Below are 56,783 nucleotides of genomic sequence, written 5' to 3'. Positions count from 1 at the left end.
GGCGTTGCCAGACCTGAAGGAAGGCGTCCTGCACCACATCCTCCGCCTCCGCCTCGTTGCCGGTCAGGCGGCGGGCCAGGGCGTAGGTGCGCTTCAGGTGGCGATGAACCAGCGTCCGGTAAGCCGTCTGGCTGCCGGAGCGGATTTGCGCCATCAGGGCTTCATCGCTGTCCTCGTCCGCAGGAATGATGACGCCGGAGGCTGACCCCCGGCTCAAATCCCCGGACATGGAGCGACCGGCACCGGAATCCTCGCAAGGACGGTCAAGCCGAGAGTCCGCCATTTGCATGATCCATCGTTCTCCCGACGACGGATGCATGCGGCCCTTTGGCCGTGGCACCGACGACAGTGGATGGCCCGCCGCGTTCTGCGGCGACGGCCTGCCAAGCCTTCAGCATGAAGGACGTCTGGCGGATGAGCGAGTCACAGGCCGCAACCGGATCCGTCCGGCTGGCGGCGGCGCCGGCCTGCGCGATCAGCCGGTGGTAGAACCGGCGAAGCGTCAGCGCGACATCCTCATTTTTGTCGAAAACCAGAATGGAATCAAGGCCCGCGAACACCATGACCGCGTTTCGGATCGCGGTGTGGTGCGCCTCGAACCGACGGTCGGCGGCGGCATCGCGAGCGGCGTACAAATGGGTCATCGCCCGCTCGTACAGCCGCACCACCGCCATCAGCGGCGGCACCGCGCTGTTGGCGACGGCATAGGCGTTCAGGGCCTTCGAATAGGCGGAATTGCGCATGGCGCCAAATCCTCATCGTTGGATGAACCTCGACCGGTGTCAGCTGTCGCTGCTGCTGTCCTTGTAGGTCAGCTGTTTCAGCAGCAGTGCCGCCTGTTCCGCCGCCGCCTCCAGCCTGGCGTAATAGGCGGTCAGGGTGCTGCGGTAGGTCTCGGCCTTGGTCTTGATGTCGGTTGACCGGCTTTCCAGCTCGGTGTCCCGGGTTTCCAGATCGTCGATGGCGGTGGCGAGGTCGCTGCCGTAGGTGGCCGCCGCATCGTCGATGACGCCGAACAGCTTGTCGGCCAGACCCTGAGAGAAGTCGATGTCCACGCTGCCGCTGTTGCCGGTATAGACCAGCACGACGCCGTCATAGGCCGTGCCGGCCGCACCGATGATGCGGTTGCCGCTGACGGTGAACAGGCTGCTGTCGCCATTAACGGAGGCGGAGGTCAGGGTTCCGTCGTCGCCGCGTACGATGTCCAGGCTGAAGGACAGAGCCGAGGCGCTGCTGGTGTAGCGCAGCAGCGACATCTGGCTGGAGGACGAGGTCATGTTCAAGCCGAGCAGCTGCTTGACCTTGTCGATGTCGCTGCTGAGGATGCTGTTCAGCGTGTCCTCGTCCAGCTCCAGCTCGTTGGAACTGTTGAAGCTGATGCCCAGCGAGGCCATCGACAGAACCGTGCCGTCATCGGTGGTGATGGAGGTGTTGAGTGCGCTGTTCACCGACCGGACGATCTGCCGCAGCAGGCTGTCGGAAAACAGCGTGGCGTCGCTGGACGCCGTGCCGTCGCTGGTCGTCGCCTGCTGCGTCACCACGAAGTCGCGGTATTCGTTGTAGGCGTCGACGAAGCCGGTAATTGCCGACTTGATCGAGGACAGGTCGGTCGACACCTCCATCGAGATCGCCGTGTCCGGGCTGGCGCTGTAGAGGGTCAGCGTCACGCCTTCGATGGCATCGTCGATGGTGTTGGAACTGCGGGTGATGGTGACGCCGTCCACCGCCACGATTGCCTTCTGCACCGCGACCAGCTCGTTCTTGACGGCGCCGTCGCTGTCGGTCAGCCCGAGCGACGAGAGGACGCCGTCGCCGCCGTCGGTCATCGAAATGGTCTGGCCGGTGTTGTTGGAGGTCAGGATCAGCTGATAGCTGCTGTCGCTGACCTGGACGATGCTGGCGGTGACGCCGCTGGTCGATTTGTTGGCGTTGATGGCATCGCGCAGGTCGGTCAGGCTGTCGTCGCTGTCCATCGCGATGGTGACGGCGCTGCCGTCGGCCGCCTGGAGCGTGAAGCTGCCGGAATAGCCGAGCGCGTTTGTCTTGCTGGCGACGCCGTCGGCCGCGATCTTGTGCTTGGTGGCGAGCTGCTGCACCACGACCGAATAGGTGCCGACCTCCGTGTCGTCGTCCACCGTCGCGCTGAACACGTCGTCGTCGCCGACATAGGCGGTCCGCTGGCCGAACAGGTTGGAGGACGCGCCGGTGGAGACGCTGCGGTTGCGCAGCCCGTCGATGGCGTCGCTGACCGCCTGCAGCTTGTCCTGAAGGTCGGTGTAGGCGGTGATCTTCGCCTCGTTGGCGGTGATCTTGGTGTCGATGCGGTCGGCCTTGGCCAGCCGCGCGTTCACCTTGGCCTCGATCAGCAGGGAATAGTCGATGCCGGTGCCGGAATCGCTGGAGGACAGCGCCGAATAGCCCGTCGTCGCGGCCGTGCTGGAGGTGGTGGAACTGACGGTGGTCATGGCAAGGCTCTCCCGGTTCCGGCCGCGGGGGGAGCGGCGGATGGCACGGCGATGCGGGGTTTTGCGGCGCTGATGGAGGAAGGAAACGGCCGCCGGCGGGGCGCGCCCCACGCGTGTGTGAGGCTGTGCGGGACGCGGCCCCCTTGCCCGGCGGCCTTGCGAACCGTCAGCGGAGAAGGGAGAGCAGATTCTCGGGCATCTGGTTCGCTTGGGACAGCACGGCGATGGCGGCCTGGGTCAGGACCTTCTCCGATGCCAGTTTGGATTGCTCCTCGGCCACGTCGACGTCCATGATCTTGGACTGGGCGGCCTCGGTGTTCTCGATGGTGGTGTCGATCATGTCGCTTCGGAATTCGAAGCGCGAGATCAGCGCGCCGACGTCGGCGCGGGCGTCCGACAGGGTGGTGACCGCGGTGTCGAGCGCCGTCAGGGCGGCGGCGGCGGTGGCCGAGGTGCCGACATCCAGCGTGTTGATGCCCAGCCCCGTCGTGGTGACGCCGGCGATCTGCACGGTGATGTTGTCGTTCGACGTGGTGCCGACGCGGAAGGACACGCCGGTCGACCAGTTGGTCGCGCCATCGAGCAGGGATTCGTCGTTGAAGCGGGTGCCCGACGCGATGCCGTCGATTTCATCCTGCAACTGCTGGAATTCGGCGTCGAGGTAGGAGCGTTCGTTGTCGGTGACCGAGCCGGACAGCGACTGGGTGGCGAGCGAGCGCATGCGCTGCACGATGTCGGAGATGCTGGACATGCCGCCGTCGGCGGTCTGGAGGATGGACGATCCATGCGAGGCGTTGGTGGCCGCCTGGTTCAGCACCGTGACGTCGGATTTCAGCGAGGTGCCGACGGCGAGACCGGCGGCATCGTCCGACGCCTTGGTGATGCGCGAACCGCTGGCGATCTTCGAGACCGAGTCCGACTGGTTGGTCGAATTGATGTTGAGGTAACGAAGGGCCGAGTTGGAAGCCGTGTTGGTCGAGATGACGGGCATGATGTGGTCTCCTGATCGAACTGGGCCGTTTCGGCGACCCTCTCTGGGACTCACGGGGCAGGCAGTGAAAGCTGGCGGACTTTTTCGATGGGGTTAGCGCTTTTTTGGCCAAGCCCCCCGATCCTCACAGGTATTTGGACAGGTTGTTCTCTTCGAGGATCTTCATCAGGCTCATGGTCGCCTCCAGCGAGGCCTGGAGCTGCGACAGCCTGGTGGTGGATTCGGCCAGATCGACGCTGCGGATGTCCTCCACCTGGGTTTGCAGCACCAGCTGCTCGTCCACATGGCGGTCGATGGTGTTCTCCAGCGAGGAACTGGCGGCACCCAGCTTCGCCTGTGTGATCGACAGCCCGTCGGTGGCGTCGGAGGCGAGCTGCGTCGCCTCGGCCAGCAGATCGGTGTCGACCGGATCGGTCGACATGTTGGCGATCAGGCTGAAGGCGCGCAGTGCTTTCTCGAAAGCCGGCTGGTCGGCGGTGACGCCGTAGGACAGCACGAAATCGTCGGCGGCCTGGAAATGGGCGACGGTGGAATCGCCCTGGTAATAGCCGGTGTCGGCACTGGAGGGATAGCTTGCCGCGCTGTAGCTGTCGAGATCGACCGCCGGCTGGTCGGTGCGTCCGCCGGCGAACAGATAGCGGCCGTCCTGGCGGGTGTTCAGCAGCCCGCCGAGTTCCTCCATCAACTGGCCGGCCTCCGCCACCACGCCTTCGACGCCGGCCGCGTTGTTGCCTTGCAGGCCGGTGATCAGCGCGCTGAGGCGGGAGGTCAGGTCGGACATGCCGCCGACGGCGTCGTACATCGACTGGATGCGGCCGTTCACGACCTCGCCCTCGTCGATATACTGTTCCAGCCGGCGGTAATGGCTTTCGAGATTGACCAGCCGGCCGCTGTCCGAGGCGATGCCCTTGTAGTCGGTGGAGTTCAGCCCCGACGCCGAGCGGACCTGTTCCGCGGCCACCTTGGCCTCGGCCTTCATCATGTATTGGACGAGCGTGTTCTGATGGTTGTAGGTCGCGACCCGTTCCATCGCGGTCTCCTCTACTGGACCATGTCGAGCGCCGTGCTGAACATCTCCTGCAACGTCTTCATGACCGCGGCGGCGGCCTCGTAGGCGGATTGCAGGGTGGAGATCGCGGCGGTCTCCTCGTCGACATTCACGCCGCTCTGCGACGAGAAGGTCGATTCGAGGCTGCTGGTGTAGGTTTTCTGGCTGTCGTAGGCGGTGGATGCCTTGTCGGCGAGCGTCGCCGCCCCCTGGATCACCGCACCGGCGTAGCCGGCGAAGCTCGTGCTGCGGGCGCTCAACGACCCCGCGGCATCGAAGTCGTGGCTGGTGGAAAAGGCCGCCGACAGCGCCTTCGCCACCGACCCCTCGCCGCTGGTCAGCGCCGTGCCGCCGGCGGTCAGTCCGCTGGCGGAGGACAGGGCGCCGGTGGCGAGCAGGCTGCTGTCGTTGGCGATGCGGGTCGCGACCTTGATGTCGGACGCCCCGGTGCCGGTCAGCAGGTCGTTCAGGCCATAGGCGTCGGAGAAGGCGCCGGTCGTGCCGTCGTTGGCGTCCCCGCCCAACGCGATGCCGTTGCCGGTGCCGGTGGCGGAGATGACCAGCTTGCCGTCGGTGGAGATCGAGGCCGACGCGCTGCTCATCGTGTTGATGGCGTCGACGACATCCTGAAGGGTCGATTTGGTCGACAGGTCGATGTCCAGAACCTCCGCCGCCGTGCCGGAACTGTCGGTGACGGCGACGCGGAGCGTGCCACCTGTCACCTTCAGCGCGTCGCTGGCCGAAACGGTCTCCGTGCCGGTCAGGCTTTGCGGGGCGGGGTAGGAGGTGCCCTGGTTCTGGATGGCGTTCAGCCTGTCCATCAGAGTGGTCGCCAGCTCGTCCAGGCCGGCCTGCTGCGCCGGCAGGTCGGTGTCGCGCAGCTGAACCAGCGCGCCCAGCGAACCGCCGAGCGCCGAGCCGGTGACGTCCACCCCGTTCAGCATGATGCCGCCGAAGCCGCTGCTGCCGCCGGCACTGTAGACGGTGCTGGCGCTGACCGAGGTGGCCGGCGTGTAGGACAGCTCGTGCACCTTGGTGTCGAGCAGTGACTTGCCCGACGCGGTGGAGATGCGCATCAGCCCGCTGTCGTCGACCTGATAGGTGACGTCAATGGACTTGGACAGGCTCTTCAGCGCGGTGTTGCGCTGGTCCTCCAGGTCGGTGACGTTCTGGCCCAGCGCCTTTCCCTTCACGATCCGGTCGTTGAGGGAATCGATGCCGCTCAGCGTCTCGTTGATGGTGTCGACGGTGGTGGCGATTTCGTCGTCGGCCTGGGCGCGCAGCGACTGGATGGACGAAGAGGTGTTGCGCAGCGTCTCCGCCAGATCCGACAGGTCCTGCACGGTGGCGGCCTTGGCGCTCTCGCTTTCGGGGGAAGTCGCCAGCGTGCCCAGCGTGTCGGCCAGCGCGTCGATCATCGACCCGATGTCGGTGCCGCCGCTGTCGTCGCTGCTGACGCTGCCGAAGGCCGACTGCATCTGGTCGAGATAGCTGTTGCGGGTGTCGGTGTAGCCGAGGTCGGACTGGGCCGAGACGAGCGTCTTCAGCAGATAGCGGTCGACGTTGCTGCTGACCGCGGTGACATCGACGCTGGCGACGTTGACGCCGGTGCTGCGGGTGACGTTGGACGCGGTCTTGCGGGTGTAGCCGTCGGTGTCGGCGTTGGCGACGTTGGAGGAGGCGACGGCGATCCCGACCTCGGACGTGCGCAGCGCCGACGAGGCGATGGAACTGGCGACGCGAAGCGACATTGCGGGCCTCCTTTCCGGCTTTCCGCGCTCAAATGGTCAGGCCGTCAGGCCGACGACATGGCCGGTGGTGCGCATCGCCACCCGCGCGCCATAACGGGCGCCGGGGCCATAGGCGACGCCATAGACGCCGGCCGGTGCGGTGGACGCGGCGCGCAGGGCGGCGCCGATGGCGTTCTGGCGGGCGCGGTGGACCTTGATCTGCGCCTCGATCTCGCGCATGCGGGCGGCCAGTGCCGGCAGGACCCGGTCGGCGGCGGCCTTGGCGGCGGCGCGCACGGCGGGGGCGACGCGCTTGCTGCGCGTCTGCGCCAGCGCATCGGCCAGCCGGTCCTTCCAACTGCGCAGTAGCGTCTGCATGTCGCCCGCCGCCAGCAGCGCATCGCGCGGCCGCCCCTCGCGCACCGCCGCCTCGGCGCGCGTCGCGGCGCGGTCCAGTTCGGCGACGAAGGCTTCCAGAACCTCCACCGCATCGACACGGAGGAAGATGGTGGGGGTTTCCTGTTCGCCAGTTCGGGCGGGGGGCTGGGTGGGAGCTTGGGCCTTGGTGAGAACGGGCTTCGGCGGGGCCGGCTTGCGCAGGGTCTGCTTGAGCGCCATGGCGATAGCTCCGGGTTTTGGGTGTCTGGTTCCACGGCGAGAGGGTCGAAAACTGGCGGGGAATCTTTACCGCCTCGCCGCCATCGCCCGCCCATAGGCGCTCATCGCGGCATTGGCGACCCGGCCGCGGTGGATCCGGGCTCCCAGCGCCCGCTTCTCCACGTCCAGCCCGTCGATCAGCGCGATCAGATCGTCGGCCATCGCCAGCCGCTCGGCCTGCGTGGCGGTCCTTGCCAGCAAGGCCCGCGTCTGGACCGTCAGCCGCCGGTGCTCCATCAGCAGGGATTCGGCGCGGGCGAAGCGTTCGTCGGGGGCGGCAGCCATGTCGTCAGCGCTTCATCGAAATCAGCGTGTCGATCATGTCCTGCGCCGTCGTCATCACCTTGGACGCGGCGGAATAGGCCTGCTGGGCGACGATCATCCGGCTGAATTCGTCGGTCAGCTCCACCGTGGAGCTTTCGAGCGAACTGGCCTCGATCTCGCCGGCCTTGCCGTCACCGGCGGTGCGCAGCTGGTAATTGCCGGACTCGTAGGTCTGGGTGAAGGTGGTTCCGCTCTCGCTTTCCAGCCCGTTGGAATTGGCGAAGGTGGCGATGGGGATCTGGTAGATCGCCCGCGTCTCGCCATTGTCGAAGGTGGCGCGCACCACGCCGCTGCTGTCGATGGTGGTCCCGGTCAGGGTGCCGGGCTCGTAGCCGTTGCCGGTGGCGGTCCAGTCGCCGATGGCGGCGGTGCTCTCGCCCGATGCGTATTGCGTCAGCCCGGTCGTGCTGTTGGCGCTGCCGAGCGACATCGTCACCGTGCTGTCGCCGGCGCCGGTGGTCCAGCCGCCGACCGAAAAGCCGATGGCCGACGGATCGACGCTGGTCGTGGTGCCGCTGCTGTCGGTCCGGGTGGCGCTGGCCAGCGAGCCGTCGCTGTTGAAGGCGATGGAGATCGGGAAGCCGGAGATCGTGCCGGTCGTGGTCGTGCCGTCGGCCGAGCCGGTCGGGTCGGACGCGCTGAGCGACCACGCATTGTCGGCCGTCTTGCTCCAGGTCATCGTCACCGAATGGCTGTTGCCCAGGGCGTCGAACAGTTCCACGTCGGTGGTGAAGCTGTCGCCGGCCGCGGCGTCGGACGGCAGGTTGGCCTCGATGTCCAGCGTCGAGGTCGCCTTGGGCGTGCCCTTGATGCTGGTCAGGTTGATCGCCTGCAGGCTGTCGGTGGAGGTCTTGTTGCCGGCCTTGATGGTGCCGTCGTCGCCCACCGCCCAGCCATAGAGGTAATAGCCCTCCGAATTGACCAGATTGCCGTTGGAATCGGTGGAGAAGGAGCCGTTGCGGGTGAAGTAGGTGCCGCCGCTCGCGGTCTTGTCCGACACGACGAAGAAGCCGTCGCCGTTGACCGCCATGTTGGTGGTGGTCGCCGACGACTGGATTTCGCCCTGGCGGCTGACGCTGCGGGTGTTGGACGCGATGACGCCGCCGACCTGCTCGTCCACCGTGGTGGTCTTGTTGATGTAGGAGGTGAACTCCGTCACCGTGCCCTTGAAGCCGGTGGTGCTGGAATTGGCGATGTTGCTGGAGATGCTGGCGAGCGCCTTGCTCTGGGCGGTCAGCCCGGACGTGGCGCTGTACATTGCGCTGGTGAGGCTCATGGCGGCACCTGTCTTTCGAAGTGTCCGGGGGAGGGGTCAGGAAACCGTCAGCACCTTGTCGGCCGACAGGCTGACGCCGCCGACGCTCAGCACCGCCGTGCCGGAGGAACTGTCCACGGCGGTCACGGTGCCCTTGAAGCGGGTGGCGGTGTCGATGGCCTTGCCGTTGGCGTCGAGCGCGGTGACCGACAGGGTGTAGGTGCCGCTGCTGTAGCTCTTGCCGTCGGTGCTGACGCCGTCCCAGGTCACCTCGTGCGTGCCGGCGGCGGTGGAGGAGCTGACATCGCTGTAGACGGTGTTGCCGCTGGAATCGGTGATGGTCAGCTTGACCGAGGACGCCGCGGACTCGAGGTCGTATTCCCAGCTCGCCTCGCCGTCCTGCAATGGCGTGGTGGAACCTTCGGCCTCGACCGTCTTACCGTAGTAATTGACGGCGCCGCTGCCGGACCCGAGGGAGGAGGACAGGGTGCTGCCAAGGTCGGACACCGTGCTGTTCAGCTCGTCGAGCTTGTCGTTGATCGACATTTGCTGTTCCAGCCCGGACAGTTGGACGAGCTGGGTGGTGAAGGTGGTCGTGTCGACCGGGTTGGTCGGGTCCTGGACCTCGAGCTGCTTCATCAGCAGGGTCAGAAATGTCTGATAGCTGTCGGTCGCGCTCGTGGCTGACGAGCTGCTCGACGTGGACTTCGTCGACGTTGTCGACGTTGTTGAGCTGACGGAATCGACCAGCATCGCCTTCTCCACCCAATCGCGGCCCGTTCGCGGAATCCGGGCGGGATTTCGCGTCGGTTCAGGCCGATGGCTTTTCGGGATGGGCGGCGGGCTGGCGCCGCCCCGTTCGTTCTGTGGCTATCCACGGAACGGCGGGCGAAAGCTGGCGCAGATTCTTCCGGGAAAATTCAGATGGACATAAAAAGCCCCGGCGGGACGGGTCCGGCCGGGGCGAAAAGGCAGTTGAGACGACGACTGCGGAAATGAAGCGGTTACGGCAGGACGATTACGAGGCGTGGCGCAGATCGGCGGAACCGGGGGAGGTCGGCCGCCTGTGCGCCACGGTCGCGGGGAAGACCAGGACCGACGGACGGCGGTCGGACACCAGAAGGGCATCCGCAGGCTCCCGCCCGTTCAACAGCCACTGGTAGGCGGCGGCGATGGCGACCCGGTCGCGTCCGTCCGCGGACAGCACGCGCAGGCCGGCAGCCGTTTCCCCATGCGAACCGCTGCGGCGAACCGCATCGCACAGCGCATGGCCGAGCCGGAGGTCCGACACCAGAACCGCACTGTAACCGGCCTGTGCGACGACCGATGCCAGGGCTCCCAGATGGGACGGCGGCAAGGGGGAATTGCCGACCTCCCGCAAATCCAGGAACAGAGTGCGGCCGGTGCCGGCACCGGACAGCGCGTTGCGCAACGTCCCGAGCCAGACGGAGGGAGGAGCGTCACGAAGGCCGCTGCAGGCGACGGCGTGGAGACCCCAGTCGGTGGCTGCGACGGTCATGTCCTTCATGCTTTTCCCCTTCGGTGTGGTCCGGGTTCCTCGGGTCAGGTCCGCTCCGTCGATCCCGTCGGCTGGGGGGCCGGTCGGGGGCGGCGGGGCATCCCTGACGACAGAGTATATGGAAGATTCCTAACAATCAGTAACAGAAACTAGTTTCCGCTTTGAAATCCACATTCCGGATTCAGCATCCGAGGGCCCGGCCTTCGGCGGCGCATTGCAAAAGCAAAGCCGACGGCCGCCATTGCGGGCCGCCGATGTCGCGGTGGTAACGCTGGACCGCCTCGGCGATCTTGCCCAGTCCTTCCCGGTTGGCCCAGAACAGCAGGCCGCCGCGCCAGGACGGGAAGCCGTAGCCGTGCAGCCAGATGGCGTCGATGTCCACCGGACGGGTGGCGATGCCTTCCTCCAGGATTTTTGCCGCCTCGTTCACCATCGCATAGAGGCAGCGTTCGCGGACCTCCCCGTCGCTGACCGGACGTGAGACGATGCCGCGGCGGCGGCGGTCCTCCTCGATCACCGCCGCCACCTCGGGATCGGGGATCGGGGTGCGGCTGCCGGGCTCGTAGCGGTAGACGCCGGCCGAGGTCTTCTGGCCGTAGCGCCCACGCTCCGCCAGGGTGTCGAGCCAGTTGGGCGACTGTGCCTCCGGATCGCCGGCCTTGCGCCGCTCCTCGCGGATGCGCCAGCCGACATCGATCCCGGCAAGGTCGGTCATCGAGAAATGGCCGAGCGGGAAGCCGAACTCCGTCAGCACGCGGTCGATTTGCTCCGGGCTGGCGCCTTCCTCGACCAGGGCCATCGACTCCCGGCCGCGCTGGTGCAGGATGCGGTTGCCGACGAAGCCGTAGCAGACACCCACCGCGACGCCGACCTTGCCGATGCGGCGCGCCAGCCCCATCGCCGTCGCCAGCACCGTGTCGGAGGTCCTGGCCCCACGCACCACCTCCAGCAGGCGCATGACGTTGGCCGGGCTGAAGAAATGCATGCCCAGCACATCCTGCGGCCGGCCGGTCGTCGCAGCGATGGCGTCCACATCCAGCGTCGAGGTGTTGGTGGCGAGGATCGTCCCCGGCTTGCAGGTCCGGTCCAACGTCTGGAAGATCGCCTGCTTGACCTCCATGCTCTCGAAGGCCGCCTCCACCACCAGATCGGCGTCGGCCAGTTCGTCGTAGGACAGGGTGGGGTGGATCAGCGCCATCCGCTTGTCCAACTGTGCCGCGGTCAGGCGGCCCTTGCGGAAGGTGGAGTCGTAATTGCGGCGGATGGCGGCGATGCCGCGCTCCAACCCCTCCTGCGCGCTGTCGACCAGCACCACCGGAATGCCGGCATTGGCGAAGCACATGGCGATGCCGCCGCCCATGGTGCCGGCGCCGATCACGCCGACCTTGCAGATGTCCCGCGTCGGCGTGCCGGCCGGCAGGCCGGGGACCTTCGCCACCTCGCGCTCGGCGAAGAAGGCGTGGATCAGGCCGGCGCGCTGGGGCGAGTCCATGCAGGCGAGGAACAGCTCCCGCTCGCGCGCCGTGCCTTCATCGAAGGGCAGGGTGACGGCGGCCTCGACCGCGTCGACGATGCGGTGGGGCGAGAACAGGTGCGGCAGGCGATTGGCAAGTTCGGCCCGCTTCGTCGTAAACAGGGCGGGATCGGTGCCGGCGATGCGGTCGGTGCGGGCACTGACCGGCTGCGGGCGGCTCCCGTCGGCCAGAAGCCGTTCGGCGGCGCGCAGGCCGGCCTCCAGGGGAGAGGTGCCATCCTCCACCGCATCGACGAGGCCGAGGGCCAGCGCCTCTTCGGCACTCACCGGATCGCCGGACAGGATCATGTCCAGCGCCTTGGCCGCTCCGACCAGCCGCGGCAGCCGTTGCGTGCCGCCGGCCCCCGGCAGCAGGCCCAGCTTGACCTCCGGCAGGCCGAGCTTCGCCGACTTCAACGCGACGCGGAGATGGCAGGCGAGCGCAACCTCCAGCCCGCCGCCCAGCGCCGTGCCATGGATGGCGGCGATCACCGGCTTGGTGGCCGCATCGAGGCGGGCCACCACCTCCGGCAGGGTCGGCGGGGCGGAGGGCTTGCCGAACTCCCGGATATCAGCCCCGGCCATGAAGGTGCGGCCGGCGCAAACGAGCAGCAGTGCGTCCGCCCCGTCGTCGGCCAGCCCGGCGTCCAATGCCGCAACCAGCCCGCTGCGCACGCCATGGCCGACGGCGTTCACCGGCGGGTAATCGACCGTGATGACGCCGATGCGTCCCTGGCGCGCATACTGGACAGGATTGGGCGGAACCGCTTCAGTCTGGGCGGGCGACGGCATCGGCACTCTCCGAAAAGCCAAAGGTCCGGGCCGATCCGATCATAGACGGCAGGGTGGATCGGAGGCCGGTGGATCGTCAGTCTAGCAGACGATCCAACCGAATCAAGTTTTCGGAATATAGTTTCTCTATACGAAATTTAAGCGCCCTGGTTCGGCCATTGGGAACCGAACGGCGCGGTCACGGGTTGGCACTCGCGTCGAAGGTCACTGGCTGGAGTTTGGGTTATGGATTTGACGGGGAAGGTCGCACTGGTCACCGGTGCGGGGTCCGGAATCGGCAAGGCGTCGGCGATACGCTTCGCTCAAGCCGGTGCCTCGGTCGGCGTGCTGAGCCACACCGCAGACGAGATCGCGAAGACCGCCGAGGAAATCCGTGCTGCCGGTGGACAGGCGATCCCCCTGACTGCGGATGTCGGCGACGACGCAGCGATGCGGCAGGCCACAGAACGGTTGGTGGAGGAGTTCGGGCGGCTCGACATCGTTTTCGCCAATGCCGGCATCAACGGCGTCTGGGCGCCCATCGACGACCTGACGCCGGACGAATGGGACCGCACCATAAACACCAACCTGCGCGGCACCTACCTGACGCTGCACCACGCGGTTCCGCACCTGAAGAAAGCGGGCGGCGGCTCGGTGATCGTCACCGCGTCGATCAACGGCACGCGGGTGTTCAGCAACACCGGCGCCACCGCCTATTCCTGCACCAAGGCTGCACAGCTCGCCATGGTGAAGATGCTGGCGCTGGAACTGGCGCCGAGCCGCATCCGGGTCAACGCCATCTGCCCCGGCATCATCGAGACCGACATTCCCGACAACACCAGGATGCGGAATATCGAATCGGTGAAGACTCCCATCGAGTATCCGCAGGGTAAGGTGCCCCTGACCGGCGGCAAGTCCGGCGACAGCCTCGACGTGGCGGAGCTTGCGCTGTTCCTGGCGTCCGACCGCGCGAAGCACATCACCGGCACTCCGGTCTGGATCGACGGCGCCGAATCCCTGATGGTCGGCTGACGAACCGACACCTTGCGGCCTTGCCGCAAAACCGAACAACCAAGGCGAAGGACACCATGAGCTTGCACGACAAGGTGCGGAAGAACGAGGAACTCGGCCGTTATGAGCTGACGGTGGCGGGCTCCACCGCGCTGGTCACCTATGACATGCGCGACGGCAAGATCGCACTGACCCACACCGAGGTGCCGGGCGCCCTGACCGGCCAGGGGGTGGGGTCGGAACTGGCGAAGGGCACGCTGGACGACATCCGGGCCCAGGGCCTGAAGGTGCTGCCGATCTGCACCTTCATCGAGGCCTACATCAAGCGCCACCCGGAGTATCAGGATCTCGTCGGCTAAAGCGGATTGCCGTCCTTGTCGAGGAAGATCAGATCGCCGTCCAGGAGGAAGAGGCAGATGCAGTCTTCCTCGCTGGCGCCGCGGGCGTAATGGTCGGTGCCGGCGACATAGTGGGCGACGTCGCCAAGCCCGTAGCTGCCATATTCGTCGCGGAAGGCACCGCGCAGGACCAGCAGCAGTTCGTCCGCGGTGTGGCGGTGCGCCGGGACCGGGGCGCCCGAGGCCATGCGAAGCAGACGGATCGTCGTGCCGGACATCGTCGTGCCGGACAGGGTGCGCTCCCAGCCCGACAGCCAGACCCCCTTAGAGATCTCCCGCCAGGATCCGTCATCGGTCGGCGTGTCGATGGCGTCCGGCAGCCAGCTACGCAGCGGTTCCGGCACCATCCGTCCGCATGTCCGCCCGGCTGCGCCCGGCTCAATGGGGAGCAGCTCGATGGGGGCCGGATCCGGCGGCGTCCGCGCGGCGGTCAGCAGGCCGTCCATGCGGTCCAGCAGCGCATCCAGCCCATCGCCACCGGCGCAGGGCAGCTCTTCGAACCAGTTCCCGCACAGGGCTTCGTAAGATGCGACGCGCTGGCGGCAGTCCGGGCAATAGGCGAGGTGGGTCGCCACCAGCAGGGACTTCCCGGCCCGCTCCTGCCCGCTGGCATAGCCGATCAGAAGCTGGTCGTCCGGATGGTGGATCGGCACCGTCACGCCTTGTCCCTCATGCTGCGTTTCAGATGGCTGAGCGCGAGGCGCAGCCGGGTCTTAACGGTTCCCAAGGGCACCTCCGTGTCCTCGGCGATCTCTTCATGGGTCTGTTCGAGAAAATACGAGCGGCGCAGCACCTCGGATTGGTTCTCCGCCAGAGTTTCGATCGCATCCTGAAGCTGGCGGCTGCTCTGGACCATCTGGGCGCTCTCCTCCGGCGTGGCGAGGGAGGCGGGGGTCATCGCCGGATCGTCCGGGTCGGGGGCGGGGCGCATCTCCTTGCGCAGGCGGTCGATGCGCCGGTTGCGGGCGATGGTGAACACCCAGGTGCCGACGGTCGCCTGGGCCGGGTCGAAGCTGGCGGCCTTCAGCCAGACCGTCAGCATCACGTCCTGGACCAGTTCCTCCGCCGTACTGCGGTCGGCGCCGAGCCTCAGGCAATAGTTCAGGATCTTCGGCGCGAAATGGCGGAACAGCGCAGCGAAAGCCGTGCGGTCGCGATCCTGCGCCACCGCATGGACCAGCCCTCCGAACCGGTCGGCATCGGTCCGGTCGGCATCCGGGCTCCCCGCCCCGTCCTTGTCAAACGTCCCCGGCAGAAGGGGCCCACGCGTAAACGGCATTCAACCACCAGTCGGCATTCCAGCGGGCAGCAGCTTATCCTGAACTTCTTAACGGAGCATTCCCGAAAATCGCCAGTGTACCATTGGTCCTTTGGGTGTGCTCTTAGCGTGCTCTTAGCGCACTCATGGGATCGAGGGGCGAAACGGTGGGCGTGGTCTGGGGCAGGGGGCGGAAGGCGGCCTGCGCCTCGGCGGGCAAAGGCGGGCGCATGCGGGTCCGCCACAGGCCATAGAGGGTGGCGCACAGCGCGCCGCCGGTGACGAAGCTGAAAAGCCCGGCCGGCCCGGTTGCGATCATCAGTGCCGATGCCACAGGCGGGCCGATGATGGCGCCGACGGAATTGGCCAGGATCAGGCCGCCGCTGGCCGACACCATGTCCTCCCGCCGGACGTAATCGTTGGTGTGGGCGAGGCAGACCGGATAGAGCGTGAAGGCCAGTCCGCCGAACAGCGGCGCCACCAGCATCAGCGCCAGCGGCTGGCCCATCCCGGCGGCGGCGATCATGCCCAGGCTGGTCAGCGACAGCGCGGCTGACAGGCCGATGATGACGCTGCGCCGGTCGAAGCGGTCCGACAGCCGGCCGAGCGGCCATTGCAGCGCCATGCCGCCGAGGATCAGTGCCGACATGAACAGCGCCGTGCCCGACACGCCGAAGCTGGAGGAGGCGCCGAACACCGGGGCCAGCCCATAGATCGACCCGGTGATCGCCCCGCTGATGAACACCCCCGCCACCCCCAACGGCGAGCTTCTATAAAGCCGCTTGATGCCGAAGGAGGAGACGTTCGGCAATTGCGGCGGCGTGGTCCGCGTCAGGGCCACCGGCACCAGCGCCAGCGTCAGCAGGATCGACACGATCATGAACAGCCGCACGCCGGTCTCGTCGTCCAGCCGCAGCAGCTGCTGCCCGACGCCGGAGGCGCCATAGAGCGTCACCATGTAGGCCGACAGCAGCTGCCCGCGGCTTTCGTTGGTGGCGGTGCCGTTCAGCCAGCTTTCGATGCACATGTAGAGTCCGGCCATGCAGAACCCCTGCGTCAGCCGCAGCAGGGCCCAGAGCGGCGCATCGACGAACAGCGCGTGCGACAGCGCGGCGACCGACACGACGGAGGCGAAGGCGGAGAAAGCCCGGATATGGCCGACACGGGTGATGATCCGATGCGCATAGAGCGATCCCAGGGTCAGCCCGCCATAATAGGCAGCGGTGATCAACCCGACCGCCGTCGCACCGGACGCCGTTGCCGACAGCCTCAGCCCGATCAGGGTCGACATGGCTCCGTTCGCCAGCATCAGAAAGGCGACGCCCAGCAGAAGCGAGGCGACCGAACGCACAACCGGTGGCATGCCTTGACTCCTCCGCCGCCGTCAGTGCGTCAGGGCCGGAAAGCCGGTCGGGTGCCGATGATGCATGGCAATACTCCGAATCTCTGTTTTCGTGCGGTGCTGCGACCTGTCGCCAAGTCCAACAGCCAAGCCATGGATTCGGTCCGTCGCCGGGGCGGGGAGCAGGGATGCGGCTCAGGCATCTGAGTGACCGTTGGGTCAACCGGACCGTTGACAGGGCATACCGATCGGTAACATACCTTCCGTCAGGTAGAGCTTCGGGAGACGCCAGGATGTCCGACACCGCGCCCGCCACCCCATCGCCGGTCCAACTCGTCCGCGAGGGGGCGGTGTCCTGGATCCGGCTGAACCGCCCCGGCCTGCTGAACGCGCTGGACGAGCCGACCGCCGCCGCCTTCCTCGACGCCTGCCGCAGCGTGGCGGAGGAGGGCGGGACGGGGCCGACGCGGGTGCTGGTGATCGCCGGCAATGGCCGCGGCTTCATGGCCGGCGGCGACGTCGGCCGCTTCAACGACGATCCCGCCGCCGCACCGGCGGTGGCCGGCGCCATCATCGCCCATCTGCACGAGGCGCTGCGCGTTCTCGACCGGTTGGATGTGCCGGTCCTGGCCTCCGTCCATGGTCCGGTGGCCGGGGCGGGGATGAGCCTCGCCTGCGCCGCCGATCTCTGCATCGCCGCCGACGACGCCAAATTCACCATGGCCTATGCCCGCATCGGCGCCACGCCGGACGGGTCGGGCAGCTTCCATCTGCCGCGTCTCGTCGGTCTGCGCCGCGCCATGGAGCTGGCGATGCTGTCCGACGTGATCGACGCGGCGGAGGCGCTGCGGATCGGGCTGGTCAACCGGGTGGTGCCTGCGGCATCCCTGGCGGAGGAGACGGCAAAGCTGGCCGAACGGCTCGCCGCCGGGCCGACCGTCGCCTATGCCGGCGTCCGCCATCTGATGCGCCAGTCCTTCGACCAAACGCTGGACCGGCAACTTGACGCCGAGCGCGACCGCTTCCTCGCCACCGCCGCCACCAGCGACTTCATCGAAGGCGTCAACGCCTTCATCGCCAAGCGCAGGCCGGACTTCACCGGCCGCTGATCGTCTTTCTTGTCCGAGAAGTGGACCGAACCATGCAGAACGACATCGTCATCGTCGGCGCCGCCCGCACCGCCATCGGCGGCTTCGGCGGCAGCCTCAAGGATGTGCCGCTGACCCGGCTCGCCACCGTTGCGGTCAAGGCGGCGCTGGAGCGGTCCGGCGCCGCGCCCGACGCCGTCGGCCATCTGGTGATGGGCAACGTCATCCCGACCGAGACCAACGACGCCTATCTCAGCCGCGTCGCCGCCATCGATGCCGGCATTCCGATCGGTACGCCTGCCTTCAACGTCAACCGGCTCTGCGGCTCCGGCCTTCAGGCCATCGTTTCGGCGGCGCAGTCCATCGCGCTCGGCGACTGCGATGTCGCCATCGGCGCCGGTGCGGAATCGATGAGCCGCGGCCCCTATTTCATGCCGAGCGCCCGCTGGGGCACCCGCCTGGGCGATGGGGCGCTGGTCGATTACATGAACGGCATCCTGCACGACCCCTGGCAGAAGATTCACATGGGGGTGACGGCGGAGAATGTCGCCGCCCGCTACGGCATCGACCGCGAGGCGCAGGACGCCCTGGCATTGGAAAGCCAGCGCCGCGCCGCCCATGCCATAGCCGAGGGCCGTTTCAAGGACCAGATCGTCCCGGTGGAGATCGCCTCGCGCAAGGGCACCATCGTCTTCGACACCGACGAGCATGTCCGCGGCGACGTCACCCCGGAAGGGCTGGCGAAGATGAAGCCGGTCTTCAAGAAGGACGGCTCGGTCACTGCCGGCAACGCCTCCGGCCTGAATGACGGCGCTGCCGCGGTGGTGCTGGCCGATGCCCGCCGCGCCGAAGCGCTGGGGCTGAAGCCGCTGGCCCGCCTCGTCGGCTATGCCCATGCCGGCGTCGAGCCCGATTACATGGGCATCGGTCCGATCCCGGCGACCCGCAAGGTGCTGGAGCGGACCGGCCTGTCGGTCGGCGACCTCGACGTCATCGAATCCAACGAGGCGTTCGCGGCCCAGGCCTGCGCGGTGATCCGCGAGCTGGATTTCGACCCGGCCAAGGTGAACCCCAACGGCTCCGGCATCTCGCTCGGCCATCCGGTGGGGGCGACCGGCGCCATCATCACGGTGAAGGCGATCCATGAACTGCACCGTACCGGCGGCCGCTATGCCCTGGTGACCATGTGCATCGGCGGCGGCCAGGGCATCGCCGCCATCTTCGAGCGCGTCTGAGGGTTAGAGTCTGTCTGGTGCTTATTGAAGTACCAGACAGACTCTAACCTTTTGGTTTTTCCGTGTGATTCACGCTTCAAGCGATTCCGCTTGAACCGATCACACTCTAGGCCAGAGGATCCCGGCAGGTACGGGCGGGCGGTTCCGCTCGTACCGAAAACTCGCATCCGGTTTTTCATTGAACGATCAATCAAAATAAAATTGGTGGCCGCCTGCGGCCAATTGCGCAACGGCACCATCAAAATGCAGATTTCGTGAACGCAGCTATCGACCGCGCCCCTCGTCTCGGGGCAATCTACGGCCCGATTGCCTTAACCCTGGTCTGTTGCGTTTCGGAAGCCTTGCCCATGACGACGATTCTGCCCACGCCCACCGGTTCGTCTTCGGCGACGATTGGACAGGTGCGACTGGCGGTGCGCGGCCTGCGCAAGGTCTTCGCCGACGATCCCCGTCCGGCGCTGGAGATGCTGCGCCGCGGAGCGACCAAGGCAGAGGTTCTGCAGCGGTTGAACGTCAATGTCGGCGTCGCCGAGGCCAGCTTCGACATCCGGGCGGGCGAGATCTTCGTCATCATGGGGCTGTCGGGGTCGGGCAAATCGACCATCATCCGGCTGCTGAACCGCCTGATCGAACCGTCGGAAGGGGAAATCCGCCTCGATGGCCGCGACCTGACCGCGCTTCCCTACGCCGACCTCGTCGAGGTGCTGCGGCGGGACATGAGCATGGTCTTCCAGTCCTTCGCCCTGCTGCCCAACCGCACCGCGCTGGAGAACGCCGCCTTCGGGCTGGAGGTGGCCGGGGTGAAGCGGACCGAGCGGCGCAAGGCGGCGCTGGCCGCCCTGGAACGGGTCGGGCTGGCGGACTATGCCGACCGCTATCCGGACGAGCTGTCGGGCGGCATGCAGCAGCGGGTGGGGCTGGCCCGCGCTCTGGCCAAGAATCCGACGATCATGCTGATGGACGAGGCCTTCTCGGCGCTCGACCCGCTGATCCGCACCGACATGCAGGACGAGCTTCTGCGGCTTCAGCGCGAGGACGCCCGCACCATCGTCTTCATCTCCCACGATGCGGAGGAGGCGATGCGGATCGCCGACCGCATCGCGGTGATGGAGGATGGCCGGATCGCCCAGATCGGCACCCCGGCGGACATCCTGCGTGCACCGGCCGACGAGTATGTCCGCGCCTTCTTCCGCGGCGTCGATGCCTCGCGCGTGCTGCGCGCCCGCGACCTCGCCCGGCCGCCCGACGACGGGACCGCGGGAGAGCCTGGACGGTTCCGCTACCGCACCGATGCGGCCGGCTGTTTCCGCGGCGTGCTGGCCGGCGACGGCGCATCGGCCCTGTTCGGGCTGGAGCCGGTGGCGGCCGACACGCCGATCCATGCCCTGCTCGGCCGGGTCGCCGCAGCCCCCTGTCCGCTGCCGGTCGTCGAGCCGGACGGCCGGTTCATCGGCGTGATTTCCCGCGCGGCGCTGCTGGCGGCGCTCGACCGCGGCGAGACTGCCGGGCGCGAGGTGCGGCATGGCTGACATCGCCCTGCTGGATATCGAGTGGCTGAACGAGACCATCGGCGGCGGCATCGCCCGCGGCGCCGAATGGCTGGTGACGACGATCCTCGACCACGGGCAGCCGGCGCTGACGGTCATCGCCGCGACGGTGGACGGGCTGGGCGAGGCGTTGGACGGGCTGCTGCTCGGGGTACCGCCCTGGCTGCTGGCGCTGGTGCTGTCGGCGGTGGCGCTCTGGCGGGTCGGACGCGCCTTCGCGCTGTTCACCCTGCTGTCGCTGGGCGGGATCTTCGTGATGGGGCTGTGGGAGCCGACGGTTTCCACCCTTGGGCTGGTTCTCGCCTCCACCGTGCTCAGCCTGATCGGCGGGGTGCCGCTCGGCATCTGGATGGCGCGCAGCAAGATCGCCGACGGGGTGGGCAAGACCCTGCTGGACCTGATGCAGACGATGCCGGCCTTCGTCTATCTGATCCCGGCGGTGCTGTTCTTCGGTCTGGGACGGGTGCCGGGCATCATCGCCACGGTGGTCTTTGCCATGCCGCCGGCGGTGCGGCTGACGGCGCTCGGCATCCGGCAGGTGCCGGTGGAACTGGTCGAGGCCGGGCGCGCCTTCGGCTGCCGCGACCATCAGCTTCTGTTCAAGATTCAGCTGCCGAACGCCCTGCCGTCGATCATGGCCGGGGTGAACCAGACCATGATGATGGCGCTGTCGATGATCGTCGTCGCCTCGATGATCGGCGCCGGCGGGTTGGGCAACGTGGTGCTCCAGGGCATCCAGCGCCTGGACATCGGCCTCGGCGTGCAGAGCGGTCTGGCCGTGGTGCTGCTGGCCGTCGTGCTCGACCGCATCACGCAGAGCTTTGGCCGGGTGAGCGGTCGCGGCGCCGGCCGCCGCCGGGCCGTCGCCGGGACTGCCGGACGGCGCTGGTGGCGGCGGTGAGGTCAGGCGTTCAGTTCGGAATCGAGGTAGCCCAGCGCCACCGCCCGGGCGGCGCTGCCGTCCATGGCGCCGGTCAGGGCGAAGCGCAGCCACAGCCCGTCGATCATCGCCGCCAGCCCGACGGCCACCCGCTCCGCCCGGTCCGGCGGCAGCAGCGGGCGCAGGGCGTGCAGCAGGTTGGAATGCAGCCGGCGGGCATTGATCCGTTGCAGCCGGGCCAGCGCCGGGTTGTGCGGCGCCTGCGCCCAGAAGCCGAGCCAGGCCGCGACCACCCGCGGCTCGAACTGGCCGGGGGCGAAGTTGCAGTCGACGATCGCCTCCAGCCGGGCGCGCGGCGAATCCGCGGTCGCCAGTCGCTGGGTCGCGTCGTCGCGCAGCTGTTGCAGCATGCTGCGCATGGTGGCGGACAGCAGCTCGTCCTTGCCGCCGAAATAATGGTGGATGATGCCCGGCGAAACGCCGGCCCCCCGGCTGATCGTCTGGACCGTGGTGTCGGCCAGACCATGCTCGCCCATCGAGGTGATGGTGGCGTCGATCAACTGGCGGCGGCGGATCGGTTCCATTCCGACTTTGGGCATGGGGCTGGCGGTCTCCTGTCCTGTTCAGCCAAGACGGATTCAACCGGGACCTTGGCCTGCACCGCAACAAATGCGCCATTTTCGCCGGTCCGTCGATGGCGAAATCGGCAGAGCCGGTAATGCAGGCCGGATGGACCGGACCGGCAAAGCCCGAATGACAAGCCTGAACGACAAGAAAGAGGAGTTGAGGATATGAACGGATGGAAGGCTCTGGCCAAGGGGATCGCAGGTGCCGGCATCGCCGCGGCCGTGACGCTGGGCGCCGGCGGAGCGCTGGCCGCCGAACCGGCCTCCTGCAAGGCGGTGCGCTTCGGCGACGTCGGCTGGACCGACATCGCGGCGACGACGGCCCTCGCCTCCGTCACGCTCGACGCGCTGGGCTATAAGCCGACCACCACCATGTCGTCGGTGCCGCTGGTCTACACCGGCCTGAAGACCAAATCGCTGGACGTCTTCCTCGGCAACTGGATGCCGACGATGGAGCCCTTCGTGAAGCCGGTGCTGGAAGACGGCTCGGTGGAGGTGACGCGCGTCAATCTGGAAGGCGCCAAATACACGCTGGCCGTGCCGAAATACGCCGCCGAGGCCGGGCTGAAGACCTTCGCCGACATCGCGAAGTTCAAGGACAAGCTGAGCGGCAAGATCTATGGCATCGAGGCCGGCAACGACGGCAACCTGATCATCGACAAGATGCTGAAGGCCGACGCCTTCAGCCTGAAGGACTTCAAGCTGGTGGAATCCAGCGAGGCCGGCATGCTGGCCGAGGTGAAGCGCGCGACGCGCAACAAGGGCTGGGTGGTCTTCCTGGGCTGGGAGCCGCACCCGATGAACAAGAGCTTCGAGCTGACCTATCTGGAAGGCGGCGACGACTGGTTCGGCCCCAACCTCGGCGGCGCCACCGTCAGCACCAACGTCCGCAAGGGCTATGCAGCCGAATGCCCGAATGTGGGCAAGCTGCTGTCCAACCTGTCCTTCACCCTGGCGATGGAAAACGCCGTGATGGACGACATCATGAACGGCAACAAGAAGCCTGACGCCGCCGCCAAGGCCTGGCTGAAGAAAAATCCCGACGTTTTGAAGAGCTGGCTGTCGGGCGTCACCACCATTGATGGCAAGGACGGTCTGGCTGCGGTTCAGGCCAAGCTTGGCGTCGCGACCAAGTCGTAAGGGCCAAGTCGTAACGGGCGCCGGATGGGGCGGGATGGAGCGGCCTTTTGCCCCATCCCGCCTATCGCTTTCTTTCCGGTGGCTTTATCCCTTTGCCACGGTCCATTGCTCTGCTAAGGCCCATTGGGTCCTGAGTGCGGAGCGTTCGTGGCGGATCGCCATTCACCCTTTTCCGGGAGCCTGCCCCTCTCCCGGCACTCTTACCGGGCAGCCGGCGCGCGTGACTGCGCGGCGGGACGCGCATGAGGATTCGCTCGCGCATCGCGGTCGTCGGGGGCGTGCCGGTCATGGTCGCGGCGGTCATCGCGGTGGCCGGCGGGCTGCTGCTGGCCCGCAGCGAGCGGGTTTACGAATCGGCGGTGCTCGCGGGTTCGGTCTATCGCGACGTTCTGGCGGCGACCGCAGCCCGCATCGACTATCTTCAGGTGGCTCCCGCCGACCGTGCCAGCCGCGCTGACCGTTTCGAGAGCATGTCGGACTCGGCGGCGTCCGAGTTGCGCCAGCTGGACAAGGCCGGATCGGCCAACACCCATCGGCCGGAGGTGGAGCGTGCGACCGCCGTGCTGGCGCGCTATGTCGACCAGATGCGCAGCTTCATCCAGGTGACCGCGGCGAACGACTCCGCGGTTGCCGACATGGGGCTTCACGCCTCCACCCTGATGGCGCTGACCGACCGCGCCCGCGAACGCCAGCATGCCGCCAACGTCGATTCCCTCGGATCCCTGACGGAGGCCGACCAGCGCCTGCGGGACAGCCGAGACGTGGTCGACAGCGCCCATGAGCTGCGCGAGGCGATGCTGGATTTGCAGCGGGCGGAGGCCCAGCATGTCGCCGCCCTCGGGTTCGGGGTCGGACTGTTCGGCAGCGGCCGCCCCCTGACTCTGGCCGATTTCCACATCGCCATCGACAGGCTGATTGGAACCGCCGACCGGTTGCAGTCGGCCCTGGATCGGACCGACCCGCTGGTCGATCGCTATCCGGCGAAGCAGTCTGCCGCCCGCTATGCCGCCACGGTGGACGGGTTGCAGGCCGCCGTCACCGAGCTGCGTGCGGCCCAGGCCGAACGTGACGCGGCATTGAGCCGCTTCGAGGCGGCTGTGCAGGCGGCGGCGGGGTTGGGGGGAGACGATGCCGAACGGCCGGCCATCAGCAGTCCCTTGGGCGAGCGGATGCTGGCCGAGCAGATCATCCGCACGCTGCCGGTGGTGCGGGCGCTGGTGCTGACCGGAACGCTGAACCGTCAGCCCGACGTGACCTTCCTGTCCTCCATGCTGCCGTCCTTGCGTGTGCCGCTGGACGGGCTTTACCGGGTCCAGGCCCGTGCCGCCGCGGCCCAGCAGGCGCTCGAATCCGCCCAACGCGCCGGGGCGGACGCGGCCTCCGCCATCGAGGCGCTGACCGCCCGCATCCTGATGGTGAAGGCCACCGGTTACACCGCGATCCAGGACGAGGTGGTGCAGCTGATCGCCTACGCCATCCAGGCCAACGACACCGAGCAGGAAACGCAGAACGTCGCCGTCGTCGCCCTGCGTCTCGGCCGGCGGGCCGCCGATGCGGTGGCGGTGCGTGACGCGGAGGAGGCCGACCGCATCGTCGCCGATGCCGGCGCCCTGCTGGAGACGGTGCGCGGCCTTCCCATGTCGCCGCTGTTGCAGGACGAGGTGCTGTCGGCCATCCGCAACTGGCGGGACAGTCTGCGCCGCACCGCCGAGGGGCTGCGCCGCCTCAACCAGCTGCTGATCACGATGGACCGTGATGCCGGCGCGCTCGTGGAAACCGCAAGGCAGCTGGACGAGACCTTCCGGGACGAGGCCGCGCGCATCGGCGAGTTGCTGACCCGTATCCTGGTCATCGGGGCGACCATCGGCCTGCTGCTGGGCGGCGGCGCCGCGGCAGTGGTGGCGCGGTCGATCAGCCGGCCGGTGCTGCGCCTGCAAAAGCAGATGACCCGGCTGGCCGAGGACCCGCTGGCCGGCCCGATCGACGGCACGCGCCGCCAGGACGAATTCGGTGCGATGGCGCGTGCCGCCGCCTTCTTCATCCGCGAGATCGGCCTGCGCGAACAGGCTGCCCGGCAGGCGAAGGACCGCGCCGACCGCGCCCTGGAAGACCTGCGCCGCACCCAGGCCGACCTGATCCAGGCGGAAAAGATGGCCTCGCTGGGCGGCCTGGTTGCCGGCGTGGCGCACGAGATCAACACGCCGCTGGGCAACGCGCTGATGGGAGCCACCCATCTGGAGGACCGGCTGGCGATCCTGGCGCGGCAGGCGAGCGGGAGCAATCTGCGCCGCAGCGACTTCGCCGAGTTCCAGGAGACGGCGGACGAGATCGCCCGGCTGCTGGTGCTGAACCTCCAGCAGGCCTGCGAGCTGGTGCAGAGCTTCAAGCAGGTCGCCGCCGACCAGACCAGCGGCGAGGAACGGCTTTTCCTGCTGAAGCCTTATCTGGAGGATCTGGCGACCAGCCTCAGCCCGTCCTGGCGCCGGGCGGGGCACAGCCTGCGGGTGGACTGTTCAGAGACCATCGAGATCGACGGCTTTCCCGGCGTCCTGGCACAGATCCTGACCAATCTCGTGATGAACTCCATCACTCACGCCTATCGCGAGGGACAGAGGGGGCAACTTTTGATTGCCGCCTCATCCCAGGGCGCCGACATGGTGACGCTGGTCTACTCCGACGACGGCCGCGGAATTGCTCCCGCCGATCTGGGGCGGGTGTTCGATCCGTTCTTCACCACCCGACGCGGTGCGGGCAGCACCGGTCTCGGCCTGCACATTGTCTATAACCTCGTGGTCAATCGGTTGGGTGGAAAGATCGCGGTGGACAGCCTTCCCGATAGAGGCGTGCGGTTCACCATTCGCTTTCCACGACGATTTGCTACTGATAACATGACGTTGGTCGCCGCAGTGCCATCCCCGCAGGAGCAGTGAATGCCTTTGCCGCTGAAGAGGTTGACGGGGAGTCTTGCAAGGGGGGCGGCTGTTTTTCTTGGGCTTGCGACCATGTCCGGCGCGGCGTTGGCGGAGAAGTCTCTCGTTTACTGCACCGAAGGAAATCCACAGAGCTTCAACGCGCAGTTCTCGACCTCCGGCACCACTGTGAATGCGGTCACGCCGCTTTTCAACAATCTGGTTGAAATGGGGCCGGACGGGCAAATCACGGACAGCGGGCTGGCCGAATCCTACACGATCTCGGCCGACGGTTTGATCTATGATTTCCATCTTCGCCGGAATGTGACCTTCCATTCCAACGATCTGTTCACCCCGAGCCGCCCGCTCGATGCCGACGACGTTCTGTTTACTTTCGAACGTCAATGGCATGCCGACCACCCCTACCATAACGTCGGGCCGGCAACCTATGATTACTTCAAGGATATGGGGCTGCCGACCCTGTTGAAGTCGGTGGAGAAACTGGACGACCACACCGTCCGCATCACCTTGGATCATCCGGAAGCGCCCTTCCTCGCCGATCTGGCGATGCCGTTCCTGTCGATCCAATCCGCCGAATACGCGGATTTTCTGATAAAATCCGGCCGCCAGACGTCGTTCGACGAGATGCCCATCGGAACGGGACCGTTCCGGCTGGTGTCCTACCAGAAGGACGTGGCGATCCGTTACAAGGCCTTCGACGGCTATTGGCGTGGGCGCCAGCCGCTGGACAATCTGATCTACTCGATCACCCCGAACATCGCGGTTCGCTTGAACAAGCTGCGGTCGGGCGAATGCCACGTGATGATTTTCCCCAACCCAGCCGAGTTGGGGAACATCGAGAGGGATCCGAATCTGGTGTTGGAACGGCAGGATGGGCGGAACGTCGCCTATATGGCGCTCAACACCCAGAAACCGCCGCTGGACGATGTGCGGGTGAGGCGGGCGATCACGCTGGCGATCGACAAGCGCACCCTGGTCGATGCGGTCTATCAGAATGGCGGGATGCCGGCCAAGAATCCGATTCCGCCCGGCATGTGGTCCTACAATGACAGCATCGAGGATCACCCGTTCGATCCGGCCGAAGCCCGCCGTCTGCTGGTCGAGGCGGGGCATGCCGAAGGCTTCACCCTCGACCTGTGGTATCCGCCGGTGACGCGCCCCTACCTGCCCAACGGCAAACGTGCCGCCGAAATGATCCGGGAAAATCTGGAACGGGTCGGGATCAAGCTGACCCTGAAGACCGAAAGCTGGGGCAACTACCGCCGGCAAGTGACGCAGGGCGAGCAGGACATGGTGCTCTATGGCTGGACCGGCGACAATGGCGATCCCGACAACTTCCTGTATTTCCTGCTGAATTGCGGGGCGGTGCGTCCCGGCGGCGCCAACATCGCGAGATGGTGCAATCCCGATTTCGAGGAACAGATCACCAAGGCCAAAGTGACCAGCGATGTCCCCCGCCGGGCTGCCCATTACCGCACAGCCCAACAGATCTTCCATCAGGAAGTCCCGTGGTTTCCCATTGCGAACTCGATCATCGTCGTCGCCCACCGCAAGGAGGTGAAAAACTACACGAACAACATTTTCAATCAGGATTTTTCAGGTGTCGACATCGAGGCCCAGTGAGTACAGGCTTATGCAACCCTCAACTGGGCAATTCCCGGCAGGTGACATGTCGCCCGACGATCTGATGTTCGAGGATGACGAAACCGGCACGGCGTCGGCGCGGCTGACGACGACGGCTGTGCCATGGCCGGTGCTGGTGGTCGACGACGACGAGCAGGTGCATGCGATGACACGCGTGCTGCTGAACGATTTCGAGTTCGAAGGCCGCCGCTTCGCCATCGTCAGCGCCTTTTCCGCAGCGGAGGCGCGGACAATCCTGGCCGAACGGCCGGACCTGCCCGTGGTCCTTCTCGACGTTGTGATGGAAACGCAGGATGCGGGCTTGCGTCTGGTCCATCACATCCGGCGCGATCTGGGCAACCGCCACATCCGCATCATTCTGCGCACCGGCCAGCCCGGACAGGCGCCGGAACGCGACGCCATCGTCGCCTACGACATCAACGACTACAAAAGCAAGGCGGAGCTGACCGCCCAGAAGCTGTTCACCAGTCTGGTCAGCGCCGTCCGCGGCTGGCGCGATCTGGTTACCATCGAGACGCTGAACCAATCGCTGGAGCATCGCGTCGCCGAACGCACGGCACAGCTGGAACGGCAGACCGCCCTGGCCGAGGAGCAGCGCCGCTTCATCGAAAATCTGGTGGAGCTGATGCCGAGCCCGGTCTGGTACAGGGACTCGGCCGGCCGCTATGCCCTGTGCAACCGTGCCTTCCGAGAGCTGTTTCCGAACGCCACCGATGAGGCCGAATGGTCATCCGAGGGGCAGGAACTTCCAGGCCGGGATTTTCCGGAACAGGCTCCGTCCGGTACGACGGCCTTTTCCTTCGAAACCAGCGTCGCCGGGCCGGACGGCGATGCGCGTGAGCTGCTGGTGGTGAAGCGTCCGCTGACCGCGCCGGACGGTGCCGCGACTGGTGTGATCGCCATCGCCACCGACATCACGGAGCGGCGGCGGATGGAGCGCGAACTCCAGCGTCTCGCCACCACCGACCCGTTGAGCGGTGCCCACAACCGCCGGCATATTCTGGAGCTTCTGGAACGTCTGCTGACCGGGCTGGACGTCGCCCCGGAGGGGCGTCAAGCCGCCGGCATGGCCTGCCTGATCATGCTCGACATCGACCATTTCAAGCGCATCAACGACGAGATGGGCCACGGTGCCGGCGACATCGCGATTCGCCGGGTGGTCGAGGTGATCCGCGGCCAGATGCGCGCGACCGACCAGATCGGCCGCATCGGCGGGGAGGAATTCGCCATCCTGCTGCCGGACAGCTCGCGTGCCGACGGTGTGGCCATCGCGGAGCGCCTGCGCAGCGGCCTCGCCGCGTTGGCGATCGAGCTGCCGGATGGCCGGACCTTCCAGTTGACCGGAAGCTTCGGTCTGACCGAGGTGCGGAGGCTGGGAGATACGGTGGAGAGCGTGCTGGGGCGGGCCGATCAGGCGCTTTACCGCGCCAAGGCGCTCGGGCGGAACCGGGTCGAGGTGATGTGAACGGGCGTATCGACCTGCGACAATTTGAACGATGACGGCTTGACCGCCGCTGCAACAACGGGTATCCAGATCCCATGAAGACCACCGACACCATGCGAATGCGAATTACCGGCCCGGCGCTCTGAAGCGTCGGAGAGTTGCCGTCTTCGTGTTCAATGGTCGTGTGGAGTGTGTGGCGTGTCGCTGCACCATGTGGTTCCCGGAACCCTCAATCCGGTTCATGACAGGTCCAAATCTCTGATCGCTGTTGCGGTGTCGTCTTTTGGCGTCCGGTTCGGCGAGCGAATGTGTGGCTCGGCGCGAATTATTCTCCCGGTCCGCTGAGGCGGTCCGGGCACGCCCGACTTACCCAAAAATTCGTTCGCCGAGGATTTTCGCGATGTTCACCGCGCATGCCGATGCCGCGCGCACCCTTTCCGTCTGCGCTGCCCGCCACCCATCCCTTGAAGACCGCCTGCCGGCGTGGCTGCCCTTATCGGCGGTGACCGATGCCGCCGAGCGGCTGTCCGGCCAGATCGTCCGCACGCCGCTGCTGCATGCGCCGACGCTGGGCCGGGACCTGTGGCTGAAGGCGGAGGTGTTCCAGGCCACCGGCGCCTTCAAGGAGCGCGGCGCGCTGAACCGCCTGCTGCGGCTGACGGCGCCGGAGCGGGCCGGCGGCGTGGTGGCGATGTCGGCCGGCAACCATGCCCAGGGGGTGGCGCTGCATGCCGCCCGGCTGGGGGTGCGGGCCACCATCGTGATGCCGGAGACGGCTCCGCGCTGCAAGGTGGAGCGCACCGCGGAACTGGGTGCCGAGGTGGTGCTGCACGGCGCCACGGTCGGCGAGGCGAAGGGCAGGGCGCTGGAACTTGCGGCGGAACGGCGGCTGACCTTTCTACACCCCTACGACGATCCCGACGTGATCGCCGGGCAGGGAACCGTCGGGCTGGAGATCCTGGCCGACCGGCCGGATGTCGACACGGTGGTGGTGCCGGTCGGCGGCGGCGGACTGCTGGCCGGGGTGGCCGCCGCGGTGAAGGCGCAGAATCCGTGGGTGCGGGTGATTGGCGTGCGCCTCGCCCGGCGAGGCGGTCCGACGCTGGCCGACGGCATCAACGTCCATGCGCTGGGGAAGCTGCCGCAGGCAATCGTGGACACCCTTGTCGACCGGGTGGTCGAGGTGGAGGAGGCGGAGATCGCCGCAGCGATGAGGGCGCTTCACCGCTCCTTCGGCGTGGTGGCAGAGGGAGCCGGGGCTGCGGGGATCGCCGCGGTGCTCGGCGGCCGGCTGGGTAGGACCGGACGGACGGTGGCGGTTCTGTCCGGCCGCAACGTCGATGGCGACACGTTGGCGCGGACGCTGGCGGCGTGATTTTCCGCTGTTCATCAGGGTTCGGTGGCCGCCCCTCCCCATTCGTTGCCGTCGTCGCGAAACGTTGGAGGTGGCGGGGCGGCTGGCACCAAAGGACCGCCACCTCAGCCATCCCCGCGCAAATCGCATATCTCGTCTCTTCACCGAAGCGAAGTATGGATAGGTCAGCAGAAATGACCTATATTGGTCGTCGCGTGTAAACACACAGGCGACACCGAGGGGTAGCTGGCATGACGAACAATTCCGCCTCGACCATTTCGTCATCCCCTGCGTCGGTCACTTATGAGCGCCCGAAGGCGGCGCACAGTGTCTTTGATAATTTGCAAGGACAACTGTTCGGTATTGTCATGACATCCTTCGGCATTGCCATTCTTCATGCCGCAGGTCTGGTCACCGGACAGGCGGCGGGGCTTGCCTTTGTGATTTCTTACGCAACCGGTATCGATTTCGGAACTCTGTTCTTCCTGGTGAATCTGCCCTTTTATTTTCTTGCGCTGGCGCGCATCGGCGTCGGATTTACGGTCAAGTCGCTGGTCGCGGTGACCGGCATCGCCGTGCTGTCCGGGCTGCTGCCGACGATGATGAGCTTCAGCGCCATCAACCCCTATGTCGCGGCGGTGCTGGCCGGCTTCTGCGTCGGGATCGGCGTCATCGCCCTGTTCCGCCATGGCGCCAGCGGCGGCGGTGTCGGCATTCTCGCCTTTTACCTGCAGGAGAAGACCGGCTTCCGCGCCGGCTGGCTGCAGTCGCTGTTCGATCTGGCAGTGTTCTCGGCCGCGGCCTTCGTGCTCGACTGGCCGGCGCTGCTGGCGTCCATCCTGGGGGCCGCGGTGCTGAACGCCTTCGTCGCCTTCAACCACCGCGCCGACTGGTACGTCGCCCGCTGAACGGACTGGGGCCGCCGGGGCCGCTCTATTCGCGGCCCAGCACCCGGTCGACCACCGCGTCGGCCCATTCGCGCGACCGGAAGCTCGCCTTGGCCTCCACCGGGTCATAGACGCGCTCGACCCAATCCCAGAAGGCGATGGGACGCTTCTGGTTGTAGGCGGCGTACAGCTCGAAGAAGTAGTCGAGGATGCCGGTCTTCGCCTGCTTGAAATGGCCGTATTTCCACGACAGCTGCTTCATCGCCTGTTCGAGCGGCTGGCCTTCATGGGCGAACAGATACAGCGTCGACATGAAGCCGGCGCGGTCGGCGCCCGACTTGCAGTGCATCAGCGCCGGATAGGTCATCGTCTTGAACAGCTCGCGCGCCTTCAGAAGGGTTTCCTTCTTCGGCATGTCGCGGGAGTTCACCGGGAAATCGACCAGTTCCAGGCCATGGGCGCGGCAGGCTTCCGCCTCCAGGATGTAGGAGGCGCAGTCGCGCGAGCCGCGCAGGTTCAGGATCGACTTCACCCCGTTGCGCGCCGCCGCCGCGATGTGCGAGGGCGAGGGCTGGCTCGCCCGGTACATGTTGGGGGAGATGCGGTAGGTGTTGGAATAGATCAGCCGGAAACACGCATGGTCGATGAACACGGCTTCCAGATGGCCGAGCGCGCGCTGCCATGGCGTCGCCATGCGGCTTCGGCTGCGCTTGATCGCATCGGCCAGCGCGGTGGTGGTGACCGCCCGCAGGGTGCTTTTCTTCGCCAACTCAAACCTTCCGACTCTGACGGAACGCCAACATAGGCATGGTCGGCGTTCCGTCAAGAACCCCGTTGCGGGAAACGGGTCATGCCACCCTGTCTTGCAGCCGCACATACATGCCGTACTGGGCGGCCAGCGTCAGCACGATCTCCATGTACAGGTTGATCAGGCCGTTGGCGTAGAAGGCCGGGCAACCGGTGTAATGGCGCTCTCCCGCCATCGCGGTCGGCTCGATCAGGTCGGTGTTGAGGACGATCAGGTCCTTGTCCGGATCGTAGAGGAAGGCCGACTGGTCGGTGCGCAGCGGGTGGATGGCCTGATGGTCGTCGGCCTCGATCTTTCCCGCCGTCATGAACTGGCACAGCATGCCCAGGCTGCCCATCGCCAGCGGCAGCACCTGCTTCAGGCTGCGGCGGGCGAGGTCGTCATAGGCCGCGGCCTCCAGCCCCGGCCGCAGCAGCGGCGCCGCTTCCACCAGATTCCAGCAGACATGGAGCGCGGTGTGGCTGCCGGTCTTGGTGATCGACAGCATGTCGTAGCCGGACGGGCCGTGCAGCACCGACTTCTGCAATTCGCGGCCCAGCACATAGCCGGCGGCGGCCATGTCGGTGATGGTTCCCTCCGTCCGGCAGCGGTCCTCCTCCACCATCACCTTGATCGCCCAATCCTTGATGATGGCGTCGAGCAGGTGGCAGACGGAATCGCGCAGGAAGCCGACCATGCGGTCGGGATCGGCGGCGGCCATGCCGTCGGGATCGGCGAAGTCCAGCCCGTGTGGCGACTCCGGCGGGGTGTACAGCCGCAGATGCCCATCATCGTCCAGCGGCATGCGGGCGATGATGTGCTCCCGCAAATCGACATAGAGGAATCCCAACAGCGTGTTGATCGCGACCTTTTCGAAATCCTCCTTGCGGGTGTCGGCATGGGCCGGGCAGTGGCCGGCCAGCGTCAGCAACTCCTCGCTGAGCAGATAGTTCGGGTCTTCGGCGATGCGGTGCAGGATGGGCGCGAGGTTGATTCGGGTCATCCCGGCTTCCTCATGCGCGCCGGCATAGGTCAGGGCGAAGTCGTTGGTGCGGGCCATCGGGCTCAGCCCTCCTGCAGGCGGTCGTAGACGGAGTAGTCGAGGGCCAGCCCGGCGACGATGTCGAGATACAGCTTGATCAGGTTGGTGGTGTAGAAGGCCGGGCAGCCGGTGTAGTAGCGCTCTCCCGGCTTGGCGAAGGTGACGATGGGATCGGCGTTCAGCCGGATCAGCCCGTTGGCGTCCAGGATGAAGGCCTTCTGGTCTTTGGGCAGCCGGTGCACCGCCAAGCCGTCGGGCGGCTCGATCCCGCTTTCCTCCATGTAATGGACCAGCATGCCCAGGCTGGACATCGACAGCGGTACGATCTGCTTCAGGCTGCGGTGGACAAGGTCGTCGTAGAAGGCGGCGTCCTGTCCCGGCACCAGCAGCGGTGCGGCCTCCACCATCGCCCAGCAGATGTGGATGGCGGTGTGGCTGCCGGTCTTGGTGATCGACAGCATGTCGTAGCCGGCGCGCTGGTAGAGCGGCGAATGTTCCAACACGGTGCGCAGGACGAAGGTTGCCGCCGCCTCCAGCGAGATCTCGCCGGAGCCCTGGGAGCGGAAATACTCCTCCTCCTGCACCAGATCGACGGCCCAGCCGGTGATCAGCCCGTCCAGCAGATGGCAGGTCGCGTCGCGCAGGACCGAGCAGAACACGTCCGGCGCCGCCGCAGCCATGGCGGCGCGGTCGGCCGGGTCCAGCCCGTGCGGGGAGCGCGGCGGGATGGGGAGCATCGGCCGGCCATCCGCATCGAAGGGCAGCTTGCCGGCGATGTGGTCGCGCAGCCGGCTGAACAGCAGGGCCAGCAGGCTGTTGACGGCCACCTTGTCGGCATCGTCCTGCGGGATCGGAGCCGCAGCTTCCGCAGCGCCGTCGGTCTTGCCGGCATGGAACGGGCATTGCCCGGCGCCCTGGCGGAATTCCTGGCTGAACAGGAAGCTCGGATCGGTCTGGACCCGTTGCAGGATGTGCGCGATCGACACCCGGCCCAGCCCGGCCTCGCCATGGGCGGTGTTGAAGGTCTGGGCGAAGTCGTTGGAACGGGTGGTCAGGGTATCGGACATGCGGCGGCCTTGGGCGCTGGTCTGAGGGCGGATCCGGGGCGGACGGGCTACCCTAAAGGGAAATGGCCGCCACGCGCAACGGAGTGACGGCCCAGGGCACTATAATGTCCCGGCGCCTGCGTTATTTTGCCACGATCCTGCCGTCCACTGCCGGAGCCACCGTTTTCTTGGCCTCGACGTAGTTCATCACGATGGTCGCCAGCAACACCGCGCCCGACGCATCGACGATGACTTTGGAGCGCGGGAAGGCGGCATAGCCGTCGCCGCCCTTCAGCATGTAATCGTTGGTGGCGACGCGGTAGGTCGCCTGCGGGTCCACCGGTTTGCCGCCGACCATGATCGAGTTCACCCGCCGCCCGGCCGGCGCCTTCGGGTCGTAGGTCATGGTCAGGCCGGAAACCTGCGGGAAGCGGCCGGCCTTCTCCTCCACCTTGCTGACGCCATGTTCGAGGGTGGAGATCAGATCCTGCCCCGACATCTCCACCAGCACGCCGACATTGCCGAAGGGCAGTTCGGCGAAGATGTCCTTGCGGGTCAGCCTGGACCCGGCGGGATGCAGCGCGTCGGCGCGGATGCCGCCGCCGTTGGTGATGGCGACGTCGGCCTTCAGCGTGTCGCGCAGGGCGTCGGCGATCAGGTTGCCCATGCTGGCCTCGCGGCTGCGCACCACATCCTTGCGGCTGTCGAGTTCCGTCGTCGTGGTGCCGATCACCGCCGCCAGATCGCTGTCGAGCCGCTTGGTATAGCCCTCCACCACCGTCTCGACCTCCGGATCGGGAGCGACGCCGGCGGTGGTGACGAAGCGCCATTCGGTCGGGACGGTGGTGGTCGCCGGACCCTTGCCGGCATCTTTCGTTTCGACCGCCAGCTTCACGACGCCGAGATACTGTGCGTCATGCCCCGCCTTCAGGATCAGGGTGGAGCCCTCATAGAAGCTGATCGGGTCGTGGTCGTGGCCGCCCAGGATCAGGTCGATGCCCTTGACCTTGGACGCCAACTCGCGGTCCTCCTCGATGGTCAGGTGGGTCAATGCCACCACGACCGACGCCCCCTTCGCCCGCAACTCCTTCACCGTCCCCGCCGCGGTCTCCAGCACCGGCGGGAAGTCGAGGCTCGGCCCGGCGCTCGACAGGCGGGCGGTGTCGGGGGTGATCAGCCCGAGGAAGCCGACGGTGATGCCGTCGATGGTCCGGGTCCAGCTCGGCACCGTGCCGGCGAAGGCGGAGCCGTCGGCCGACCGCACATTGGTGCCGATCCATGGAAACTTCGATTCGGCCATGCGCTGCTTCAGCAGGTCGGGACCGAAGTCGAATTCATGGTTGCCGAAGGTCACCGCATCGACGCCGATGGCATTGAACAGCGCGATCATCTGCTCGCCGCGTGTCGTGCCGGACAGCAGCGAGGGCGACAGGAAATCGCCGCCGACCGTGGTGATCGCATCGGGGGCGGCGGCGCGTTCGCGCTTCAAGAGGGCCATCAGCGGCCCAAACCCGCCCTGTCCCTTCACCGGCGCTATTTCATACACGTCGTTGACGTGCAGGAAGGTCAGCGTGCCGTTTTGCGCCCAGGCGGGCAGGGCGGCGCCGAGCATGACGGCGAACAGCGGTGCTGCGACGAGACGGGTGCGGGACAGCATGAGGAACGGACCTCCGGCAGGAAACTTCGTACACTCTAGACCAGCTTTCCGCCCCCGCGCATAGCGGCTTTGCACATCGGCGTATGGCTTCGGAGACGGCTGCGGCTTGAACTCTGCCCGCGACGGTCTCACAACTTGATGACAGCCCTACCAACGACGCGAGCCGAGCAGACCCATGCGCATTCTGGTCGTTCAGAACAGCCGTACCGCCCCCATCGGTCTGGTGGGCGATGCGCTGACCGACAACGGCGCCACCCTCGTCACCATCGCCGCCAACGAGGGGGAGGCGATCCCCGACAAGGACGGCTATGCCGGTTTGGTGGTGCTGGGCGGTCCGCAGGACGCCTGGGATGACGAGAAGGGGCCGCATTTCAGCCGGGTGATGGAGTCGATCCGCGACTTCACCGAGGCTGACCGGCCGGTGATGGGCATCTGCCTGGGCGCGCAGCTGGCGGCCCGCGCCTATGGCGCCAAGGTCTACCGCCACACCATTCCGGAACTGGGCATCCATCGCGTCAGCCTGACCGACGGGGCGCAGGACGACCCGCTGCTCGGCGGTTTCGGTTCCGAACTGAACCTCGCCCAGTGGCACTACGACACCTTCGAGTTTCCCGAGGGCGCCGTTCCGCTGGCCTACAGCGAAGCCTGCGACCGTCAGGCCTTCCGCCTCGGCCGCGCCACATACGCCTTCCAGTTCCACCCCGAGGCCACCGGCGACATCCTGCGCGGCTGGGCCTCGCGCATCCGGGAAGAGGCGCGGCAGGGCAATGCGGAGATGCTGCACGGGCTGGAAGACTCGATCGTCACACACCTGCCGGTGGCGGAGCAATTCACCCGCGCGATGACCCGGCGCTGGCTGGATCTGGCGCGCTGACCGGTCCAGTGCCGGCAGCCTCGGTGAAGCGGGCAAGCAGGTCCGGGGTATCGACGTCGTAGAGGATGCCGGCATCGTCGACCGGCACCTCGCACAGCCGGTCGGCATGCTGGCCGATCAGCCGCTTCGCCCCGGCATCGCCGCTCAGCGCCGCCATCTCCGTGAAGAAGGCACGGTCCCACAGCACCGGATTCCCCTGCTTGCCGTGGGTGGTCGGGATGCAGATCGCACGGCCTTCCAACGGGCTGTAGGCGGCGATCAGCCGGTCGATTACGGCGGACGCCACCCGCGGCATGTCGCCCAGGCAGACGACCACCGCATCCGATTCGCTCGGCACCGCGGCCAGACCGGCGCGCAGCGAACTGCTGAGCCCGTCGGCGAAGGCGGGATTGTGGACGAAGGTGACCGGACGGTCGGCCAGCGCCCGCGCCACGCTTTCCCCCTGGTGGCCGGTGACCACGATGACGGTGGCGGCCTGCGAGGCGAGGGCCGCATCGACGGCACGGGCGACCAGCGGCGCGCCGTTGACCTCCGCCAGCAGCTTGTTGGTCGGCCCCATGCGGCTGGAACGGCCGGCGGCCAGCACCAGAGCCGTGACGCGCGGTGCGCGGGGCGTTTCGGTCGAAACGCCGGCGCGGGGCAGGGGGCGCGTCGGGATCTCGGCCAGCAGCCCGCCGACCCCCATCCGCATCATCTCGGCCCGGCTGGGCGGAATGCCGGCGGCGATGCGCTGCAACACCCAGTCGAAGCCGTTCAGCTTGGGCGAGCGCGCACAGCCCGGCAGCCCGAGCACCGGTTTGCCATCACGCCGCGCCAGCAGCAGTAGGTTGCCGGGATCGACCGGCATGCCGAAATGCTCCACCACGCCGCCGGCCCGCTCGATGGCCGCCGGCAGCACGTCGCGGCGGTCGGTGATGGCGGAGGCACCGGCGATCAGCAGCAGGTCGGCCTCCGGTGCCCCGGCGATCTGCGCCGCCAGTTCCGCCTCGTCATGGACGCAGCGCGAGTCGTGGATCAGCGTGCCGCCGATGGCCTCGACCCGGTCCCGCGTCACGGCGACGGTCTTGTCGAGAACGCTGTCCTTTACCCCCGGAAGCCGTGTCTGGATCAGCGCCACCGACAGCGGGCGGTAGGGAAGGACGGCCAGCGGGGGCGGTCCGTCGGTGGCGATCCGCTCCGCCCGCTCCACCGCGTCGGCGGGGGCTGCGAAGGGGATGATCTTGACGGTGGCCAGCATCTGTCCGGGCTCGACCGGGGCGAAGTCGGGCAGGGTGGCGATGGTGACGCTCTCGTCGATCTCGTTGATCGCGTCGATGCGGGACGGGGCGAGGCGCAGCAGGCCGTGCGCTTCGGCGAACAGGTTGACCCGGCCGGTGAAGGCGGCGGCGACCTGGACGGCGCCGCCCGCCACAGCGGCGGCGATGCGGGTGGCGGCGGCATCCTCGCCGATGTCGCTGTCGGACAGCTTGGCGGCGATCACCTCGGCGATGCCGGCCTTGCCCAGCGCTTCGAGGTCATCGGCCGACAGCCGGCGGCCCTTCTTGAAGGCAATGGAGCCCAGGCGCAGCGAATGGGCGAGAATCGCGCCCTCGGCGTCGGACAGGGGAAGCGGGCCGAAGAACATGGGGGCTCCGGATGGGCGCGGTCGGTGTTCGCCGACGGATATGGCGACCGGGCCGGAGCGGGGCAATGGGCGGAAGGTGTGGGGTGGGGGCGACGGCTATGGCTCCCCCACCCTGGTCCTCAGCCGTCAGCAGGGATGATTTTCGCCCCGGCGCACGCAAGTGATCTGGCCCATGATGGCAATGGCGATCTCCGCCGGGGTGACGGCGCCGATCGACAGCCCGACCGGGCCGCGGATGCGCTTGACCTCGGCTTCGCTCAGCCCCTCGTCGCGCAGGCGGTCGAGGCGCAGGGCATGGGTGCGCTTGCTGCCCAGCGCGCCGACATAGAAGGCGGGGGAGCGCAGGGCGGCGATCAGCGCCGGGTCGTCCAGCTTCGGATCGTGCGTCAGCGTGACCACCGCGGTGCGGACGTCGGGCTTCAGCTCGGCCAGCGCCTCGTCCGGCCAAAGGTGATTCAGTTTCACACCGGGGAAGCGCGCCTCGGTGGCGAAGGCGCCGCGCGGGTCGATCACCGTCACGTCATAGCCGGTCAGCGCCGCCACCGGGGCCAGCGCCTGGGCGATGTGCACGGCGCCGACGATCAGCAGGCGCATGGCCGGGTTGTGGACATGCACGAACAGCCGGAAGCCGTCCTCGTCCTGCGGATCGACCAGCATGCCGGAACGATCCTGGCGGATGCGCCGGCGCACCTCGTCCAGCAGGTCGGGCTCCAGCCCGAAGCCGCCATGCACGGTGTCTTCGAAAACAAGCGTCTGGAGGCCGCTGTTAAGATCGGTCACCAGGGCAGCCGGAATTGCGTCGGCCTTCGCCGCGAGCAGCCGGTCCAGAATTTCGCGTTTCATTCCACGGCCTCGACATAGACCTGCACCTGTCCGCCGCAGGCCAGCCCGACTTCCCAGGCCATTTCGTTGGTGATGCCAAAGGACAGCAGACGCGGTTCGCCGTCCTCCATCGTTTTGGCCGCTTCATGCGCCACGGCGCTTTCGATGCAGCCGCCGGACACGGAGCCGGCCATGGAGCCGCGGTCGTCGACCGCCATCTGGCTGCCGACCGGCCGCGGCGAGGAGCCCCAGGTCGACACGACGGTCGCCAGGGCCACCCTGCGGCCGGCTGTCCGCCATGCGGCTGCCTGCTCTACGATGTTGTCCGCCATCAGGGTGTCGTTCATCCCGCCGCCTCCTTCAACCAGCGGCGCAAGCCCGGACTACGACGCGGACCGTCGGCCGACAGGGCGCCGGCCAGATCCGCGAGGCTGTTCAGGCTGTGGGCCGCAAGAAAATCGTCCACATGCGGCAGCAACGCCCGGATGCCTGAGGATTTCGGCGCAAAGCCTTCCCAGCGCAACAAAGGATTCAGCCAGACGAGCCGCCGACAGCTTTTGTGCAACCGTTCGGCCTCTGCCGCAAGCCCTTCCCCTGCATCCCTGTCCAGCCCGTCGGTAATGAGAAGAACCACCGCACCCTGGCCCAGCACCCGGCGCGCCCAGGTCCGGTTGAAGGCGTGCAGCGCGGTGCCGATCCGTGTGCCCCCCGACCAGTCGGCGACCGCCCCCGACACGGCGTCCAGCGCCACATCGACGTCCTTGTGCCGCAGGTGGCGGGTGATGTTGGTCAGCCGCGTGCCGAAGACGAAGCTGTAGACCCGGTCGCGGTCGTTGGTGACCGCATGCATGAAATGCAGCAGCATCCGCGAATAGCGGGTCATTGAACCGGAGATGTCGCACAGCACCACCAGCGGCGGCGGCCGGGTGCGGCGGCGCTTGCGGGCGAGGTCCGACAGGTCGCCGCCGCTGCGCAGCATCCGCCGCAGCGTGGCGCGCGGGTCCACCCGCGGCCCCATCGGGTCGGGGCGGTGGCGGCGTGTGGTGACCTCCGCCAGCGGCAGGGCGAGACGGGCGAGCAGGCGCTTGGCCTGGGCCATCTCCTCCCCCGTCATCTTCTCGAAATCCTTGGCCTGGAGCCGCTCGGCTGCGGAGACGGTGAAGGAGGCGTCGATCTCGATCTCCGTCTTTTCCGGCTCCTCCTGTTCGGTACCGCTGCCGTGCAGGGCCTCGGCAAGGCGCTGCGCCATTTCCGGCTGGTCGGGCGGGTCCTCCGTCCGCACCTTCGGCAGCATCAGCGACATCATCTTTTTCAGGATGTCCGGATTGCGCCAGAAGACGTGGAAGGCTTGGTCGAACAGCTCGCTCTGGTCGTGGCGGTTCACGAAGATGGCGTGCAGTGCCCAATAGAAGTCGGTGCGGTTCGACAGGCCGACCGCCTCCACCGCCTCCACCGCCTGCAAGACCTTGCCCGGCCCGACCGGCAGGCCGGCGGCGCGCAGCGCACGGGCGAAATGCATCAGGTTGAGGGTGAGGCGTCCGGCCGGCGCGTCGTCCGTCATGACGGTCTCACCGGGCGGTGGTGGCGGCCAGCTCGGTCTTGACCTGGGTCAGGATGCGCGCCGCCTCGCTGCCCTGGATGCGGGCGATATCGTCCTGGTATTTCAGCAGCGTGCCCAGCGTGTCGTTGATGACGGAGGGCTCAAGCTCCAGCTGGTTCAGTTCCACCAGCGCCTGCGCCCAGTCCAGCGTCTCGGCAACCCCCGGCGCCTTGTAGAGATCCATGTCGCGCAGAGTCTGGACGAAGCCCACCACCTGGGCCGCCAGCCGGGCATCGGCCTGCGGCGCCTTGACCGACAGGATCTCCCGCTCCCGTACGGCGCTGGGGTAATCGACCCAATGATAGAAGCAGCGCCGTTTCAGCGCGTCGTGGATCTCGCGCGTGCGGTTGGAGGTGAGGATGACGATGGGCGGCTCCGGCGCATGGATTGTGCCGAATTCCGGGATGGAGACTTGATAGTCGGACAGGATCTCCAGCAGATAGGCCTCGAACGGCTCGTCGGTGCGGTCCAACTCGTCGATCAGCAGCACCGGCGGTCCGGCAAGGTCCGGCTCCAGCGCCTGGAGCAGCGGCCGCTTGACCAGGAAGCGCTCGGAGAACAGGTCGGCGGCCAGCGAGTCGCGGTCCTGCCCGCCGGACGCCTCGGCCAGACGGATTTCCATCATCTGGCGGGCATAGTTCCACTCATAGACGGCCGACGAGGCGTCCAGCCCTTCATAGCATTGCAGCCGCAGCAGCTTGCGGCCGAGCGTCGCCGACAGGACCTTGGCGATCTCCGTCTTGCCGACCCCGGCCTCACCTTCCAGGAACAGCGGGCGCTTGAGCTTCAGCGCCAGGAAGAGTGCTGTCGCCAGCGAGCGGTCCGCGACGTAATTGCCGCGGGTGAGAAGCGCCAGCGTGTCATCGACGGAGGCGGGGAGGGCTGGGGTCATGGACGGCCTTGGAGATGGACGAGGAATGCCCTCTCCCGCCCCGGGAGAGGGAGGGGACCCACCGAAGGTGGGGAGGGTGAGGGATGAGGCAAGGAACCTTGCGGTTCGGGATCCTTGCACCACCCCTCACCCTTCCCACCGCTTCGCGGTGGGCCCCTTCCCTCTCCCGGGGTGGGAGAGGGAGCTAAATCACCCCACCGCTTCCACCGCGCGCTTTGCCATCACGGTGACGAGGTGGGCGCGGTAGTCGGCGCTGGCGTGGATGTCGGCGTTCAGGCCGTCGGCCTCCACAGACAGACCGTTCAGCGCTTCGGCACGGAAGTCGGCGGCCAGCGCCGTCTCGAACGCGGTGGCGCGGAAAACGGAGCCGGCGGCGCCGGTCACCGCCACCCGCACCTCCGCGCCGAACTTCGCGACGAAGACGCCGACGATGGCGTAGCGGCTGGCCGGGTTACGGAACTTGGCGTAGGCCGCCTTGTCCGGTCGGGAGTAGCGGACCGACTTGAGGATCTCGCCCGGCTCCAGCGCGGTTTCGAACATGCCGGTGAAGAAATCGTCGCCAGCGATGGTTCGGCGGTCGGTGGTCACCGTGGCCTTGAGCGCCACCACGGCCGACGGGTAGTCGGCTGACGGATCGGCGTTGGCGATGGAGCCGCCCATCGTGCCCATGTTGCGGACCTGACGGTCGCCGATGCCCTCGGCGAGGCTCGCCAGCGCCGGGATGACCCGCTTGACGAGGTCGGAATGGGCGACCTCCGCATGGCGCGTGAAGGCGCCGATTTCCAACCCTCCATCGGCCTCTCGGATGCCCTTCAACTCCGGAATGGCGCCGAGGTCGATCAGGTCGGTCGGGCGGGCGAGACGCTGTTTCAGCGTCGGCAGCAGGGTCTGGCCGCCGCCCAGCAGCTTGGCCTCTTCCGCCTGGATGGCGGTCGCCGCGTCGGCAAGCGATGTCGGCCGTTGGTACGTGAACGCGTACATTCTCTAGCCTCCTTCTTCTTCGGCCGTCTTATTCCGCCGCCATGGCCGGAGCAGCGTCGCGGATGGTCCGCCAGACCTTCTCCGGCGTCGCCGGCATGTCCATGTGGGTGACGCCATAGTCGGACAGCGCATCCACCACCGCGTTCATGACGGCGGCGGCGGCGCCGATGGTCCCGGCCTCGCCGCAGCCCTTCACGCCCAGCGGGTTGTGGGTGCAGGGCTGGTCCTCGTGATAGCGCACGGTGAAGGATGGGACATCGTCCGCCCGCGGCATGCAATAGTCCATGTAGGAGCCGGTGACGAGCTGGCCCGACTCCTCGTCATAGACGCAGTTCTCGTACAGCGCCTGACCTATGCCCTGGACCAGGCCGCCATGCACCTGCCCCTCGACGATCAGCGGGTTGATGACGTTGCCGAAATCATCCACCGCGGCGAAGCTGACGATGGTGGTGACGCCGGTGTCGGGGTCGATCTCCAGCTCGCAGACATGGCAGCCGTTGGGGTAGGTGAAGTTCTTCGGGTCGTAGAAGGCCTGCTCGTCCAGCCCCGGCTCCAGCTCGTCGAGCGGGAAGTTGTGCGGGACGTAGGCTTGCAGGGCGATGTCGCCGATGCCCAGGCTCTTGTCGGTGCCGGCGACGGTGAAACGGCCCTCCTTGACCTCAATGTCGGTCTCGGCGGCCTCCAGCATGTGGGCGGCGATCTTCTTCGCCTTGCGCTCCACCTTGTCCATCGCCTTCACCAGGGCCGAGCCGCCGACCGCGAGCGAGCGCGAGCCGTAGGTGCCCATGCCGAAGGGGATCTTGTTGGTGTCGCCGTGGACGATCTCGACATTCTCGATCGGGATGCCGAACCGCTCCGCCACGATCTGGGCGAAGGTGGTCTCATGGCCCTGGCCGTGGCTGTGAGCGCCGGTGAAGACCGTCACCGAACCCGTTGGATGGAAACGGACTTCCGCGCATTCATAAAGTCCTGCGCGAGCGCCGAGCGCACCGGCGACATTGCTGGGGGCGATGCCGCAGGCCTCAATATAGGTCGCGAAGCCGATGCCGCGCAGCTTGCCGCGCGCCTTCGATTCGGCCCGGCGCTGCTGGAAGCCGGGGTAGTCGACCAGCGGCAGGGCGATGTCGAGATTCTTGGCGAAGTCGCCGGTGTCGTATTGCAGTGCCACCGGCGTCTGGTAGGGCATCGCCTCCTTCGGCACGAAGTTGCGGCGGCGGATTTCCGTCTTGTCCATGCCCATCACGCCGGCCGCGACATCGACAATCCGTTCGATCAGGTAGCAGGCTTCCGGCCGGCCGGCGCCGCGATAGGCATCGACGGGAGAGGTGTTGGTGAAGACCGCCTTCACCTCGGCATAGATCGCCGGGGTCTTGTACTGGCCCGCCAGCAGGGTGGCGTAGAGGTAGGTCGGGATCGACGGCGCGAAGGTCGACAGATAGGCGCCGAGATTGGCCAGCGTCGAGACGCGCAGCGCCAGGAAATTGCCGTCGGCGTCCATCGCCAGTTCGGCGTGGCTGACATGGTCGCGGCCATGGGCGTCGGTCAGGAAGCTTTCCGAGCGGTCGGCGGTCCATTTCACCGGCCGGCCGACCTTGCGCGCCGCCCAGGTGACGACGGCCTCCTCGCCGTAATGGAAGATCTTCGATCCGAACCCGCCGCCGACGTCGGGCGCCACCACGCGCAGCTTGTGTTCGGGAATGCCCAGCACGAAGGCGCCCATCAGCAGGCGGGTAACGTGCGGGTTCTGGCTGGTGGTGGTCAGGGTGTATTCGCCGTTCGACTGGTCGTACTCGCCCATCGCCGCCCGCGGTTCCATCGCGTTCGGCACCAGACGCTGGTTGACCAGATCGATCTTCGCGACATGTGCGGCGTTGGCGAAGGCCGCATCCACCGCCGCCCGGTCGCCGAGATGCCAGTCGTAGCAGACATTGTCCGGCGCATCGTCATGGACCAGCGGCGCACCGCCGGCGATGGCACGGGTGGAGGATCCGACCGCCGGCAGTTCCTCGTAATCGACCACCACCATCTCGGCGGCGTCGCGCGCCTGCTCGCGGGTCTCGGCGATCACCACCGCAACCGCGTCACCGACATAGCGCACGCGGTCGCGCGCCAGTGGGTAGTGGGGCGGCTCCTTCATCGGCGAGCCGTCCTTGGAATGGATCTGCCAGCCGCAGGGCAGGCTGCCGACCTTGTCGGCCTCCATGTCGGCCCCGGTCAGCACGGCGACCACGCCCGGCATCGCCGCCGCGTCCGTGAAGTCGATGCCCAGGATGCGGGCATGGGCGTAAGGCGAGCGCACATGGACCGCATGGGTCATGTTCAGGCGCTTGAAATCGTCGGTGTAATTGCCGCGGCCGGTCAGAAAACGCTGGTCTTCGCGCCGGCGCACCGAGGCGCCGATGCCATTGGGGTTCGCCATCTCGTGTTTCCTCCCACAGGAACGCTGAAGATGCGGAAATGCCTGATCTGCAATCTTTTCTGCTCTGGGCGTTTCGCCCTTATTCGGCCGCGACCGGTGTTGCCTGGGCTCCAGCCATCGCTTCGGCACCCGCCTTCACCGCCTTGACGATGTTGTGATAGCCGGTGCAGCGGCAGATGTTGCCCTCCAGCCCCTCGCGGATGTCAGCCTCGGTCGGGTTCGGGTTCTCGCGGACCAGATCGACCGCGCTCATCACCATGCCCGGCGTGCAGAAGCCGCATTGCAGGCCGTGATGTTCGCGGAAGGCGGCCTGCATCGGGTGCAGCGTGCCATCGGCCGCCGCCAGACCTTCGATGGTCATGACATCCGCCCCGTTGGCCTGGACGGCCAGCGTGGTGCAGGACTTGACCGACCGGCCGTCGACATGGACGACGCAGGCGCCGCACTGGCTGGTGTCGCAGCCGATATGGGTGCCCGTCAGGCCAAGATGCTCGCGCAGGAAGGCGACGAGCAGGGTGCGCTCCTCCACCTCGCGCGAGACCGTCTTGCCATTGACGGTCATCGAAACGGTACAGGACATCGGATTTCCTCCCGCTGGCTGAAGTCTGGCTTGCAGTCGTATGGCGTGCAGTTGGGACTTATCGCTGTCGATTGACGCGCCGTCGGCCGAAGCCGTGGTGGTGTCCGCTTCGGTCGGCGGTCTTGTGCCACAAGGATAGGGGGTGTCTGCCCTTCGAGGTCAAGGAGCCTGTGCATGGCTTGGCCGAAAGAATGGCATTGCAACCATCGTTATGTCGGATTGTACGTACTGGCGCGCAATTTTGTGGCGCGTTACAGTGGGTTGGGGCTGCCCACGCTCCGTGGGCCCAAAATAAATCCGCCCGGCAACGATCCGGGCACGGCAATGATGACGGGGAGAGCCACCATGAATCGCCCATCTGTGAAGCGTCGCGTCCTGGCCCTGTGCACGGCTGCGGGCCTCGGCGTCGGCCTTGGCCTCGCCGCACTTCCGGCGCAGGCGGAGACCTTCATCACCGTTCTGACCGGCGGCACCAGCGGTGTCTATTATCCCCTCGGCGTGGCGCTTTCCAACGTGTACGGCAAGGCGCTGCCGGGGGCGAAGGTGACCGCGCAGGCGACCAAGGCGTCGGTCGAGAACCTCAACCTGCTCCAGGCCGGCCGCGGCGAGATCGGCTTCACGCTGGGCGATTCGCTGAGCGATGCCTGGAAAGGCAACGAGGAGGTCGGCTTCAAGCAGAAGCTGGACAAGCTGCGCACCATCGCCGCCATCTATCCCAACTACATCCAGGTCGTCGCCGCCAAGGAATCGGGCATCAAGACGCTGGCCGACCTGAAGGGCAAGCGGGTGTCGGTCGGTGCGCCGAAGTCGGGGACGGAGCTGAACGCGCGGGCCATCTTCGGCGCCGCCGGCCTGACCTACAAGGATTTCGCCAAGACCGAATATCTGCCCTTCGGCGAGTCGGTCGACCTGATCAAGAACCGCCAGCTCGACGCGACGCTGATTTCCGCCGGCCTCGGCGTGGCGGCGATCAAGGATCTGTCCTCGTCCCAGGAAATCACCGTCGTCAGCATTCCGGCCGAGCTGGTGCAGAAGGTCGGCGATGCTGCCTACATCACCGAAACCATCCCGGCCGGCACCTACCCGGGACAGACGGAGGCCGTGCCGACCGCCGCGGTGCGCAACCTGCTGGTCAGCCATTCCGGTGTGTCCGACGATGCCGCCTATGCCATGACAAAGACGCTGTTCGAGAATCTCGACGCGCTGGCCGCCGCCCATGTCGCCGCCAAGCAGATCAAGCTCGACCAGACCGCCACCCAGTCGCCGGTGCCGCTGCATCCGGGCGCCATCAAGTACTTCAAGGAAAAGGGCCTGATGTAAGAATCCGATGGGCGGAGAAGCCGTGGTGAGCACAAACAAGAATCAGGCGGACTCCGAGATCCGTCAGGCCATCGACCGGGAAAATCCGGCGACGGTGGCCGCATTCGAAGGGTTCGACGGGCGGGCGGTCTTCGTCATCGCTGTCGCCTTCTCCGCCTTCCAGATCTGGACCGCTGCCTTCAACCCGGTGTCCACCATGGTGGTGCGGGCGGTCCATGTCGGTTTCCTGCTGCTGATGACCTTCACCCTGTTCGGCTTCCGCCAGACGGCGGAGCGCAGGCGGGTCCCCTGGTACGACTGGCTGCTGGGCCTGACTGCCTTCGGCGTCGGCCTCTATCACTACGTGTTCGAGGTCGACCTGATCCAGCGGGCGGGCGATCCCAACACCACCGACCTGATCGTCGGCACCATCGCGGTGGCGCTGGTGTTCGAGGCGGCGCGGCGCATCATGGGGCTGGCGCTGCCGATCATGTGCGGCGTCTTCATCCCTTACGCCCTGTTCGGCCGCCATCTGCCCTTCGGGCTCGCCCACCGCGGTTACGACCTCGATCAGGTGATCGACAATCTCTACCTGTCGACGGAGGGGCTTTACGGAACGCCGACCTTCGTGTCGGCCAGCTACATCTTCTTGTTCATCCTGTTCGGTGCCTTCCTTGAGCGCGCCGGCATGATCAAGCTGTTCAACGACGTCTCGCTCGGCCTCGTCGGTCATGCCAAGGGCGGGCCGGCGAAGGTGGCGGTGATCTCGTCCGGCCTGATGGGCACCATCAACGGCTCGGGCGTCGCCAACGTGTTGACCACCGGGCAGTTCACCATCCCGCTGATGATGCGCTTCGGCTACCGCCCGGCCTTCGCCGGTGCTGTGGAGGCGACGGCGAGCATGGGCGGGCAACTGATGCCGCCGGTGATGGGGGCGGCGGCCTTCATCATGGCGGAAACCATCGGCGTGCCCTACAGCGAGGTCGCCATCGCCGCGGCGATCCCGGCGATCCTCTATTTCGGCAGCGCCTTCTGGATGGTCCATCTGGAGGCGGGGATGCGCAACCTCGTCGGGCTGCCCAAGGACCAGTGCCCCAGCGCGCTTCGTGCCGTGGTGGAGGGCTGGTACCTGATCCTGCCGTTGGCGGCGCTGGTCTATCTGCTGTTCTCCGGCTTCACGCCGCTGTTCGCCGGGGTGATCGGTATCGCGGCAACCGCGGCACTGATCCTCGGCACCACCATCGTCGGCACCATCGGGCCGATGGCGTTGCGTGTCGCCTTCTGGGTCGCGGTCGGTCTGGTCGCCGCCGGACTGCGGAAGTTGGGGTTCCGGACCGAGCATCTGGCCTTCACCATGGTCGTGCTGCTCATCATCCCCTGCCTGCTGTTCAAGGGCGGCCGGGAGACGCTTACGCTGGTGGTGAACAGCATCGCCGACGGCGCCAAGAACGCGGTCGGCGTCGGCGTCGCCTGCGCGCTGGTCGGCGTGCTGATCGGCATGATGACGCTGACGGGGCTTGCCTCCAGCTTCGCCTCCACCATCGTCGACTGGTCGGGCGGCAACCTGCTGGCGGCGCTGGTGCTGACCATGATCGCCTGCATCGTGCTGGGCACCGGCCTGCCGACGACGGCCAACTACATCATCACCGCGTCGATTGCGGCGCCGGCACTGCTGACCATGGGCGTGCCGCTGATGGTCAGCCACATGTTCGTCTTCTATTTCGGCATCATGGCCGACCTGACCCCGCCGGTCGCTCTGGCGGCGCTGGCGGCCTCGTCGATCTGCAAGGCCGACCATATGGAGATCGGCTGGATCGCGACGCGGGTGGCCATGGCGGGCTATGTCGTGCCCTTCATGGCCGTCTACGACCCGGCCCTGGTTCTGCAAACCGGGAACTGGCTCGCAGTGGCCTATGTGTTCGTCAAGGCCTGCGTCGCCATCGCCCTGTGGGGGGCCGCCACCATCGGCTTCTTCTGGACGCCGCTGTCGCTGGTCGCCCGCCTCTATGCCGCGGCGGCGTCCTTCCTGTTCATCGTGGCTCTGCCGCTGACCGACGAGGCCGCCTTCGTCATGACCGGCCTGTTCCTGCTGTGGCAGCACCGGCGCCGGAGCGTGCCGACCGCCGCCGCGGCGTGAGGTGAGCGGCCTCTGCCTGTTCGCCCTCGGCGGCGCGCTGCTGGCGTCGCTGCCGGGGACGGCCTTCACCCTGTCCTGGACTCACTCCATCGAAAAGACGGAGTGGCGGGAACAATGGACCGTCGAAGCGGGACTGTTGCGCCTGAATGAGGCCCGCATCCGCGGCACCGGTGCGGGCATGGAGCCCGGCCCGGATGCCCGGATGACCGCAGATGGCTGGATGGTCTGGAAGCCGGACCTGCCGCCGCAGGACAGCGTCACGCTGGCGGCATCCGGCTTCACCGCAGAGCATCGGCTGTGTGCGGGCAGCGAGTGTCGGCCGCTGTCCGGCTGGACGGGGAGGGTGGACAGGGCCATCACCTTGCGAGCCTGCCCATAGGGCCTGCGCATACCCGCATACGAAAGTTTGTGTCGCCGCCGCCCCTTCCGGCTTGGCTTACGCTGCGTCAATCCGCATACTCCCGTTCCTTTCGTCAGCCTATTTTCCGGACCGATGATCACTTCCCAAACGCACCGACGCCGCCCATCCATCCTCCCGACCGCTCTTCCAGCGCTGTTCTGGGGGGCGCTCGCCGTCGGCGGCGGCGTGCTACTGGGCACGCATGGGGTGCAAGCAGCGGAGGTGGCGGCTGAGGTCGCCCATGCCGGCGTGCCGCATCTGGACGGACGGTTGATGAGTGCGGCGTGGGTGGTGCCCTTCGCGGGAGTCCTGCTGTCGATCGCGCTGTTCCCGCTGCTGGCGCCGATGGTCTGGCACCATCATTTCGGCAAGATTTCGGCTGCCTGGGCCCTGGCCTTCCTGGTTCCCTTCGCCGCGACCTTCGGGGTCGAGCTTGCCACCTACGAGCTGCTGCACACGGTCCTGCTGGAATACATCCCCTTCATCGTTCTGCTGACCGCGCTGTTCACGGTGGCGGGCGGCGTGCGGCTGGCGGGATCGCTGGTGGGGACGCCGATGGCCAACACGGTCGGGCTGGCGCTGGGCACCGTGCTGGCCAGCCTGATGGGCACCACCGGCGCCTCGATGCTGCTGATCCGCCCGCTGCTGCGCGCGAACGAACATCGGCGCCACAAGGTCCACACGGTCGTCTTCTTCATCTTCCTGGTGTCGAATGTCGGCGGGTCCCTGACCCCGCTGGGCGACCCGCCGCTGTTCCTTGGCTTCCTGAAGGGCGTCGATTTCTTCTGGCCGACGGTGCATCTGCTGGCGCCGATGGCCTTCCTGTCGGGCCTGCTGCTGGCGATCTATTTCGCGCTCGACCTCTTCCTGCACACCCGCGATCCCGGCAAGCACCCGCTGATCGAGGGCGTGCACGAGCGCGAGCCGATCCGCATCGAGGGCAGCGTCAACCTGCTGCTGCTGGTCGCCATCGTCGGCGCGGTGCTGCTCAGCGGCATCTGGCATCCGGGAACGGGCCTCACGCTGTATCATGTGCCGGTGCCGCTTGAGACCATCGTGTCGAATCTGCTGCTGCTGGGCATCACCGGCCTGTCGCTGGCGCTGACCAGCAAGCAGAGCCGCCGCCTGAACGGTTTCAGCTGGGGTCCGATCCTGGAGGTGGCGAAGCTGTTCGCCGCCATCTTCCTGACCATCATTCCGGCCATCGCCATCCTGCGGGCCGGCACCGACGGCGCGTTGGGCGCCATCATCTCCGCGGTGAACGAGGGCGGGAAGCCGAACCCCGCCGCCTATTTCTGGGCGGCCGGCATCCTGTCCAGCTTCCTCGACAACGCGCCGACCTACCTGATCTTCTTCAACACCGCCGGCGGCGACGCCAAGGTGCTGATGACGGATCTGTCGCTGACGCTGACCGCGATCTCGGCCGGTGCGGTGTTCATGGGTGCCAACAGCTATATCGGCAACGCTCCCAACTTCATGGTCAAGGCGATTGCCGAGGAGCGCGGCGTCGCCATGCCCAGCTTCTTCGGCTATATGGCGTGGTCCTTCGGCATCCTGGTGCCGTTGCTGGGGCTGACCACATTGGTCTTCTTCCTGTAACGGTCCTCAATCTGTAACAGCCTGCAACGAAACCAATCGTCACCGCCACCGTTAACCCGCACTGGGGCCGCCTTGCCGTTCGACATCGGACGGGTATCGCGCGGCGTAACGGCTGGAGGGTGACGTGGTTTCGATGGGTCTCGGCTGGAACACGGGTGCGGGCTTCAAGACGGGACGGCCGATGACCGCGCCCAGGCAATCTCGCTCGGACCAAATCCCACCGGCGGGGCAGGGGCCATCGGCCTGAGCGGCCGGAGCCTGCGCCATGAGCACGCAGACCAACCCCGGCCACCTCCACTCCCTGACCCCGCTGCGCGGCATCGCGGCCTTGTGGGTGGTGCTGTACCACTACAGCTTCCAGTATTTCCCCAACCTGCACCCGGACAGCTACACGCATCTGGTGCAGAAAGGATATCTGGCCGTCGATCTGTTCTTCATGCTCAGCGGCTTCGTGCTGACGCATGTCTATCACGGCACCTTTACGGACTCGGTCGGCGACAAATATTGGAGCTTCCTGCGGGCGCGCATCGCCCGGCTCTATCCGCTGCATCTGGCGGTCCTGCTGCTGTTCGTGGCGACGGCGCTGGCCGTCCGCGCGGTGGAATACGCCGCCACCGGCAGCTTCCCGGCAATTCCGCTGAAAGGGGCTGAATCGGTCTGGGCGCTGGTCGCCAACCTGTTCATGCTCCAGGGCCTCTATGCCAGCATGCTGAGTTGGAATTACCCGGCTTGGTCGATCAGCCTGGAGTTCATGGCCTATCTGGTCTTCCCCTTCGCGCTGCCCTGGGTCTGGCGGTCGAGCGGCCGGACGCAGGCCCTGCTGGCGGTCGGTGCGCTGGCGACGCTCTTTGCGCTGGCCTGGACGACGCAGGACAATCTGAACCAGTGGGACGGGCCGCAGACCCTGCTGCGCTGCCTGCCGGAATTCCTGCTGGGCACCCTGCTCTACAGCGCCTTCCGTAGCGGGCTCGCCGCGCCGGTGCTGTCGAGCGACCTGACGATGGCCGGGGTGGTGGTGGCGATCCTGCTGCTTCTGCACACCGGCGGGCCGGACCTGCTGGCTGTGCCCCTGTTTGCCCTGCTGATCCTGGCGGCCGTCGCCAACCACGGCCGGGCCGCAGGCATGCTGAATGTCCGGCCGCTGGTCTGGCTGGGCGACGTGTCCTATTCGCTTTATCTCATCCACGGCTTCGTCGAATATGTGACCACGCGGCTGCTGGGGTTGGGGCTGGGCATCTATGACCGCAAAGCGCTGCCGGGCGGCTGGTCGATGGCGCTCATGCTGGCGATGGTCACGGCCTGCCTGCTGATGGCCGGCCCAGCCTATCGCCGGATCGAGGTCGGTGGCCGACGCCTGCTGCGGGAGGGCTCGAGCTTCGGCCGGCTGACGCTGGCGACCGCGGGCAGGCGGGCGAACTGACGCCTAAAAAAAATGCGCCCGGAGGCTGAGGCCGCCGGGCGCAAAGGCACAGTACGAAAGAGGATCATCAGCAGTGATGATGCAATCGGGAGATCGATTGTGGCGCCACCCTGTCACGGACGACACGTGCGCCCCTTGACCGCGGTCAAGCTTGAGCAAAAGAGTAGGGCATCAATCCCCCAACGCCGGCTTCGGCAGCGCGCCTCCCATGCCGTTGTCCTCCACCTCCTCCCGCTCCGGCCGGGGCACGCGGAACCATGCTGCGTAGAGGGCCGGCAGGAAGAAGATCGTCAGCACGGTGGCACCGGCCAGACCGCCCATGATGGCGACCGCCATTGGCCCCCAGAAGACGCTCTGCGTCAGCGGGATCATGGCGAGGATCGCCGCTGCTGCCGTCAGGGCGATGGGGCGGGCGCGGCGCACCGTCGCCTCGACGATGCTCTCCCAGCGGGACCGGCCGCTGCGGATATCCTGCTCGATCTGGTCGACCAGGATGACCGAGTTGCGCATGATGATGCCGGCCAGCGCGATGACGCCCAGCATGGCGACGAAGCCGAAGGGCAGGTTGAACAGCAGAAGCGAGGCGGTGACGCCGATCAGCCCCAGCGGAGCGGTCAGCAGGACCATGAACACGCGCGAGAAGCTCTGCAATTGCAGCATCAGCGTGGTGATCATGATCAGCAGCATCACCGGCATCATGGCGTTGATCGAGTCCTGCCCCTTGGCGCTCTCCTCGATGGCGCCGCCCATGGTGATGGCATAGCCGTCGGGCAGGGTGGCCCGCAGAGCATCGAACTGGCCGTTCAACTGGGTGCTGACCACCGGGGCCTGCAAGCCGCCGGTGACGTCGCCCTTGACCGTTATCGTCGTCTCGCGCGCCCGGCGCCACAGCACCGGTTCCTCAAGCTCGTAGCGCACGGTGGCGACCTGGCTCAGGGGAACGGTGGTGCCGCGCCCGGTGCGGATGTTCAGCTCGCCCAGGCGGGAGAGGTCCATCCGCTCCTCCGGCGTGGTGCGCAGCAGGACGCCGATCAGTTCGGTGCCCTCGCGGTACTGGGTGACGGACATGCCGTTCAGCAGCAATTGCAGGGCGTTGGACAGATCCTGCTTCGACACGCCCAGCGCACGGGCCTTGGCGGTGTCCACCTCCAGCCGGATGCGCTTGGACAGCTCGTCCCAATCCAGATGGACGTTGGCGGTGTTGGGGTGGGCGCGCATGGTGTCGCGCACCTGATAGGCGATCTTGCGGATGGTCGCCGGGTCCTCGCCGGTGACGCGGAACTGCACGGGGTAGCCGACCGGCGGGCCGTTCTCCAGGCGGCCTATGCGGACGCGGGCGGCCGGGAAGTCGGACTCCAAAGTCGGCTCCAGCCGCTGCATGAAATGCTCGCGCTCCTCCAACCCCTTGGTCATCACCATGAACTGGGCGAAGTTGGCGGTTTCCAACTGCTGGTCGAGCGGCAGGTAAAAGCGCGGCGACCCGCCGCCGGTGTAGGCAACCCAGTAATCGACGTCCGGGTCCTTGGCTAGCACCGCCTCCATCCGCTTCACTTCGGCGGCCGTCGCCTCGAAGGAGGAGCCTTCGGCGAGCCGGACGTCGATCAGCAGTTCCGGCCGGCTGGCCGACGGGAAGAACTGCTGCTGGATATGGCCGAAGCCGACGAGTGCGGTGACGAAGGCCGCCACCGTCACGCCGATGGTGACCCAGCGCGCCCGCACGCAGGCCTCGATCATGTTGCGCAGGATGCGGTAGGCGCGGGTGTCGTAGATGTCCAGCTCGTGCCCGTCCGGCACCACATGCTTGGGCTTGGGCAGCAGCAGCCAGCCGAGATAGGGGGTGAAGATCACCGCCACCACCCAGGACAGCAGCAGCGACAGCGCCACCACCCAGAAGATCGAATTGGTGTATTCGCCGGCGGCCGAGGCCGCGAAGCCGACCGGCACGAAGCCGGCGGCGGTGACGATGGTGCCGCTCAGCATCGGGAAGGCGGTGGAGGTGTAGGCGAAGGCGCCGGCCTTCAGCCTGTCCCAGCCCTGTTCCATCTTCACCACCATCATCTCAACCGCGATGATGGCGTCGTCCACCAGCAGGCCGAGCGCGATGATGAGGGCGCCCAGCGAAATGCGCTGCAAATCGATGTGAAGGATTTGCATCGCCACCAGCGTCATCGCCAGCACCAGCGGCACCGCCAGCGCCACGACGATGCCGGTGCGCCAGCCCAGGCTGACGAGGCTGACCAGGATGACGATGCCCAGCGCTTCGGCCAGCGATTCCATGAATTCGCCGACGGAATGTTCGACCACCTTCGGCTGGTCGGCGACCTGCGCCACCTCCAGTCCGACCGGCAGTTCGGCGCGGACCTTCTCCATCGCAACGTCGAGCTGTTCTCCCAGCTTCAGCACGTTGCCGCCCTTCGCCATGACGACGCCCAGGCCGATGGCGTCGCGACCGTTGTAGCGCAGGGTGTAGCGCCGCGGTTCGACATAGCCGCGCTTGACCTCCGCCACGTCGCCGATGGTCAGCAGCCGGCCACCGCTCTCCACCGGGATCGCGCGCACCGCCGCCGCGGTGTCGAGGCCGAGGTCGAGGCGGACATAGACGCGCTGCGATCCGGTATCGACGTCGCCCGACGCGGCGATGGCGTTCTCGCGCTGGAGCGCCTGGATCACCGAGTCGACCGGCAGACCGAAGCTGGCGAGCCGCTGGCTGGAGATCTCGACATAGACGCGCTCCTCCTGCGGAGCGATCAGGTCGATCTTCTCGACGCCCGGCAGTTTCAGCAGACGGGCGCGCGCCTGCTCCGCGACTTTCTTCAGCTGGGCAGGGGTGAAATCCTCGCCCATGAAGGCGTAGATGCCGGAATAGACGTCGCCGAATTCGTCATTGAAGAAGGGGCCGATCACGCCGTCCGGCAGCGTCTGGCGGATGTCGCCGATCTTCTTTCGCACCTGATACCACAAATCCGCCACCAGCTTCGGCGGGGTGGAATCCTTCAGCTGGACGAAGATCACCGACTCGCCGGGCTTGGAATAGCTGCGGGCGACGTCGTAGTAGGGAACCTCCTCCAGCTTCTTCTCGATGCGGTCGGTGACGAACTGTTCCACCTCGCGCGCCGTGGCGCCCGGCCATTGGGTGCTCACCACCATCACCTTGAAGGTGAAGGACGGATCCTCCGCCCGGCCCAGGGTCTTGTAGGCCAGCGCACCGGCCAGGACGCTGGCGAGCATCATGAACAGCACCAGCGTGCGGTGGGCAAGCGCCCAGGCAGACAGATTCATGCGGGAGTGGTTCATCGCGCCGGCTCCGTCCAGACGCGGACCTTCTGGCCGGCGTCGAGCTTGTGCACTCCGGCGGTGACGACGCGTTCGCCGTCCTTCAGCCCGCCGCCGATCAGAGCGAGGTCGCCGGCATAGGCGGCGACGGTGACGGGACGCAACTCCAGCCGGTCGTCCGGCGCGGACAACACCCAAACCGCCGGCTTCTGCTCCCGCTGCGCCAAAGCGCTCAGCGGCAGGCGGGCGATGGGAGCGCCATGGTCGGCGGCGGCGATGACGGTCGCGGTCATGCCGAGCTGGACCGTGGGCGGCGGATCGGTCAGCGCGATCTTCGCCTGGAAGGTCCGGGTGTTGGCGTCGGCGCTGGGCGAGACCTCGCGCAGGCGGCCGGCGATGCTTTGGCCCGGATGCGACCACAGCTCCACCGCCAGCTTCTGGCGGGGCAGGGCGGCGACGCTCTGCTCGGGGATGTTCGCCACCGCCTCCAGGCTGCCCAGCCGGGCGACGCGCAGAGCGGTCTGTCCGGATGCGACGACCTGTCCCGGCTCGATCAGAGTCGCGGTGACGATGCCGGCCTCCTCCGCCACGAGCGTGGCATATTGGGCGGAGTTGTCGAGGACGCGCAGCTGCGCTTCCACCTCGCGCACCTTGGACTCCGCCTTGTCCAGCGTCGTCTTGCGGCGGTCGTATTCCTGGCGGGTGGTCCATTCACCCTGGCGCAGGCTGGCGTAGCGCTGGAAATCGCTGCGGGCGTTGGCGGCGTCGGCCTTGGCGGAGGCGAGCTGCGCCTGCGACGCGCGGATCTGCAATTGAAGATCGGTGGGGTCGAGGCGCGCCAGCGGCATGCCGGGTTCGACGCGGGTGCCGACCTCCACCAGCCGGGCGGTCACCTTGCCGCCGACGCGGAAGCCGACATCGGCCTCCACCCGCGGACGGATCACCGCCGGGTAGCGGACGCTGTCGACCAGCGGTTCCAGCGTGACGGTGGCGACACGGACCGGCCGCACCTCTGCTTCCGCCGGGGTGGAAGCGGACTGCGTTTCGTTGCAGCCGGCAAGCAGGCCCGCCACCGTCAGAAGCGCCGTTGTCGCCATGACGGCGGACGCGAGCCGCCTTTCGCGGAACAGGGCCATACCACGTCTCCCCACTGGACTGGACTGTATCGTACTGTTACCGTCCTACTCCGGCCCCCAGCCAACGTCAAGAGTGAACGGTACAGTTCAGTGCAGTCATCGGAGCAGAAAGCGTCCCATCCCGCCCCGTCGCTCGAC

At 67.1% G+C, this 56,783-nt stretch carries 50 protein-coding genes (2 of these 50 running past the window's edge); 20 read left to right on the top strand and 30 right to left on the bottom strand.

From position 1 onward, the window contains the following. The 10 genes from ABNQ39_RS16880 to ABNQ39_RS16835 all read right to left on the bottom strand — a co-directional run. Nucleotides 1–229: the 5' end (the start) of an RNA polymerase sigma factor gene (locus ABNQ39_RS16880; RefSeq protein WP_376961901.1), read on the bottom strand. It extends 392 nt beyond the left edge of the window; 229 of the gene's 621 nt are visible here — the first part of the coding sequence; it begins with the start codon at nucleotides 227–229; its stop codon lies beyond the left edge, outside the window. Between the two features lie 34 nt (nucleotides 230–263). Beyond that, the gene (locus tag ABNQ39_RS16875) at nucleotides 264–743 is read right to left on the bottom strand and encodes a flagellar protein FliS (RefSeq protein ID WP_376961899.1); all 480 of its coding nucleotides are present in this window, start codon (nucleotides 741–743) and stop codon (nucleotides 264–266) included. A gap of 39 nt (nucleotides 744–782) precedes the next feature. Then, on the bottom strand, nucleotides 783–2,465 hold the full coding sequence (gene fliD, locus ABNQ39_RS16870) for a flagellar filament capping protein FliD (protein ID WP_376961897.1): 1,683 nt from the start codon (nucleotides 2,463–2,465) through the stop codon (nucleotides 783–785). A 166-nt stretch (nucleotides 2,466–2,631) separates the two neighbouring features. Continuing rightward, nucleotides 2,632–3,456 (bottom strand): flagellin, encoded by an 825-nt coding sequence (locus tag ABNQ39_RS16865; protein ID WP_098736547.1) that lies wholly within the window; start codon nucleotides 3,454–3,456, stop codon nucleotides 2,632–2,634. 124 nt (nucleotides 3,457–3,580) lie between these two features. Beyond that, nucleotides 3,581–4,486: a flagellin gene (locus tag ABNQ39_RS16860; protein WP_376961895.1), complete on the bottom strand. Its 906-nt coding sequence runs from the start codon at nucleotides 4,484–4,486 to the stop codon at nucleotides 3,581–3,583. A gap of 11 nt (nucleotides 4,487–4,497) precedes the next feature. Next, nucleotides 4,498–6,255: a flagellar hook-associated protein FlgK gene (flgK, locus tag ABNQ39_RS16855; RefSeq protein ID WP_376961893.1), complete on the bottom strand. Its 1,758-nt coding sequence runs from the start codon at nucleotides 6,253–6,255 to the stop codon at nucleotides 4,498–4,500. Between the two features lie 36 nt (nucleotides 6,256–6,291). Further along, nucleotides 6,292–6,852: a hypothetical protein gene (locus ABNQ39_RS16850; protein ID WP_376961891.1), complete on the bottom strand. Its 561-nt coding sequence runs from the start codon at nucleotides 6,850–6,852 to the stop codon at nucleotides 6,292–6,294. Nucleotides 6,853–6,918: 66 nt separating this feature from the next. Continuing rightward, entirely contained in the window at nucleotides 6,919–7,176 is a 258-nt protein-coding gene (locus ABNQ39_RS16845; protein WP_376961889.1) for a hypothetical protein, read from the bottom strand. 4 nt (nucleotides 7,177–7,180) lie between these two features. After that, nucleotides 7,181–8,491: a flagellar hook protein FlgE gene (gene flgE, locus ABNQ39_RS16840; RefSeq protein ID WP_376961887.1), complete on the bottom strand. Its 1,311-nt coding sequence runs from the start codon at nucleotides 8,489–8,491 to the stop codon at nucleotides 7,181–7,183. A 36-nt stretch (nucleotides 8,492–8,527) separates the two neighbouring features. Then, nucleotides 8,528–9,223 carry a flagellar hook assembly protein FlgD gene (locus tag ABNQ39_RS16835; RefSeq protein ID WP_376961885.1) on the bottom strand — a complete coding sequence of 232 codons (696 nt, stop codon included), beginning with the start codon at nucleotides 9,221–9,223 and terminating at the stop codon, nucleotides 8,528–8,530. Between ABNQ39_RS16835 and ABNQ39_RS16830 the strand changes: the two genes are divergently transcribed. After that, nucleotides 9,150–9,404 (top strand): hypothetical protein, encoded by a 255-nt coding sequence (locus ABNQ39_RS16830; protein ID WP_376961883.1) that lies wholly within the window; start codon nucleotides 9,150–9,152, stop codon nucleotides 9,402–9,404. The genes ABNQ39_RS16835 and ABNQ39_RS16830 overlap by 74 nt on opposite strands. A gap of 84 nt (nucleotides 9,405–9,488) precedes the next feature. Here the strand turns inward: ABNQ39_RS16830 and ABNQ39_RS16825 are convergent, their stop codons facing one another. After that, entirely contained in the window at nucleotides 9,489–9,998 is a 510-nt protein-coding gene (locus ABNQ39_RS16825; RefSeq protein ID WP_376961881.1) for a hypothetical protein, read from the bottom strand. Between the two features lie 172 nt (nucleotides 9,999–10,170). Further along, nucleotides 10,171–12,294, bottom strand: coding sequence for a 3-hydroxyacyl-CoA dehydrogenase NAD-binding domain-containing protein (locus ABNQ39_RS16820; protein WP_376961879.1), 2,124 nt, complete (start codon nucleotides 12,292–12,294; stop codon nucleotides 10,171–10,173). A 225-nt stretch (nucleotides 12,295–12,519) separates the two neighbouring features. On the opposite strand from ABNQ39_RS16820, the gene ABNQ39_RS16815 reads away from it, so the two are divergent. Then, nucleotides 12,520–13,305: an SDR family oxidoreductase gene (locus tag ABNQ39_RS16815; RefSeq protein ID WP_376961877.1), complete on the top strand. Its 786-nt coding sequence runs from the start codon at nucleotides 12,520–12,522 to the stop codon at nucleotides 13,303–13,305. Between the two features lie 56 nt (nucleotides 13,306–13,361). Continuing rightward, entirely contained in the window at nucleotides 13,362–13,643 is a 282-nt protein-coding gene (locus ABNQ39_RS16810) for a GNAT family N-acetyltransferase (protein WP_109452797.1), read from the top strand. On the opposite strand, the gene ABNQ39_RS16805 is transcribed toward ABNQ39_RS16810, so the two are convergent. The 3 genes from ABNQ39_RS16805 to ABNQ39_RS16795 form a co-directional block, all read right to left on the bottom strand. Then, nucleotides 13,640–14,341 carry a cupin domain-containing protein gene (locus ABNQ39_RS16805; protein ID WP_376961873.1) on the bottom strand — a complete coding sequence of 234 codons (702 nt, stop codon included), beginning with the start codon at nucleotides 14,339–14,341 and terminating at the stop codon, nucleotides 13,640–13,642. The two genes, ABNQ39_RS16810 and ABNQ39_RS16805, sit on opposite strands and share 4 nt — an antisense overlap. Then, complete coding sequence (locus tag ABNQ39_RS16800; protein ID WP_376961871.1) at nucleotides 14,338–14,961, bottom strand: sigma-70 family RNA polymerase sigma factor; 624 nt, start codon at nucleotides 14,959–14,961, stop codon at nucleotides 14,338–14,340. The genes ABNQ39_RS16805 and ABNQ39_RS16800 overlap by 4 nt, the downstream gene beginning before the upstream one ends. Nucleotides 14,962–15,064: 103 nt before the next feature. Then, nucleotides 15,065–16,303, bottom strand: coding sequence for an MFS transporter (locus tag ABNQ39_RS16795; RefSeq protein ID WP_376961869.1), 1,239 nt, complete (start codon nucleotides 16,301–16,303; stop codon nucleotides 15,065–15,067). Between the two features lie 272 nt (nucleotides 16,304–16,575). Between ABNQ39_RS16795 and ABNQ39_RS16790 the strand changes: the two genes are divergently transcribed. From ABNQ39_RS16790 to ABNQ39_RS16775, 4 genes are all read left to right on the top strand, one after another. Next, the gene (locus ABNQ39_RS16790; protein ID WP_376961867.1) at nucleotides 16,576–17,391 is read left to right on the top strand and encodes an enoyl-CoA hydratase/isomerase family protein; all 816 of its coding nucleotides are present in this window, start codon (nucleotides 16,576–16,578) and stop codon (nucleotides 17,389–17,391) included. Nucleotides 17,392–17,423: 32 nt separating this feature from the next. Further along, a complete protein-coding gene (locus ABNQ39_RS16785; protein WP_376961865.1) occupies nucleotides 17,424–18,605 on the top strand; it encodes an acetyl-CoA C-acyltransferase family protein in 1,182 nt (393 codons plus the stop codon). Between the two features lie 347 nt (nucleotides 18,606–18,952). Next, on the top strand, nucleotides 18,953–20,134 hold the full coding sequence (locus ABNQ39_RS16780; RefSeq protein WP_376961863.1) for a quaternary amine ABC transporter ATP-binding protein: 1,182 nt from the start codon (nucleotides 18,953–18,955) through the stop codon (nucleotides 20,132–20,134). Then, the gene (locus tag ABNQ39_RS16775) at nucleotides 20,127–21,053 is read left to right on the top strand and encodes an ABC transporter permease (RefSeq protein ID WP_376961860.1); all 927 of its coding nucleotides are present in this window, start codon (nucleotides 20,127–20,129) and stop codon (nucleotides 21,051–21,053) included. The genes ABNQ39_RS16780 and ABNQ39_RS16775 overlap by 8 nt, the downstream gene beginning before the upstream one ends. A gap of 2 nt (nucleotides 21,054–21,055) precedes the next feature. Here the strand turns inward: ABNQ39_RS16775 and betI are convergent, their stop codons facing one another. Next, a complete protein-coding gene (betI, locus tag ABNQ39_RS16770) occupies nucleotides 21,056–21,631 on the bottom strand; it encodes a transcriptional regulator BetI (protein WP_098736529.1) in 576 nt (191 codons plus the stop codon). Between the two features lie 192 nt (nucleotides 21,632–21,823). On the opposite strand from betI, the gene ABNQ39_RS16765 reads away from it, so the two are divergent. The 6 genes from ABNQ39_RS16765 (at nucleotide 21,824) to ABNQ39_RS16740 (ending at nucleotide 31,078) form a co-directional block, all read left to right on the top strand. After that, a complete protein-coding gene (locus ABNQ39_RS16765; RefSeq protein ID WP_376961857.1) occupies nucleotides 21,824–22,798 on the top strand; it encodes a choline ABC transporter substrate-binding protein in 975 nt (324 codons plus the stop codon). A 242-nt stretch (nucleotides 22,799–23,040) separates the two neighbouring features. Continuing rightward, complete coding sequence (locus ABNQ39_RS16760; protein ID WP_376961855.1) at nucleotides 23,041–25,728, top strand: sensor histidine kinase; 2,688 nt, start codon at nucleotides 23,041–23,043, stop codon at nucleotides 25,726–25,728. Then, complete coding sequence (locus tag ABNQ39_RS16755) at nucleotides 25,729–27,351, top strand: ABC transporter substrate-binding protein (protein WP_376961853.1); 1,623 nt, start codon at nucleotides 25,729–25,731, stop codon at nucleotides 27,349–27,351. A 46-nt stretch (nucleotides 27,352–27,397) separates the two neighbouring features. Then, nucleotides 27,398–28,837: a GGDEF domain-containing response regulator gene (locus tag ABNQ39_RS16750; RefSeq protein ID WP_376961851.1), complete on the top strand. Its 1,440-nt coding sequence runs from the start codon at nucleotides 27,398–27,400 to the stop codon at nucleotides 28,835–28,837. Between the two features lie 379 nt (nucleotides 28,838–29,216). Next, nucleotides 29,217–30,191, top strand: coding sequence for a pyridoxal-phosphate dependent enzyme (locus ABNQ39_RS16745; RefSeq protein WP_376961848.1), 975 nt, complete (start codon nucleotides 29,217–29,219; stop codon nucleotides 30,189–30,191). A 230-nt stretch (nucleotides 30,192–30,421) separates the two neighbouring features. After that, complete coding sequence (locus ABNQ39_RS16740; RefSeq protein WP_376961845.1) at nucleotides 30,422–31,078, top strand: YitT family protein; 657 nt, start codon at nucleotides 30,422–30,424, stop codon at nucleotides 31,076–31,078. Nucleotides 31,079–31,103: 25 nt separating this feature from the next. On the opposite strand, the gene ABNQ39_RS16735 is transcribed toward ABNQ39_RS16740, so the two are convergent. The 4 genes from ABNQ39_RS16735 to ABNQ39_RS16720 form a co-directional block, all read right to left on the bottom strand. Beyond that, nucleotides 31,104–31,826 carry a fused DSP-PTPase phosphatase/NAD kinase-like protein gene (locus ABNQ39_RS16735; protein WP_109447108.1) on the bottom strand — a complete coding sequence of 241 codons (723 nt, stop codon included), beginning with the start codon at nucleotides 31,824–31,826 and terminating at the stop codon, nucleotides 31,104–31,106. 79 nt (nucleotides 31,827–31,905) lie between these two features. Beyond that, entirely contained in the window at nucleotides 31,906–32,904 is a 999-nt protein-coding gene (locus tag ABNQ39_RS16730) for a hypothetical protein (protein ID WP_376961843.1), read from the bottom strand. A 5-nt stretch (nucleotides 32,905–32,909) separates the two neighbouring features. Continuing rightward, nucleotides 32,910–33,953, bottom strand: a complete 1,044-nt coding sequence (locus tag ABNQ39_RS16725) for a hypothetical protein (protein WP_376961840.1) — start codon at nucleotides 33,951–33,953, stop codon at nucleotides 32,910–32,912. A 121-nt stretch (nucleotides 33,954–34,074) separates the two neighbouring features. After that, nucleotides 34,075–35,589: a bifunctional metallophosphatase/5'-nucleotidase gene (locus ABNQ39_RS16720; protein ID WP_376961838.1), complete on the bottom strand. Its 1,515-nt coding sequence runs from the start codon at nucleotides 35,587–35,589 to the stop codon at nucleotides 34,075–34,077. A 175-nt stretch (nucleotides 35,590–35,764) separates the two neighbouring features. Here ABNQ39_RS16720 and ABNQ39_RS16715 point away from each other — a divergent pair, with 175 nt between their 5' ends. Then, the gene (locus tag ABNQ39_RS16715; RefSeq protein ID WP_376961835.1) at nucleotides 35,765–36,463 is read left to right on the top strand and encodes a type 1 glutamine amidotransferase; all 699 of its coding nucleotides are present in this window, start codon (nucleotides 35,765–35,767) and stop codon (nucleotides 36,461–36,463) included. Here ABNQ39_RS16715 and ABNQ39_RS16710 read toward each other — a convergent pair. The 8 genes from ABNQ39_RS16710 to ABNQ39_RS16675 form a co-directional block, all read right to left on the bottom strand. Then, a complete protein-coding gene (locus ABNQ39_RS16710; RefSeq protein WP_376961833.1) occupies nucleotides 36,420–38,087 on the bottom strand; it encodes an NTP transferase domain-containing protein in 1,668 nt (555 codons plus the stop codon). The two genes, ABNQ39_RS16715 and ABNQ39_RS16710, sit on opposite strands and share 44 nt — an antisense overlap. A gap of 126 nt (nucleotides 38,088–38,213) precedes the next feature. Beyond that, a complete protein-coding gene (locus ABNQ39_RS16705; RefSeq protein WP_376961830.1) occupies nucleotides 38,214–38,930 on the bottom strand; it encodes an XdhC family protein in 717 nt (238 codons plus the stop codon). Continuing rightward, complete coding sequence (locus ABNQ39_RS16700) at nucleotides 38,927–39,256, bottom strand: XdhC family protein (protein ID WP_174469352.1); 330 nt, start codon at nucleotides 39,254–39,256, stop codon at nucleotides 38,927–38,929. Before ABNQ39_RS16700 ends, ABNQ39_RS16705 begins: the two co-directional genes overlap by 4 nt. Beyond that, nucleotides 39,253–40,470 (bottom strand): vWA domain-containing protein, encoded by a 1,218-nt coding sequence (locus ABNQ39_RS16695; RefSeq protein ID WP_376961827.1) that lies wholly within the window; start codon nucleotides 40,468–40,470, stop codon nucleotides 39,253–39,255. The genes ABNQ39_RS16700 and ABNQ39_RS16695 overlap by 4 nt, the downstream gene beginning before the upstream one ends. A gap of 7 nt (nucleotides 40,471–40,477) precedes the next feature. Further along, nucleotides 40,478–41,401, bottom strand: coding sequence for an AAA family ATPase (locus tag ABNQ39_RS16690; RefSeq protein ID WP_376961825.1), 924 nt, complete (start codon nucleotides 41,399–41,401; stop codon nucleotides 40,478–40,480). A 189-nt stretch (nucleotides 41,402–41,590) separates the two neighbouring features. Then, entirely contained in the window at nucleotides 41,591–42,382 is a 792-nt protein-coding gene (locus ABNQ39_RS16685; RefSeq protein ID WP_376961823.1) for an FAD binding domain-containing protein, read from the bottom strand. Nucleotides 42,383–42,410: 28 nt separating this feature from the next. Then, nucleotides 42,411–44,801 carry a xanthine dehydrogenase family protein molybdopterin-binding subunit gene (locus tag ABNQ39_RS16680; RefSeq protein WP_376961821.1) on the bottom strand — a complete coding sequence of 797 codons (2,391 nt, stop codon included), beginning with the start codon at nucleotides 44,799–44,801 and terminating at the stop codon, nucleotides 42,411–42,413. Nucleotides 44,802–44,880: 79 nt separating this feature from the next. Then, nucleotides 44,881–45,381, bottom strand: coding sequence for a (2Fe-2S)-binding protein (locus tag ABNQ39_RS16675; RefSeq protein ID WP_376961819.1), 501 nt, complete (start codon nucleotides 45,379–45,381; stop codon nucleotides 44,881–44,883). Between the two features lie 345 nt (nucleotides 45,382–45,726). On the opposite strand from ABNQ39_RS16675, the gene ABNQ39_RS16670 reads away from it, so the two are divergent. From ABNQ39_RS16670 to ABNQ39_RS16650, 5 genes are all read left to right on the top strand, one after another. Beyond that, nucleotides 45,727–46,701, top strand: coding sequence for a TAXI family TRAP transporter solute-binding subunit (locus ABNQ39_RS16670; RefSeq protein ID WP_376961816.1), 975 nt, complete (start codon nucleotides 45,727–45,729; stop codon nucleotides 46,699–46,701). A gap of 25 nt (nucleotides 46,702–46,726) precedes the next feature. After that, a complete protein-coding gene (locus tag ABNQ39_RS16665) occupies nucleotides 46,727–48,817 on the top strand; it encodes a TRAP transporter permease (protein ID WP_376961814.1) in 2,091 nt (696 codons plus the stop codon). A gap of 1 nt (nucleotide 48,818) precedes the next feature. After that, complete coding sequence (locus ABNQ39_RS16660) at nucleotides 48,819–49,196, top strand: DUF1850 domain-containing protein (protein ID WP_376961812.1); 378 nt, start codon at nucleotides 48,819–48,821, stop codon at nucleotides 49,194–49,196. A 243-nt stretch (nucleotides 49,197–49,439) separates the two neighbouring features. Further along, entirely contained in the window at nucleotides 49,440–50,816 is a 1,377-nt protein-coding gene (locus ABNQ39_RS16655; RefSeq protein ID WP_376961809.1) for a sodium:proton antiporter, read from the top strand. A gap of 265 nt (nucleotides 50,817–51,081) precedes the next feature. Next, entirely contained in the window at nucleotides 51,082–52,236 is a 1,155-nt protein-coding gene (locus tag ABNQ39_RS16650; RefSeq protein ID WP_376961806.1) for an acyltransferase family protein, read from the top strand. A gap of 171 nt (nucleotides 52,237–52,407) precedes the next feature. Here ABNQ39_RS16650 and ABNQ39_RS16645 read toward each other — a convergent pair whose 3' ends face one another. Together ABNQ39_RS16645 and ABNQ39_RS16640 are read right to left on the bottom strand one after the other, a co-directional pair. After that, nucleotides 52,408–55,515 (bottom strand): efflux RND transporter permease subunit, encoded by a 3,108-nt coding sequence (locus tag ABNQ39_RS16645; RefSeq protein WP_376961804.1) that lies wholly within the window; start codon nucleotides 55,513–55,515, stop codon nucleotides 52,408–52,410. A gap of 11 nt (nucleotides 55,516–55,526) precedes the next feature. Then, nucleotides 55,527–56,645, bottom strand: coding sequence for an efflux RND transporter periplasmic adaptor subunit (locus ABNQ39_RS16640; RefSeq protein WP_376961802.1), 1,119 nt, complete (start codon nucleotides 56,643–56,645; stop codon nucleotides 55,527–55,529). 90 nt (nucleotides 56,646–56,735) lie between these two features. Between ABNQ39_RS16640 and ABNQ39_RS16635 the strand changes: the two genes are divergently transcribed. Continuing rightward, nucleotides 56,736–56,783, top strand: the 5' portion of a protein-coding gene (locus ABNQ39_RS16635; protein ID WP_376961800.1) for a TetR/AcrR family transcriptional regulator. 585 nt of this gene lie beyond the right edge of the window; only the first 48 of its 633 coding nucleotides appear in the window; the start codon lies at nucleotides 56,736–56,738; its stop codon lies off the right edge, out of view.

This window comes from Azospirillum sp. A26 (assembly GCF_042604635.1).
GTDB classification, from domain to species: Bacteria; Pseudomonadota; Alphaproteobacteria; order Azospirillales; family Azospirillaceae; genus Azospirillum; species Azospirillum palustre.
Note: the sequence above shows the minus strand (reverse complement) of the source record. Positions and strands in the feature narration are given on the sequence as shown.

Bases quoted from the DNA above. Each gene is read 5' to 3' on its own strand.
- ABNQ39_RS16875 (WP_376961899.1), bottom strand. From the start codon at position 743: ATGCGCAATTCCGCCTATTCGAAGGCCCTGAACGCCTATGCCGTCGCC.
- fliD (WP_376961897.1), bottom strand. From the start codon at position 2,465: ATGACCACCGTCAGTTCCACCACCTCCAGCACGGCCGCGACGACGGGC.
- ABNQ39_RS16865 (WP_098736547.1), bottom strand. From the start codon at position 3,456: ATGCCCGTCATCTCGACCAACACGGCTTCCAACTCGGCCCTTCGTTAC.
- ABNQ39_RS16860 (WP_376961895.1), bottom strand. From the start codon at position 4,486: ATGGAACGGGTCGCGACCTACAACCATCAGAACACGCTCGTCCAATAC.
- flgK (WP_376961893.1), bottom strand. From the start codon at position 6,255: ATGTCGCTTCGCGTCGCCAGTTCCATCGCCTCGTCGGCGCTGCGCACG.
- ABNQ39_RS16850 (WP_376961891.1), bottom strand. From the start codon at position 6,852: ATGGCGCTCAAGCAGACCCTGCGCAAGCCGGCCCCGCCGAAGCCCGTT.
- ABNQ39_RS16845 (WP_376961889.1), bottom strand. From the start codon at position 7,176: ATGGCTGCCGCCCCCGACGAACGCTTCGCCCGCGCCGAATCCCTGCTG.
- flgE (WP_376961887.1), bottom strand. From the start codon at position 8,491: ATGAGCCTCACCAGCGCAATGTACAGCGCCACGTCCGGGCTGACCGCC.
- ABNQ39_RS16835 (WP_376961885.1), bottom strand. From the start codon at position 9,223: ATGCTGGTCGATTCCGTCAGCTCAACAACGTCGACAACGTCGACGAAG.
- ABNQ39_RS16825 (WP_376961881.1), bottom strand. From the start codon at position 9,998: ATGAAGGACATGACCGTCGCAGCCACCGACTGGGGTCTCCACGCCGTC.
- ABNQ39_RS16820 (WP_376961879.1), bottom strand. From the start codon at position 12,294: ATGCCGTCGCCCGCCCAGACTGAAGCGGTTCCGCCCAATCCTGTCCAG.
- ABNQ39_RS16815 (WP_376961877.1), top strand. From the start codon at position 12,520: ATGGATTTGACGGGGAAGGTCGCACTGGTCACCGGTGCGGGGTCCGGA.
- ABNQ39_RS16810 (WP_109452797.1), top strand. From the start codon at position 13,362: ATGAGCTTGCACGACAAGGTGCGGAAGAACGAGGAACTCGGCCGTTAT.
- ABNQ39_RS16800 (WP_376961871.1), bottom strand. From the start codon at position 14,961: ATGCCGTTTACGCGTGGGCCCCTTCTGCCGGGGACGTTTGACAAGGAC.
- ABNQ39_RS16795 (WP_376961869.1), bottom strand. From the start codon at position 16,303: ATGCCACCGGTTGTGCGTTCGGTCGCCTCGCTTCTGCTGGGCGTCGCC.
- ABNQ39_RS16790 (WP_376961867.1), top strand. From the start codon at position 16,576: ATGTCCGACACCGCGCCCGCCACCCCATCGCCGGTCCAACTCGTCCGC.
- ABNQ39_RS16785 (WP_376961865.1), top strand. From the start codon at position 17,424: ATGCAGAACGACATCGTCATCGTCGGCGCCGCCCGCACCGCCATCGGC.
- ABNQ39_RS16780 (WP_376961863.1), top strand. From the start codon at position 18,953: ATGACGACGATTCTGCCCACGCCCACCGGTTCGTCTTCGGCGACGATT.
- ABNQ39_RS16775 (WP_376961860.1), top strand. From the start codon at position 20,127: ATGGCTGACATCGCCCTGCTGGATATCGAGTGGCTGAACGAGACCATC.
- betI (WP_098736529.1), bottom strand. From the start codon at position 21,631: ATGCCCAAAGTCGGAATGGAACCGATCCGCCGCCGCCAGTTGATCGAC.
- ABNQ39_RS16765 (WP_376961857.1), top strand. From the start codon at position 21,824: ATGAACGGATGGAAGGCTCTGGCCAAGGGGATCGCAGGTGCCGGCATC.
- ABNQ39_RS16760 (WP_376961855.1), top strand. From the start codon at position 23,041: ATGAGGATTCGCTCGCGCATCGCGGTCGTCGGGGGCGTGCCGGTCATG.
- ABNQ39_RS16755 (WP_376961853.1), top strand. From the start codon at position 25,729: ATGCCTTTGCCGCTGAAGAGGTTGACGGGGAGTCTTGCAAGGGGGGCG.
- ABNQ39_RS16750 (WP_376961851.1), top strand. From the start codon at position 27,398: ATGTCGCCCGACGATCTGATGTTCGAGGATGACGAAACCGGCACGGCG.
- ABNQ39_RS16745 (WP_376961848.1), top strand. From the start codon at position 29,217: ATGTTCACCGCGCATGCCGATGCCGCGCGCACCCTTTCCGTCTGCGCT.
- ABNQ39_RS16740 (WP_376961845.1), top strand. From the start codon at position 30,422: ATGACGAACAATTCCGCCTCGACCATTTCGTCATCCCCTGCGTCGGTC.
- ABNQ39_RS16730 (WP_376961843.1), bottom strand. From the start codon at position 32,904: ATGGCCCGCACCAACGACTTCGCCCTGACCTATGCCGGCGCGCATGAG.
- ABNQ39_RS16725 (WP_376961840.1), bottom strand. From the start codon at position 33,953: ATGTCCGATACCCTGACCACCCGTTCCAACGACTTCGCCCAGACCTTC.
- ABNQ39_RS16720 (WP_376961838.1), bottom strand. From the start codon at position 35,589: ATGCTGTCCCGCACCCGTCTCGTCGCAGCACCGCTGTTCGCCGTCATG.
- ABNQ39_RS16715 (WP_376961835.1), top strand. From the start codon at position 35,765: ATGCGCATTCTGGTCGTTCAGAACAGCCGTACCGCCCCCATCGGTCTG.
- ABNQ39_RS16710 (WP_376961833.1), bottom strand. From the start codon at position 38,087: ATGTTCTTCGGCCCGCTTCCCCTGTCCGACGCCGAGGGCGCGATTCTC.
- ABNQ39_RS16705 (WP_376961830.1), bottom strand. From the start codon at position 38,930: ATGAAACGCGAAATTCTGGACCGGCTGCTCGCGGCGAAGGCCGACGCA.
- ABNQ39_RS16700 (WP_174469352.1), bottom strand. From the start codon at position 39,256: ATGAACGACACCCTGATGGCGGACAACATCGTAGAGCAGGCAGCCGCA.
- ABNQ39_RS16695 (WP_376961827.1), bottom strand. From the start codon at position 40,470: ATGACGGACGACGCGCCGGCCGGACGCCTCACCCTCAACCTGATGCAT.
- ABNQ39_RS16690 (WP_376961825.1), bottom strand. From the start codon at position 41,401: ATGACCCCAGCCCTCCCCGCCTCCGTCGATGACACGCTGGCGCTTCTC.
- ABNQ39_RS16685 (WP_376961823.1), bottom strand. From the start codon at position 42,382: ATGTACGCGTTCACGTACCAACGGCCGACATCGCTTGCCGACGCGGCG.
- ABNQ39_RS16680 (WP_376961821.1), bottom strand. From the start codon at position 44,801: ATGGCGAACCCCAATGGCATCGGCGCCTCGGTGCGCCGGCGCGAAGAC.
- ABNQ39_RS16675 (WP_376961819.1), bottom strand. From the start codon at position 45,381: ATGTCCTGTACCGTTTCGATGACCGTCAATGGCAAGACGGTCTCGCGC.
- ABNQ39_RS16670 (WP_376961816.1), top strand. From the start codon at position 45,727: ATGAATCGCCCATCTGTGAAGCGTCGCGTCCTGGCCCTGTGCACGGCT.
- ABNQ39_RS16650 (WP_376961806.1), top strand. From the start codon at position 51,082: ATGAGCACGCAGACCAACCCCGGCCACCTCCACTCCCTGACCCCGCTG.
- ABNQ39_RS16645 (WP_376961804.1), bottom strand. From the start codon at position 55,515: ATGAATCTGTCTGCCTGGGCGCTTGCCCACCGCACGCTGGTGCTGTTC.
- ABNQ39_RS16640 (WP_376961802.1), bottom strand. From the start codon at position 56,645: ATGGCCCTGTTCCGCGAAAGGCGGCTCGCGTCCGCCGTCATGGCGACA.